The organism is Flavobacterium tyrosinilyticum (genome assembly GCF_023656565.1).
GTDB lineage: Bacteria > Bacteroidota > Bacteroidia > Flavobacteriales > Flavobacteriaceae > Flavobacterium > Flavobacterium tyrosinilyticum.
Genome location: NZ_JAMOKG010000002.1, coordinates 1490849 through 1548519, shown reverse-complemented (window position 1 = coordinate 1548519; position 57671 = coordinate 1490849). Strand labels below are relative to the sequence as shown.

57 protein-coding genes and 1 pseudogene (2 of these 58 running past the window's edge) are annotated in these 57671 nt (G+C 32.4%); 23 read left to right on the top strand and 35 right to left on the bottom strand.

Annotation, left to right across the window (positions count from 1 at the left end):
- Positions 1 to 696, top strand: the final stretch of a protein-coding gene (locus NCC77_RS14615) for a phage tail-like protein (RefSeq protein WP_250836227.1). The gene continues 1521 nt to the left of window position 1, outside the view; the window shows 696 of its 2217 coding nt (coding positions 1522-2217); its start codon lies beyond the left edge, outside the window; the stop codon is at positions 694 to 696.
- 90 nt (positions 697 to 786) lie between these two features.
- Here the strand turns inward: NCC77_RS14615 and NCC77_RS14610 are convergent.
- A pseudogene (locus tag NCC77_RS14610) lies at positions 787 to 1315 on the bottom strand (ExbD/TolR family protein).
- 212 nt (positions 1316 to 1527) lie between these two features.
- Between NCC77_RS14610 and NCC77_RS14605 the strand changes: the two are divergent.
- Positions 1528 to 2082 (top strand): fasciclin domain-containing protein, encoded by a 555-nt coding sequence (locus NCC77_RS14605; RefSeq protein ID WP_250836226.1) that lies wholly within the window; start codon positions 1528 to 1530, stop codon positions 2080 to 2082.
- An 85-nt stretch (positions 2083 to 2167) separates the two neighbouring features.
- Here the strand turns inward: NCC77_RS14605 and NCC77_RS14600 are convergent, their stop codons facing one another.
- The 8 genes from NCC77_RS14600 to NCC77_RS14565 all read right to left on the bottom strand — a co-directional run bounded on the left by NCC77_RS14600 (position 2168) and on the right by NCC77_RS14565 (position 10449).
- Positions 2168 to 3013, bottom strand: coding sequence for an EamA family transporter (locus NCC77_RS14600; protein ID WP_250836225.1), 846 nt, complete (start codon positions 3011 to 3013; stop codon positions 2168 to 2170).
- A 60-nt stretch (positions 3014 to 3073) separates the two neighbouring features.
- Positions 3074 to 3217: an SsrA-binding protein gene (locus NCC77_RS14595; protein ID WP_095931140.1), complete on the bottom strand. Its 144-nt coding sequence runs from the start codon at positions 3215 to 3217 to the stop codon at positions 3074 to 3076.
- Between the two features lie 82 nt (positions 3218 to 3299).
- Positions 3300 to 4733 (bottom strand): serine hydrolase, encoded by a 1434-nt coding sequence (locus NCC77_RS14590; RefSeq protein WP_250836224.1) that lies wholly within the window; start codon positions 4731 to 4733, stop codon positions 3300 to 3302.
- A gap of 42 nt (positions 4734 to 4775) precedes the next feature.
- A complete protein-coding gene (locus NCC77_RS14585) occupies positions 4776 to 6215 on the bottom strand; it encodes a serine hydrolase (RefSeq protein WP_250836223.1) in 1440 nt (479 codons plus the stop codon).
- A 5-nt stretch (positions 6216 to 6220) separates the two neighbouring features.
- Positions 6221 to 8089, bottom strand: a complete 1869-nt coding sequence (locus NCC77_RS14580) for a M56 family metallopeptidase (protein ID WP_250836222.1) — start codon at positions 8087 to 8089, stop codon at positions 6221 to 6223.
- Positions 8090 to 8100: 11 nt separating this feature from the next.
- Positions 8101 to 8469 carry a BlaI/MecI/CopY family transcriptional regulator gene (locus NCC77_RS14575; RefSeq protein WP_095931144.1) on the bottom strand — a complete coding sequence of 123 codons (369 nt, stop codon included), beginning with the start codon at positions 8467 to 8469 and terminating at the stop codon, positions 8101 to 8103.
- Positions 8470 to 8498: 29 nt separating this feature from the next.
- Positions 8499 to 10073 carry a M56 family metallopeptidase gene (locus NCC77_RS14570; protein ID WP_250836221.1) on the bottom strand — a complete coding sequence of 525 codons (1575 nt, stop codon included), beginning with the start codon at positions 10071 to 10073 and terminating at the stop codon, positions 8499 to 8501.
- A gap of 7 nt (positions 10074 to 10080) precedes the next feature.
- Positions 10081 to 10449: a BlaI/MecI/CopY family transcriptional regulator gene (locus NCC77_RS14565; RefSeq protein WP_250836220.1), complete on the bottom strand. Its 369-nt coding sequence runs from the start codon at positions 10447 to 10449 to the stop codon at positions 10081 to 10083.
- Between the two features lie 459 nt (positions 10450 to 10908).
- On the opposite strand from NCC77_RS14565, the gene NCC77_RS14560 reads away from it, so the two are divergent.
- Positions 10909 to 11331 carry a hypothetical protein gene (locus NCC77_RS14560; protein WP_250836219.1) on the top strand — a complete coding sequence of 141 codons (423 nt, stop codon included), beginning with the start codon at positions 10909 to 10911 and terminating at the stop codon, positions 11329 to 11331.
- A gap of 37 nt (positions 11332 to 11368) precedes the next feature.
- Complete coding sequence (locus tag NCC77_RS14555; RefSeq protein WP_250836218.1) at positions 11369 to 11764, top strand: hypothetical protein; 396 nt, start codon at positions 11369 to 11371, stop codon at positions 11762 to 11764.
- A 119-nt stretch (positions 11765 to 11883) separates the two neighbouring features.
- On the opposite strand, the gene NCC77_RS14550 is transcribed toward NCC77_RS14555, so the two are convergent.
- On the bottom strand, positions 11884 to 13101 hold the full coding sequence (locus NCC77_RS14550; RefSeq protein ID WP_250836217.1) for an MDR family MFS transporter: 1218 nt from the start codon (positions 13099 to 13101) through the stop codon (positions 11884 to 11886).
- A gap of 99 nt (positions 13102 to 13200) precedes the next feature.
- On the opposite strand from NCC77_RS14550, the gene NCC77_RS14545 reads away from it, so the two are divergent.
- The 7 genes from NCC77_RS14545 to NCC77_RS14515 all read left to right on the top strand — a co-directional run bounded on the left by NCC77_RS14545 (position 13201) and on the right by NCC77_RS14515 (position 18199).
- Positions 13201 to 13800: a DUF1684 domain-containing protein gene (locus NCC77_RS14545; protein WP_250836216.1), complete on the top strand. Its 600-nt coding sequence runs from the start codon at positions 13201 to 13203 to the stop codon at positions 13798 to 13800.
- Complete coding sequence (locus tag NCC77_RS14540) at positions 13800 to 14447, top strand: TatD family hydrolase (RefSeq protein ID WP_250836215.1); 648 nt, start codon at positions 13800 to 13802, stop codon at positions 14445 to 14447. Before NCC77_RS14545 ends, NCC77_RS14540 begins: the two co-directional genes overlap by 1 nt.
- Positions 14448 to 14632: 185 nt before the next feature.
- A complete protein-coding gene (locus NCC77_RS14535; protein WP_250836263.1) occupies positions 14633 to 15346 on the top strand; it encodes a tRNA threonylcarbamoyladenosine dehydratase in 714 nt (237 codons plus the stop codon).
- Between the two features lie 187 nt (positions 15347 to 15533).
- Entirely contained in the window at positions 15534 to 16196 is a 663-nt protein-coding gene (locus NCC77_RS14530) for an HAD family hydrolase (protein ID WP_250836214.1), read from the top strand.
- A 70-nt stretch (positions 16197 to 16266) separates the two neighbouring features.
- Entirely contained in the window at positions 16267 to 17109 is an 843-nt protein-coding gene (locus NCC77_RS14525) for a DUF2911 domain-containing protein (RefSeq protein WP_250836213.1), read from the top strand.
- A 152-nt stretch (positions 17110 to 17261) separates the two neighbouring features.
- A complete protein-coding gene (locus tag NCC77_RS14520; protein ID WP_250836212.1) occupies positions 17262 to 17783 on the top strand; it encodes a TetR/AcrR family transcriptional regulator in 522 nt (173 codons plus the stop codon).
- A 5-nt stretch (positions 17784 to 17788) separates the two neighbouring features.
- Positions 17789 to 18199: a nuclear transport factor 2 family protein gene (locus NCC77_RS14515; protein ID WP_250836211.1), complete on the top strand. Its 411-nt coding sequence runs from the start codon at positions 17789 to 17791 to the stop codon at positions 18197 to 18199.
- A gap of 5 nt (positions 18200 to 18204) precedes the next feature.
- On the opposite strand, the gene NCC77_RS14510 is transcribed toward NCC77_RS14515, so the two are convergent.
- The 14 genes from NCC77_RS14510 to NCC77_RS14445 all read right to left on the bottom strand — a co-directional run bounded on the left by NCC77_RS14510 (position 18205) and on the right by NCC77_RS14445 (position 33772).
- Entirely contained in the window at positions 18205 to 18834 is a 630-nt protein-coding gene (locus NCC77_RS14510) for an MCP four helix bundle domain-containing protein (RefSeq protein ID WP_250836210.1), read from the bottom strand.
- A gap of 25 nt (positions 18835 to 18859) precedes the next feature.
- Positions 18860 to 19462 carry a hypothetical protein gene (locus NCC77_RS14505; protein WP_250836209.1) on the bottom strand — a complete coding sequence of 201 codons (603 nt, stop codon included), beginning with the start codon at positions 19460 to 19462 and terminating at the stop codon, positions 18860 to 18862.
- 204 nt (positions 19463 to 19666) lie between these two features.
- Positions 19667 to 20155, bottom strand: a complete 489-nt coding sequence (locus NCC77_RS14500) for a hypothetical protein (protein WP_250836208.1) — start codon at positions 20153 to 20155, stop codon at positions 19667 to 19669.
- A 3-nt stretch (positions 20156 to 20158) separates the two neighbouring features.
- Positions 20159 to 21883: a sodium:solute symporter family protein gene (locus NCC77_RS14495; protein WP_250836207.1), complete on the bottom strand. Its 1725-nt coding sequence runs from the start codon at positions 21881 to 21883 to the stop codon at positions 20159 to 20161.
- A 113-nt stretch (positions 21884 to 21996) separates the two neighbouring features.
- Positions 21997 to 24528 carry a PIG-L family deacetylase gene (locus NCC77_RS14490; RefSeq protein ID WP_250836206.1) on the bottom strand — a complete coding sequence of 844 codons (2532 nt, stop codon included), beginning with the start codon at positions 24526 to 24528 and terminating at the stop codon, positions 21997 to 21999.
- 182 nt (positions 24529 to 24710) lie between these two features.
- Positions 24711 to 26336: an LVIVD repeat-containing protein gene (locus NCC77_RS14485; RefSeq protein ID WP_250836205.1), complete on the bottom strand. Its 1626-nt coding sequence runs from the start codon at positions 26334 to 26336 to the stop codon at positions 24711 to 24713.
- 208 nt (positions 26337 to 26544) lie between these two features.
- The gene (locus NCC77_RS14480; RefSeq protein WP_250836204.1) at positions 26545 to 27066 is read right to left on the bottom strand and encodes a hypothetical protein; all 522 of its coding nucleotides are present in this window, start codon (positions 27064 to 27066) and stop codon (positions 26545 to 26547) included.
- Positions 27067 to 27253: 187 nt separating this feature from the next.
- Positions 27254 to 28918, bottom strand: a complete 1665-nt coding sequence (locus NCC77_RS14475; protein ID WP_349306050.1) for a hypothetical protein — start codon at positions 28916 to 28918, stop codon at positions 27254 to 27256.
- Positions 28919 to 29164: 246 nt separating this feature from the next.
- The gene (locus NCC77_RS14470) at positions 29165 to 30265 is read right to left on the bottom strand and encodes an AI-2E family transporter (RefSeq protein ID WP_250836202.1); all 1101 of its coding nucleotides are present in this window, start codon (positions 30263 to 30265) and stop codon (positions 29165 to 29167) included.
- 102 nt (positions 30266 to 30367) lie between these two features.
- The gene (locus NCC77_RS14465) at positions 30368 to 30898 is read right to left on the bottom strand and encodes a mechanosensitive ion channel domain-containing protein (RefSeq protein WP_250836201.1); all 531 of its coding nucleotides are present in this window, start codon (positions 30896 to 30898) and stop codon (positions 30368 to 30370) included.
- A 10-nt stretch (positions 30899 to 30908) separates the two neighbouring features.
- On the bottom strand, positions 30909 to 31493 hold the full coding sequence (locus NCC77_RS14460) for a Maf-like protein (protein ID WP_250836200.1): 585 nt from the start codon (positions 31491 to 31493) through the stop codon (positions 30909 to 30911).
- A complete protein-coding gene (locus NCC77_RS14455; protein ID WP_250836199.1) occupies positions 31486 to 32412 on the bottom strand; it encodes a geranylgeranylglycerol-phosphate geranylgeranyltransferase in 927 nt (308 codons plus the stop codon). The genes NCC77_RS14460 and NCC77_RS14455 overlap by 8 nt, the downstream gene beginning before the upstream one ends.
- A gap of 87 nt (positions 32413 to 32499) precedes the next feature.
- Positions 32500 to 33027 carry a KdsC family phosphatase gene (locus NCC77_RS14450; RefSeq protein ID WP_250836198.1) on the bottom strand — a complete coding sequence of 176 codons (528 nt, stop codon included), beginning with the start codon at positions 33025 to 33027 and terminating at the stop codon, positions 32500 to 32502.
- On the bottom strand, positions 33011 to 33772 hold the full coding sequence (locus NCC77_RS14445) for a Rossmann-like and DUF2520 domain-containing protein (protein ID WP_250836197.1): 762 nt from the start codon (positions 33770 to 33772) through the stop codon (positions 33011 to 33013). The genes NCC77_RS14450 and NCC77_RS14445 overlap by 17 nt, the downstream gene beginning before the upstream one ends.
- 287 nt (positions 33773 to 34059) lie before the next feature.
- On the opposite strand from NCC77_RS14445, the gene NCC77_RS14440 reads away from it, so the two are divergent.
- Positions 34060 to 37281 carry a cytochrome c biogenesis protein CcsA gene (locus tag NCC77_RS14440; RefSeq protein WP_250836196.1) on the top strand — a complete coding sequence of 1074 codons (3222 nt, stop codon included), beginning with the start codon at positions 34060 to 34062 and terminating at the stop codon, positions 37279 to 37281.
- 63 nt (positions 37282 to 37344) lie between these two features.
- On the opposite strand, the gene NCC77_RS14435 is transcribed toward NCC77_RS14440, so the two are convergent.
- The 4 genes from NCC77_RS14435 to NCC77_RS14420 all read right to left on the bottom strand — a co-directional run bounded on the left by NCC77_RS14435 (position 37345) and on the right by NCC77_RS14420 (position 39894).
- Positions 37345 to 38079: a DUF3667 domain-containing protein gene (locus tag NCC77_RS14435; RefSeq protein WP_250836195.1), complete on the bottom strand. Its 735-nt coding sequence runs from the start codon at positions 38077 to 38079 to the stop codon at positions 37345 to 37347.
- Positions 38080 to 38097: 18 nt separating this feature from the next.
- Positions 38098 to 38490, bottom strand: coding sequence for a DoxX family protein (locus NCC77_RS14430; protein ID WP_250836194.1), 393 nt, complete (start codon positions 38488 to 38490; stop codon positions 38098 to 38100).
- A gap of 85 nt (positions 38491 to 38575) precedes the next feature.
- On the bottom strand, positions 38576 to 39364 hold the full coding sequence (locus tag NCC77_RS14425) for an anti-sigma factor (protein ID WP_250836193.1): 789 nt from the start codon (positions 39362 to 39364) through the stop codon (positions 38576 to 38578).
- A complete protein-coding gene (locus tag NCC77_RS14420; RefSeq protein ID WP_250836192.1) occupies positions 39364 to 39894 on the bottom strand; it encodes an RNA polymerase sigma factor in 531 nt (176 codons plus the stop codon). Before NCC77_RS14420 ends, NCC77_RS14425 begins: the two co-directional genes overlap by 1 nt.
- Before the next feature lie 764 nt (positions 39895 to 40658).
- Between NCC77_RS14420 and NCC77_RS14415 the strand changes: the two genes are divergently transcribed.
- Positions 40659 to 41246: a glutathione peroxidase gene (locus NCC77_RS14415; protein ID WP_250836191.1), complete on the top strand. Its 588-nt coding sequence runs from the start codon at positions 40659 to 40661 to the stop codon at positions 41244 to 41246.
- Between the two features lie 129 nt (positions 41247 to 41375).
- On the opposite strand, the gene NCC77_RS14410 is transcribed toward NCC77_RS14415, so the two are convergent.
- Both NCC77_RS14410 and NCC77_RS14405 read right to left on the bottom strand, forming a co-directional pair.
- A complete protein-coding gene (locus tag NCC77_RS14410) occupies positions 41376 to 41873 on the bottom strand; it encodes a GNAT family N-acetyltransferase (protein WP_250836190.1) in 498 nt (165 codons plus the stop codon).
- A 16-nt stretch (positions 41874 to 41889) separates the two neighbouring features.
- Positions 41890 to 43065: a thioredoxin family protein gene (locus NCC77_RS14405; RefSeq protein ID WP_250836189.1), complete on the bottom strand. Its 1176-nt coding sequence runs from the start codon at positions 43063 to 43065 to the stop codon at positions 41890 to 41892.
- 177 nt (positions 43066 to 43242) lie between these two features.
- Here NCC77_RS14405 and menD point away from each other — a divergent pair, with 177 nt between their 5' ends.
- The 8 genes from menD (at position 43243) to menC (ending at position 52464) form a co-directional block, all read left to right on the top strand.
- A complete protein-coding gene (gene menD / locus NCC77_RS14400; protein WP_250836188.1) occupies positions 43243 to 44904 on the top strand; it encodes a 2-succinyl-5-enolpyruvyl-6-hydroxy-3-cyclohexene-1-carboxylic-acid synthase in 1662 nt (553 codons plus the stop codon).
- Positions 44905 to 44994: 90 nt separating this feature from the next.
- A complete protein-coding gene (locus NCC77_RS14395; protein ID WP_250836187.1) occupies positions 44995 to 45336 on the top strand; it encodes a DUF2853 family protein in 342 nt (113 codons plus the stop codon).
- 171 nt (positions 45337 to 45507) lie between these two features.
- Entirely contained in the window at positions 45508 to 46362 is an 855-nt protein-coding gene (locus tag NCC77_RS14390) for a CvfB family protein (RefSeq protein WP_250836186.1), read from the top strand.
- Between the two features lie 986 nt (positions 46363 to 47348).
- Positions 47349 to 48182, top strand: a complete 834-nt coding sequence (locus NCC77_RS14385; protein ID WP_012024845.1) for a 1,4-dihydroxy-2-naphthoyl-CoA synthase — start codon at positions 47349 to 47351, stop codon at positions 48180 to 48182.
- An 85-nt stretch (positions 48183 to 48267) separates the two neighbouring features.
- The gene (menA, locus tag NCC77_RS14380) at positions 48268 to 49230 is read left to right on the top strand and encodes a 1,4-dihydroxy-2-naphthoate octaprenyltransferase (protein ID WP_250836185.1); all 963 of its coding nucleotides are present in this window, start codon (positions 48268 to 48270) and stop codon (positions 49228 to 49230) included.
- A gap of 30 nt (positions 49231 to 49260) precedes the next feature.
- On the top strand, positions 49261 to 49938 hold the full coding sequence (locus NCC77_RS14375) for a metal-dependent hydrolase (protein WP_250836184.1): 678 nt from the start codon (positions 49261 to 49263) through the stop codon (positions 49936 to 49938).
- Between the two features lie 164 nt (positions 49939 to 50102).
- Positions 50103 to 51341, top strand: coding sequence for a tetratricopeptide repeat protein (locus tag NCC77_RS14370; RefSeq protein WP_250836183.1), 1239 nt, complete (start codon positions 50103 to 50105; stop codon positions 51339 to 51341).
- A 79-nt stretch (positions 51342 to 51420) separates the two neighbouring features.
- Positions 51421 to 52464 (top strand): o-succinylbenzoate synthase, encoded by a 1044-nt coding sequence (gene menC / locus NCC77_RS14365; protein WP_250836182.1) that lies wholly within the window; start codon positions 51421 to 51423, stop codon positions 52462 to 52464.
- A 51-nt stretch (positions 52465 to 52515) separates the two neighbouring features.
- Here menC and NCC77_RS14360 read toward each other — a convergent pair whose 3' ends face one another.
- The gene (locus NCC77_RS14360) at positions 52516 to 53058 is read right to left on the bottom strand and encodes a helix-hairpin-helix domain-containing protein (RefSeq protein WP_250836181.1); all 543 of its coding nucleotides are present in this window, start codon (positions 53056 to 53058) and stop codon (positions 52516 to 52518) included.
- Positions 53059 to 53075: 17 nt separating this feature from the next.
- Positions 53076 to 53987, bottom strand: coding sequence for an OmpA family protein (locus tag NCC77_RS14355; RefSeq protein ID WP_250836180.1), 912 nt, complete (start codon positions 53985 to 53987; stop codon positions 53076 to 53078).
- Positions 53988 to 54170: 183 nt separating this feature from the next.
- Between NCC77_RS14355 and NCC77_RS14350 the strand changes: the two genes are divergently transcribed.
- Together NCC77_RS14350 and NCC77_RS14345 are read left to right on the top strand one after the other, a co-directional pair.
- Positions 54171 to 54644: a CYTH domain-containing protein gene (locus NCC77_RS14350; protein WP_250836179.1), complete on the top strand. Its 474-nt coding sequence runs from the start codon at positions 54171 to 54173 to the stop codon at positions 54642 to 54644.
- A 1-nt stretch (position 54645) separates the two neighbouring features.
- Positions 54646 to 55617 (top strand): YpdA family putative bacillithiol disulfide reductase, encoded by a 972-nt coding sequence (locus tag NCC77_RS14345; RefSeq protein WP_250836178.1) that lies wholly within the window; start codon positions 54646 to 54648, stop codon positions 55615 to 55617.
- A gap of 45 nt (positions 55618 to 55662) precedes the next feature.
- Here the strand turns inward: NCC77_RS14345 and NCC77_RS14340 are convergent, their stop codons facing one another.
- From NCC77_RS14340 to NCC77_RS14330, 3 genes are all read right to left on the bottom strand, one after another.
- Positions 55663 to 56262, bottom strand: a complete 600-nt coding sequence (locus tag NCC77_RS14340) for a helix-hairpin-helix domain-containing protein (RefSeq protein WP_250836177.1) — start codon at positions 56260 to 56262, stop codon at positions 55663 to 55665.
- A 19-nt stretch (positions 56263 to 56281) separates the two neighbouring features.
- The gene (locus NCC77_RS14335) at positions 56282 to 57187 is read right to left on the bottom strand and encodes an OmpA family protein (protein ID WP_250836176.1); all 906 of its coding nucleotides are present in this window, start codon (positions 57185 to 57187) and stop codon (positions 56282 to 56284) included.
- 188 nt (positions 57188 to 57375) lie between these two features.
- Positions 57376 to 57671 carry the end of a protein adenylyltransferase SelO gene (locus NCC77_RS14330; protein ID WP_250836175.1) on the bottom strand. Its footprint extends 1273 nt past the window's final position, so 296 of the gene's 1569 nt are visible here — the last part of the coding sequence; its start codon lies beyond the right edge, outside the window; it ends in the stop codon at positions 57376 to 57378.

Here is a 57671-nt window from a genome sequence, read left to right as displayed (position 1 = left end):
GATAATATTGGTGTTGGAAATTACGCAACAAACTTAAACAAAACTGGGAGCGGCAACATAGCATTTGGAACTAATGCATTAAGATTTTCTGATGTTGGAAATAACAACATTGCAATTGGAAAAGACAGTGGAACACATGTTGGTGCGACAGGAGGTACTCTTGCAACTTTGGTAGACAATTCTATTTTTATTGGTATAGATACAAGAATCGCTGCACTTGGAGATACTAATCAAATTGTGATAGGGAATAATGCAGTTGGTAGAGGTAGTAATACTATTCAATTAGGAAATACTCAAGTAACAGCTGTATATACAAGTGGTTCTATGACAGCTAGTGATTTTTTAACTAGTTCAGATAAACGCCTTAAGGAAAATATAAACGATAGTTCTTATGGTTTAGATTTTATAACCAAATTACGCCCAGTAACTTATTATATGAAAAATAAACCTACCAATTTGAAGTCTGGATTTATTGCTCAGGAAGTTGAAGCTGTGGCAAATAGTTTGAATTATGAATTCAGCGGTGTTTGTAAACCGGCTAATGCAGAAGACTTTTATAGCTTAGATTATGCAACTTTTGTGGTGCCTTTAGTTAAAGCAGTTCAAGAACAGCAAAAGATAATTGAAAATCAACAGAAAATAAATAATGATTTAGAGGCTAGATTAAAAAGATTAGAAGCATTATTAGATAAATAATTAATTAATATAAAGAAATGTTGAATGCTTTTAAAAGGCATAAAATTTAAAACAAAAAAAGAGGATGTTAACGTCCTCTTTTTTTTTTAATTATTCTAAAGCTAATAATTTAGATTCTTCTGGTGTAAAATCATTTACAATTGCATATGTACTTATATCTGCAATTGCCATTTCATCCAAAATATCAACTAAATTCTTAAAATTGCTTTTTTTACTTGGTTTAATAATAACAACCATTCCTCGTCCTGGTCTTCCTAATTGAGCAGAATAATTAAGCATGTTTTTATTTTGCTTTAAAAGCTCTTGTCTTATTCCATCCTTTCCATATCCAAACTTTTTAGGAGCAACTTTGGGCACTTCTAGTAATCCCATATAAGAAACTAATTTATTATCATCTCCCAGTAAAATTGTATAAGATCGGTTTTCTCCACAGCCACCTGTCCATTTACATGCAATATTACCATAATCTGGCAGACTTAAAGCCATAGCTTTGTTTTTTCGTAATTCTATTGTGACCATAAAAAAAAATGATCAGCAAAAAAGATACGCTGACCATTGCAGTTAAATCTACTCTAGAATTTACTTTTCTACTTCTAACTTTTTGAGGTAAATTTTTCATAGTAAATAGGTTTTGGAATTTAAATTTAACGATAAAAATAAAGCAAAAACTATTAAGGTATTAAAAATAATCAAAACTTTTATTTGCATTAAAAGCTTGTTTCTCAGTGTAAATTGATGATTTTCCAATATTAGTTTTAATTATTTTCATTTTTATTAAAACCAAAACAAATATATCGACGTAAATGAATTTATAACTTAAAAACAATAAATATGAAAACTAGAAAATTTTTAGCTCTTGCAGTTTTAGCTTTAGGATTTGCATTTACATCAAATGCGCAAAAATCAGTAATGGTTGGTGGAGCAGCGATGTATCCGAATAAAAATATTATCGAAAATGCTGTTAATTCAAAAGATCATACCACATTAGTAGCCGCAGTAAAGGCAGCCGATTTAGTTGAAACATTAAAAGGGGCAGGTCCGTTTACTGTTTTTGCTCCAACTAATGCCGCTTTTGATAAATTGCCAAAAGGAACTGTAGAGACGTTATTAAAACCAGAGAATAAAAAAATGCTTCAAAATATTCTGACTTATCATGTAGCAGCGGGAAAATGGAGTTCTGCTGATATTGCAAAAGCAATAAAAGACGGAAAAGGGAAAGCTACAATTAAAACAGTAAGCGGTGGAACTCTTACAGCATGGATGAAAGGCAAAGACCTATATATTACTGACGAAAATGGCAGTAAAGCAAAAGTAACCATTGCAGATGTTAATCAGTCAAATGGTGTAATTCATGTAATAGATGCTGTTTTGCTTCCAAAAAAATAATTAGTTTCAAATTCCCAAAAAAAGAAATTCCAAATTCCAAGCTTAAATTGGGATTTGGAATTTTTATTTTGAGATTTTTCCAAAATTATTTTTTAGCGGTTAATGTACTTCCTGCAGAAGCAATTATAACGCAAACTACAGCTAGAATTTCATAGAAGTTTAAATTTTCTTGAAGAAATATAAAAGCGCAAATAGAAGCTGCTGCTGGTTCTAGACTCATTAATATGCTAAAAGTGCGGGGTGGAAGTTTTCCTAAAGCCTTCATTTCTAAAGTAAACGGAATTGCACTAGACAAAAGCGCAAGAGCAACACCCATTCCGAATAATTTTGGAGTAAGATTGTTTAATCCGCTTTCTAGAAAACCAAAAGGCAAGACTAAAATCGCCGCAAACAGCATTCCGGTTGTAACGGCATCTCCATCGTTCATTATTTTCGAAATTTTACCTCCTAAAACAATATAAGCACTCCAGAATGCTCCAGCGAGAAGTGCGCATATAATTCCGATAGGATCTAAGCGATCGTTTGTCCATGGTGCAATTAATAAAATGCCAATTGCTGCCAGCATTACCCAACAATAATCAACCAAACGTTTTGAACCTGCGATTGCGAGTATTAAAGGACCAACAAACTCTAAAGTTACGGCCAGGCCAATTGGAATTTTTTCTATTGCGAGGTAAAAAATTAAATTCATGGCTCCTAACGACAAGCCATATGGAATTACAATTTTCCATTGTTGCGGAGTTATCGATTTTAGATTTGGTCTGTAAGCCAATAATAAAATTAACGCCGAAATACCAATACGCATAGATGCCGTACCAGCTGCGCCGATTGTAGGAAATAGTGTTTTGGCAATTGCAGCCCCACATTGAACACTAATAATAGCTAATAATACTGCTGGAACAGGAGGAAGGCTGAATTCTCGGTTTTTCATAAAAAAATAAGACAGAATTATAAAAAATAATTGCTGTCGGATAATAAAATGTATTCTAAATTAATTGTCCAATGCTCTTTTTGTAACATAGGCGCGGTAACCAATAATAGCCATTTGCCATTTCGTAGCCTTAGAAATATCTAGACCTTTTTTGGTAAAGCTTGGCAAAAGTAGTTTATTTAGTTTAGCTAATAATTTATACATAGTAGATTTGTTTGTTCAAAGATATAAAAAAAAGACTTTGTGTTTAAAGCAAAGTCTTTTGGGTAGTAAAATGTAAAAGTATTTAAATTTTGAGAATCAGATTTTCGTCGCCTTCGGTTTCACGATTTATGGCATTTTTTGGAGCTTCCATCCATCCCGTTTTATTGATGACAAATTTGAAAAGATGCGTTTTATTCTTTTCAAATTTCGATTTTGGGACCGATAATTCAAATGTATTTTTACTTTTCTGAATCATTTGAAAATTCTGATCATTCGGATTCCATTGGTCAAAAGAACCCGCTATGGAAACGCTCTTAACCAAAATCGGATCTAAATTCTTATCATGTTCATAAGCAAATACAACATTGTCGTTTACGATCTTGTAGCCGTAAATGCCAGCTTGTTTTTTGTTTTCACTCAATAAATCATTTGAGAGTCTTGTAATGGCTTCACCTAGTGCATTGCCGGTATTTTCATCACTTATATTTACGATGATGGAAATTCCTAATTGACGTTCTGGATAAACAACCAGCATGTTTTGAGTTCCAAAAGCGCCGCCGTGTTTCCAGCAATTTTTTCCATTTTCATCCACTTGAATATAATCCCAGAAATAACCGTTCCAAGTTGTTGGACTATTTAGTAGATTTCGTTGCGATTCTTGAACAATTTTATTTTTTGTATTAAGCTCATAAGCAATAAATTTAGTCAAATCACTTAAAGTACTTTTTAGCATTCCGGCGGCGCCCCAAAGGTTGTCTGAAATGTTAGGCATTAGAACGCCTTTTAGATTATAGCCGTTTGCAATAACAGTATTTGGACTTAAATTTATACCGCTTGATTGCATGTCAAGTTTTGAAAAAATATTTTCTTTCAAAAGTGTTTCATAGCTTTTGCCATATACGTTTTCTAAAATATGAGCAGTAAGATTAAGACTTCCGTTGCTGTACTTGAATTTTGTTCCTGGTAAAGTGTCTAATTTTATAGTTTTAAGATCTTCAAAAAACTTCTCACGACTATACGTTTCATCCATCTTTTTAAAAGCCAAATAACTACTGTCGTTTCTGTTTTTTCTCAATTCGGCAGTATCTGGAAGATCTTTATCAAAACCAGTTCTAAAAGAAACTAAATCTTTAATAGTGATCGGAGTTCCGTTATATTCTAAGTTTGGATAAGAGCCTGTAATATATTTTCTAATATCATCGTCTGGATTCAATTTTCCTTCCAAAACGGCTTGTGCAGTCAGTAAACCTGTAAATAGTTTCGTTATAGAAGCAACTTCAAAAACAGTGTTGTTGTTCGCAACGTTTTCTTTTCCCTTATCAATTTCGCCGTAATGTCTGGTATAGGTTTTTCCATTCTTAACCACTCCAATTGAAATAGAATTGGCTTTTGATTTTCCAATTAAAAGAGAAGCTGTTTTGTCCATTGCAATAAAAATACTTTTTTCAGCGGTATTCTTCTGCGCTAGAATTGAAAAGCTAAAACATAAAAACAGGAATATAATGAGCTTTTTCATTTTAGTAAATATGTTTTTTCATTTATTAAAAGAAAGTGTAGATTACTTCGTTACTATTTTGTTGATTTTCTCGAGCATTTCTTTTGCATTATTGTTATCTGGAGAAAGAGATAATGCTTTTTGATAGTTTTCTTTCGAAAGTGCCAATTCATTATTTCTAAAATAACCATCAGCCAAACTGTCAAATGCATTTCCAGATTTCGGATTCTCTTTTGCGTTAAGCTCTAAGACTTTTATTCCGTCATGCAATCTTCCGTGATCCATTAATGTATAGCCAATAACATTCAGTCGATATTCAAAGTCCCAATCAGGATGATTCTTTTTTATGGCTAAATAATTCTGTTGCGCTTTTGTAAAATCTAATTTTAAAAAATTCTGATTGATATTTTCTCCAGCTAATAAAAATTCATCTATAAGTGTTTTATCTACAATCGAAGCCACATGATTAATTACTTGACTTTGTACATATAAGCCCGAATATTTATGTCCATTAGATAAAAAGATTATCGTTAAATCACGATCAATAAATTTTCTAAAAGCAGTTTCATTGCCACCAGTAAAGCCGTATGAAAGGACATTATTAACCGGTACAATTTCCCAGCCGAAAGCAAAACGATCTGTGTGGTTGGCAAACGGAAACGGTTTCCAAATATCATTTTTGGTTTCTTTTTGAAGATAAATACCTCTATCGAGATTTTCATTCCATAGAATAAAATTCGGCAAAGATATATTTAAACCGTTTGCAGAATGAGCTTCGGTTCCAAAGTTTGAGGTGCTTTTAACGTACTTTTTTGTTTGATCATCATAGTTGTATCTAGAAGCACTATTGGGTACCGTTTCGCCAAAATTCGAAGAAAAATAAACACCTGATTTTATAGAAGGAAACTGATTTTGTAAAATATATTCTTCAAAAGGCAAACCTGTAATTTTTTCGATAATTTTAGCCAGAAACAAATAATTAGTTTGATTGTAACGATATTGATTTCCTGTTTTAAAATCCATTGGTTTTTGAGACAGTAAAGCTATTTTTTCGTTAATTGACGCCGTTATTGAAATTTCTTGAAACCTAACAACATCAGGAAGCCCGGAAGAATGAGAAAGCAAATTTTTAATTTTTACTTCTTGCCATTCTTTTGGAGTGTTTTCTAAATATTTTGAAATAGGGTCTTCGAGTGATAATTTTCCTTGTTCAATAAGTTGAAATACCCCAACATTGGTAATTAATTTGGTAGTTGAAAAAATTTTAAAAGCAGTGTTTTTATCCACTGCTTTATTGTCTTCTATAGAAGCTTTTCCAAAATATTTTTCATAAACAATTTTACCATCTTTTATTACTGCCAATGCCACACCAGGAATTTCATTAATTGCTATTACTTCTTTTATATAATTGTCAATTTTTTGTTCTGTTGATTTGTCAACATTTTTTTGACCAAAAGATAAATTAAGAACCAATAGTAAAGAGACGGTAAGTAAGGCTCTCATTAGGATTAAGCTTTTTTATTCTGCTTTTCCATTTCTTTCATCTCTTTTTCACGTTGCTTCATGTCTTTTTCATGCTGTTTCATGTTTTTTTCATGTTGCTTCATATCTTTAGCATGTTGTTTCATATCAAGCTCATACTGTTTCATGTCTTGCTCGTATTGTTTCATGCTGTTTTCATAGTCTTTAGAATCGTCTCCGAATTTGAAATTAAAGTCATAGTTGAACTTTTCCATGTTTGCACTGAACTTTTCCATAGCAATTTCATATTTCGCCATTTCTTTCTCGTAAACTTCTGCTCTTTGCGACATGATAGCTTCAACCTGCTTTTCGTATTCTTTCATTTGAGGTTCAAACGCTTCCATTTGTTTTCCAAAAGCTTCCATGTCTTTTTCAAACTTAGCCATTGCTACTTTATCCTTTGGATTTTTTGGAGCAACAGGAGGTTTCGGCATTTTTGACATATCAATTGCTGGAACAGGAGGCATTGGTCCTGAAGGAAATGCTGGTGGGGTTGGAGGTGCAGGAGCTGCAACATCAGATTCTCCATTTCCAAAAGTGCGAACAATAACTTTATTGTTTTTGATAATCATTGGTGTTCTGAAATTTCCATCAGTATTAATTACAATAGCCTTTGATCCATTTTCGTTTGTTCCAATTGCCAATTCGCAGTCTTTAATAGCTTCGTCTCCGTCAATTCTGATCATTTGTTTTTTACCAGAATCTGATTTTACTTTGATTTGAATCCCAGTCAATTCTTCTTTGGTATTTCTTTTTACATCCGAAATTTCGACATCCAAATTATGATTTGCCTTTAATTGTCCTGGCAATTCATTTAATTCCTTATCAGTCGTGTTTTTAGTAATTTTGATTGTTTGCTCTGTATCCTTAACAGTGTCTCTTTGGATTGTTGCAACTTCAGCTTGTTTCTTTTCTTGTGCAATGGTTCTTATTTGAAATAAAAGAACAAATGCACCAAGAGCAGGTATTACTGCCGAATACTTCCAGTAATTTCTTTTGTTTGATTGATTTTTGTTTAACATGACAATTCGTTTTTTGATTAATGATTGATAAAAATGATTGGTGATTGCAACACAAGTTTCGTGTGTTGTGATTTTTAAAAGTGTGTATTGATACGCTTTTTTGTCGGCAATTTTTTTAGAAGCTTCACTATCTGCAATGAATTCAAGATTTTGCAGAATAGCTTTCTTATAAAGCCAGATAATTGGGTTAAACCAAAATAGAATGCAAAAGATTCTAGAAATCAAAACGTCAATGGTATGCTTTTGATCGCTGTGCACTTTTTCGTGCTCCAAAATACTTTCTAATTCCGACGAAGTATATAGTGATGAGTTATATACAATGTAATCGAAATAAGAGAAAGGAGCTATATTTTCATTAACATCGATAAATTTAAAATCTTCCTGCAGTTCAATCTTTTTTCCTTTTAAAACAGAATTCAGACTGTAAAAATCAAGTGCAAATTTGATCATAAAACCTACGAAGCCAATTCCGTACACTACAGCCGCGACCAAAGTCCAATCGATTTCAAAATTTTCTTCTTCAATAACAGAAACAGTTGTTGGCTTATACTGAGTGTTATAAACAGCAGCTTCATGATTTGAAGTTGGAATATTTGCTACATCAGTTGTTGTAGTTGTAATTATTGGATCTGGCGCTGGCGCTGGAGGCGCTTCAACCCAAATCACTTTCGTATAAACTACAAAAGGCAATACCACAGAAGTGATTAATCCCGCAATTAAAAACCAGCGGCTACTGTTAAAAAAAGTTTCTTTGCGAAGTAAAAAGATGTAAGCAAAATAAAACATTGCTAATAACCCGCTTGATTTTAAGATAAAAATGAAAAGTGCTTCCATAACTATTTTGATTACTTACCTGCTTTTGGATTTTCGATCATGTCTAATATTTCTCGCAATTCGTCTGCCGAGATTTTTTCTTCTTTGGCAAAAAAAGAAACCATGCTTTTGTATGAGCTATTAAAATAATTGTCAATTGCAGTGCTCATGAACCCTTTTCTATAGTCTTCGATGCTTACAGCTGGGTAATATTGATGCGTATTTCCAAAAGCATTATGTGCAACATATCCCTTTTCTTCCAGATTACGAACAATGGTAGACAAAGTATTATAATGTGGCTGATCTTCTAAAATCTCTGCTTGAATTTCTTTTACAAAAGCTTTTTTCAGCTTCCATAAAATATGCATGATTTCTTCTTCTTTATTGGTCAGTTTTTGCATTTCTCAGTGATTTAAAAGATTAAAACTTTTTATTTTTTGGTTTTAATTTCGACAATACCATGCTCGCCTTTTTCACCAAATAAAGCTACAGCATCTAAGCTTTTAAAAACTCTTACCGATTTAATCGTGCTAGGAGGAAGGCTGTTCATATCAAAATCAGAAGGCATATCTTTTCCATCTAAAATTACAAGCGGAAAACCTAATTTCACATTCGTTTTTACACCATTTGAAACGGCAACAGATGTTCCTTCATCAGAAGAAGTAGTAATAACCGTATTATTGTCGTTATCTACAATTACAGTAGTGCTAGAATTTGCACTACTATTACTGTTAGTTTTTGTACTAGTATTAGAATTAGTGTTAACATTGGTTTCGGTTTTTAGTTTATTGCTAATTGCTTTTTTAGGTTCTTTGTCATTAGAATTATTTACAGTCTGAATTCCTATTTTTTTATCGCCATTTTTATAAGTAATAATAATTACTCCGAATTCATTTATTGCTTTATCCGAATTTTGAATGGATTTTGAATGTTGTTTTCCTTTCTTTATATCGATCGTAATAGATGTCAGTTGGTCCGAGTCATTTCTCTTAATTTCTGACATTTCAAATTTCACATTGTGGTTTTTCTTCAAATTATTCTTGATTTCATTTAATTCGGCATCTGTAGAATTTTTGCTGATTTTAAAAACATCTACAGATTCAATATTTGAATCGTTTTCTTTTATAATTTGTGGTTTCTCTTTCGCAATTACTTCAACTTGAAATAATAAAACAAATGTTGCAAGTGCAGGAAGCATAAGATAATACTTCCAGGAATTCCTCATTTTTGATTGATTTTTGTTTAACATGACAATTCGTTTTTTGATTAATGATTGATAAAAATGATTGGTGATTGCAACACAATTTTCGTGTGTTGTTATTTTTAAAAGCGTGTATTGATATGCTTTTTTGTCTGAAAGTTTTTTAGAAGCTTCACTATCAGCAATAAACTCCAAATTTTGAGTGATTGCCTTTTTGTAAAGCCATACAATAGGATTGAACCAGAAAATGATACTGAAGATTCTCGAAATCAATACATCAAAAGTATGATTTTGATCGCTGTGCACTTTTTCATGTTCCAAAATGCTTTCTAATTCTGATGCGGTGTAAAGTGATGAGTTGTACACAATGTATTCAAAATAGGAGAAAGGCGCGATATTTTCGTTGATATCTACAAATTTGAAATCGGCTTGCTGTTTGATTTTTTTTCCTTTTATAATAGCGTTCAAACTATAAAAGTCAATTGCCAATTTTAAAAGAAAAACAATAAGACCAATCCCATAGAAGCCTAGAATAATATAATTCCAATTAAATTCTACCGATTCGCTGTCCGAGTTACTTATTAATGTTGTTTGGATATTGGTATCGAAATTAGGAGCAGCATCAATCCATATTACTTTTGTGTAAGTCAATAATGGTAAAATTACTGAGACTACCAAGCCAGATAAAAGAAACCATCTGTTACTGTTGAAAAATGTTTCTTTGCGCAGTAAAAAATAGTAAGCACAATAAAACATTAGCATTAAACTGCTTGATTTGGCGATGTAAATGAAAACTGCTTCCATAAACTGATTATTTTTTTTCGTTTTTATTTTCGATCATTGATAAAATCTCACGCAATTCATCTGCTGAAATTTTTTCTTCTTTAGCAAAAAAGGAAACCATACTTTTATAAGAACTGTTGAAGTAATTATCGATAGCGGTTTTCATAAATCCTTTTCTGTAATCTTCAATTGCTATAATAGGAAAGTATTGATGTGTGTTTCCAAAAGCATTGTGTCCAACATATCCTTTTTCTTCCAGATTACGCACAATAGTCGATAATGTGTTGTAATGTGGCTGATCTTCTGTTATTTCGGCTTGGATTTCTTTTACGAAAGCTTTTTTCAGCTTCCATAAAATCATCATGATTTCTTCTTCTTTGTTTGTTAACTTCTGCATCTTCTCTAATTTTAATTCAAACCTACAACTATTTTTTTAGTTACGCAACTATAAAAATAGTTATTTAACTAAAAATTAAGTTTGCTTTCAGTTTTGAATGCAGAAATACTATTCAAATTTAATGGTAATAAATTGAATGATAAGGTTTTAAAAAGTTAAAAGTTTTTTTTAGGAAATCTTCTCGTTGGTCAAAGCGTTAATCCAAATGCAGGATCCTTTTGCAATAACCATTTTTGAAATGATTTATCTGTGATTGTAGTAAAAGTTCTAATCAATATATTTTTAATATTTTATTTGTTAAATTAAACACATTTCTTTTATATTCGTTCACTTGAATTATATTTTAGAGAAGTTTATTGAAGATATGCAGATGAGCAATACCATTCGGTTATAATTGACCATTAGCACCATTTAGTCTATGTGATAATAAATAATATCAAACTTAATTTGATTTGAACGATGATGTCAAAATTTAAAAGCTCTGTTTTCATAGGATGTAGACTCATAATGTATTTATTTCTTTTAAATAATGTACAAGCGCAGCAAAAAGTAAAAAAAGATACGTTGTATTTTAAAATAGATAATTCTTATCTGTTTGAAAACAAGAATATTCCAAAAACTTTTTTTATTGAAGACGGAAATGGACATACCGAATTTTGTTTTCAAGAAGCTGAAATTTTATTTAATTTAAAACCTACAGAAGTATTGGATTTAAAGTATTTTATAAGGAATTCAAAATTCTTTATAAATCAAGGGAAAATAACATTAGATATAAAAGGACTGCTCGATTTTATGAAAAATTATAAAATTATTTTGATAAGGGAAAGTGATGAAAAAACCGAATATATTAAAGTTGATATTTCAATTGTGATTTTTGACTAAATATTTAATATAAAGCTTGAAATTTGGAAAACAAATTATGAAAATATTCATTTTATTAGTGACTTGTATTCTAGGAATAAATTCTCAAGGTCAGGAAAAAGTAAAAGACACACTTTTTTTTGCTTATGATAGTAATTATATTACTATATATCCTGAAAATCCAAATTATTATATAAAAGATGGAAGTGGTGCTCGTATTGGTGGCTTTTACTTTACTGAAGTTCAAAAGATAAATGTTTGCAATACAAAATCAAAAGAAATTAATCTTAAAGAATTTATTAGGTCGTCTAAATTCTATAATGAAAACAGAAGATTAAAATTAAGGGATTATGAGCTTTGGGATTATCTCAAAGGTTATACTATTTTTTTAGTTAAAAGTGACGATGCTAAGAAGAGTTATATTCAAGTAAAATCAAGTTTTGAAATTGAATAAAAAAATGAAACCCAAATAATGTTATTAAATTGAGAGTCATATAGAATTGTATGACTCTCTTTTATTTTAAATTAAGAAAACGCTTACTTTTGTTAGAATCTAAAAAGTTAAAAGTTTTTTTACGAAATCTTCTCGTTGGTTAAAGCGTTCTTAATCCAAATGCAGCATCCCGTTGCAACAACTCCGATGCAGGCCATAAAAAGCCAGTTAATTTGATAACCGAATCGGGTAATAATTTCAAATCCAAGCTTAGAACTGATAATATGAGCAAGGCTAAAACTCATTGTATAAAGAGCCATGTATCGGCCTTCTTGTCCACGTGGTGCGCGGCTCAAAGCGAAAGCATTAGAAAAAGGGAAAGTAAGCACTTCTCCAATCGAAATGCAAACCATGCTCACAACCAAAATTCCGGCCCAGAAATTAACTAGAAGTAAAAAGAAACTGCTCGCCATAACAAACGATCCAACGATAATAATTCTAATCTTCGGAAAAGCTTTTCGCTCTAAAAATCCAACTGTTGGCATTTCTAGAGTAAAGATTAAAAGTCCATTTAAGGTCATTAGCAAACCGGTTTGGAATTCGCTTAAGCCAAATTTTTCATTATGATATAAAGGCAAAGTGGTAAATAGCTGGAAGAAAATCATTGCTGTAATGAAACTTACAAACAAGAAAACCCAGAAAATTTTATCGTGAAAGACCGATTTTACATCAGTAGCACTTTCCATTTTATCATCATGCGTTGCTTTTTTCTTTTCTTTTACCAATAAAGCAAAAATTGAAATCGAAATAATACAAGAAGCTCCGTCAACCCAAAACAAACCGGAATATCCCATTCCCATAATAATCAAACCTCCAAGCGCAGGTCCAGCTGCAAAACCAAGATTTACAGCAAGGCGCACAAGTGTAAGTGCACGAGTACGATTTTCTGGTTTGGCATAAGCGCCTAGAGACACAAACATAGCAGGACGAAACATATCTGCAATCGTCATAAGAACAAACATGGCGGCACAAAGAGCCCAGAAAGTGGTAATATATTGAACAAAAAATAGAGAAACACCACTAGTGAATAAACTAAAAATCATGATTTTATAGAACCCGATCTTATCTGATAATTTACCGCCAAGCCAAGAACCCAACATAGATCCAAGACCAAAAGCCACCATAATCCAACCTACTTGATTATACGAAAAATGAAGATCTTCTTTTAAATATTTGGATAAAAAAGGAAGAACCATTGTTCCAGCGCGGTTAATAAAAGTGATGATAGCAAGAATCCAAACTTCTCTGGTAAAACCTCGAAAGTTGTTAATGTAGTGAGTTAAGGCAGTTTTTAGCATTTTGTTTGATAAATTATCGTCACAAAGTTAGGAAACTTTGTCTCGTTAAGTGGTTGGTGTTTTGTTACTTTTGAACTATTTTTGCAGAAAATTTCTAAGATGAAAACTATAAACGCCCTTGCTTTATTGTTGGTATTTAATTTTGGCTTTGCACAAAAAAAGTTCAATAAGACCGATGTTCAAAAATTTCAAAAGAAAATCAATACCGAGTTTGCTGATCCTAAGACGAGTCCGTTGATGGCTGAAGATTTGAAAACCTTTAAAAGCTTAGAATTTTTTCCCATTTCTGAAACTTATTTTGTAACTGCTACTTTGGAAAAGGCCAAAGGCGGAAAAGTTTTTGAAATGAAAACTTCAGGAAATTATACTCCAAAGTATATTAAATACGGTACTTTAAACTTTAAAATAAACGGAAAAGCTTTTAAACTTGCCGTTTACCAAAGTTTAGAACTTATTGTTCAAGAAAAATATAAAAATCATCTTTTCTTACCTTTTTCAGATTTAACAAGTGGAAAGCAAAGCTACATTGGAGGCCGTTATATTGATTTAGAAATTCCGAAAGGAAACACAATAGCAATCGATTTTAATCAAGCTTATAACCCGTATTGCGCTTATAATTACAAATATTCTTGTCCGCTTGTACCACAGGAAAACGATTTGAAAATTGAAATTAAAGCAGGAGTAAAAGCGTTTCATTAATGGAATATTTTAATTTTCATACACATCAATTTACCAATCAATCTAATGTTGTAGAATTGGTTAATCAGTATCCAAAAGATTTTGATGAGACGATTTCGTTTTATTCTATCGGAATTCATCCTTGGTATATTGACGAAAATCTTATTGATGAAGATTTGAGAATTATAGAAGAAAAACTGCAAACTCCAAACTGTTTGGCAATTGGCGAATGTGGTTTGGATAAAAGAATTGAAGTTCCGTTTGATTTGCAGATTTCAGTTTTTGAAAAACAATTGGAATTAGCAGAAAAATTCAATAAACCTGTAGTAATTCATTGCGTTGCGGCTTTTCAGGAAGTAATGGCAATCAAGAAAAAAATGAAGATAGGAGTTCCAATGATTATTCATGGTTTTTCAAAAAATAATCAACTGGCAGAGCAATTAATTGCAGCTGGATTTTATCTTTCGTTTGGAAAATATTTATTGAAAAATCCAGATTTAAAAACGGTTTTTCAGAATGTTCCAAATGATCGTTTTTTTCTCGAAACCGATACAATTGAAGAAACGATTCAGCAAGTTTATGAGTTAGCTTCTGAATATAAAGAATTAGAATTAAAAGAATTACAAGACATTATTTTAAGTAATTATAAAAGGTTATTTAGACAATAAAAAAGAATATAGAATATAGAATATAGAATAAAGAGTTTTTTGTGTTCAAAGTTTGTCACCCTGAGCGAAGTCGAAGGGCGTTCCAATTAGGTCTTCGACTTCGCTCACCCTGACAACGAAAAAAACTTGAAACTTGAAACTTGAAACATCATAAACTTGAAACAAAAAATAAAATTAAAGAATATATGGCAGAATGGACAGAAAGAGCAGAGCTTTTGTTTACTAAAGAAGGATTAGAAAATTTACAAAAATCTAATGTTTTAGTCGTTGGGCTAGGAGGAGTTGGATCTTTTGCGGCTGAATTTTTAGCAAGAGCAGGAGTGGGTAACATGACAATTGTAGACGGAGACGTTGTGGATATTACGAATATTAACCGTCAATTACCAGCTTTGCATTCTACAGTTGGACAGCCAAAAATTAAAATTGTTGGCGATCGATTGATGGATATTAATCCGGAATTGAATTTAACTCGTGTTCAGGAATTCCTTTCGCCAGAGCGTGCTTTTGAGATTGTTTCTCCAGAGTTTGATTATGTTTTAGATTGTATTGACAGTATTACTCCAAAATTAAACCTGATTATTGCTGCCAAACGCAAAAGAGTAAAAATCATTAGCAGCATGGGAGCGGGAGGAAAAATGTTGGCTTCTAAAGTAAAAGTAGCAGATATTTCAAAAACGATTAACTGCTATTTCTCCAAAACAGTCCGTAAGCGTTTAAAAGAAGTAAAAATCAATAAACTGAAAGTGGTTTTCTCTTCTGAAATTCAAGACGAAAAAAGCTTAAAATTAACAGACGGTAAAAACTTTAAAAAGTCATTTTACGGAACAAACAGCTATATGCCAGGATTATTTGGCTTGCACGCTGCCGAAACAGTGATTAGACATCTGCTTAAAAAATAAGTTTCTAAGATACTAAGATTCTAAGGTGCTAAGGTTCTTGTAGCTAGAATGTTGAATCTTAATTTCTTGAACTTATAAATAGAACTTAAAACAACTTTGACAAAGTTCAAAACTTTGTCAAAGTTAAATATAAATAGAGAGAAACCTTAGAATCTTAGTATCTCAGAACCTCAGAACCTTAAAAAAAATGATTAAAACAGTAATTTTTGATATGGATGGCGTAATCGTTGACACGGAGCCAGTTCATCGTTATGCCTACTATTTACAATTTTCAGAATTGAATATCGAAGTTCCAGAAGAAATGTACACCACGTTTACTGGATTTTCGACTCGAAATACATTTCAAACTTTAAAAAGTTATTTCCCTACTGTAGAGCAGGAAGTAGAAGATTTGATTCAGCGAAAAAGAACTATTTTTAATGAAGCTTTTGATACTAAGGAAGATTTGCATCTTTTGGATGGTGTCGAAGATTTGATTAAAGATTTGTACAACAGCGGAATGCAATTAATTTTAGCTTCTTCGGCTTCAAAAGTCACTATCGATCGTGTTTTTACAAGATTCAATTTACACCAGTATTTTACGCATATTGTGAGCGGAGAAGATTTTCCACAATCAAAACCTAATCCAGCGATATTTATTCATGCGGCTTCTCTTTCTGTTGCACCAAAAGAAGAATGCGTTATTATTGAAGATAGCACAAATGGAATAAAAGCAGCAAAAGGCGCAGGAATTTATTGTATAGGATACAATAGCGAGCATTCTCATCTTCAAGATTTATCTGAAGCTGATTTAGTTATAGAACATTTTAACGAATTGAATGCTAAAAAAATATCACAGCTAAAGGACTGAATTATATTAAATTTAACATTTGTTCCCTAATTGAATTTGTAAATTTGGATAAAAAATAAAACTTAAAATAATGAAGAAACTACTTATTGCTTTAGCCTTGATCTTAGCGCCATTAGCATCAGAAGCGCAAGTAAAAACTCCGCAGGCAAGTCCAAAAGGATATATCAAACAAACTGTTGGTTTAACTGATGTTGAAGTTACGTATTCAAGACCAGGAGCAAGAGGAAGAGCTGTGTTCGGAAATTTAGTTCCGTTTGGAAAATTATGGAGAACTGGAGCTAATGAAAATACAATTATTAATTTTAGCGATGACGTTATTATAGACGGAAAAACGTTAAAAAAAGGAAAATATGCAATTTATACAGTTCCTAGAATCGAAAGTTGGGATATCATTTTCTATCTTTCTACTGATAACTGGGGATTGCCAGAAAACTGGAGCGATTCGTACGTAGCTTTAAAAACTACAGTTAAAGAAGATGCTTTGCCAACTCCAATTGAAACTTTTACAATAGGAATCAACGGATTAGATCCTAATTTTGGATATTTAGATATCGCTTGGGAAAATTCTCATGTATCTTTAAAATTTGAAGTTCCAACAGCTAAAATTGCTACAGCTAGTATCGATAAAACGTTGGCTGGTCCAACATGGAACGATTATTTTGCAGCATCTCAATACTTATTCCAATCAAACGGAAATATTGAAACGGCTAGAAATTATGTAGACAAAGCGTTGGATATGAGTTCAGATAAACCCTATTACGTAACAAGATTGAAGTCTCAAATTCAAGCTAAACAAGGAGATAAAAAAGGAGCAATCGAAACAGCAAAAGCTTCTTTAGCATCTGCTGAAGCGGCAAACAACGCCGATTACGTAAAATTGAATAAAGACAGTATCGCTGAGTGGAGCAGATAATAATTCTTTAGAATTCTTAAATTCCAATTTTTAAAATATCAAAATCCAAAACTGACGAGTTTTGGATTTTTTTTGTCTTCAAAATAAAATAGACAGACTTGTCTGTTTGTTTGAAAATGTTTTTTATATTTGCAGATATAAATTAAGATGTTATGCTGCCAAAAGAAAGAATATTAGAAAAAACATTTACTTTATTTCACACACAGGGTTATAATGCTACTGGCATCAATCAAATTATTGAAGAGGCAAAAGTTGCAAAGGCAAGTTTTTATCAGCATTTTAAATCTAAGGAGGATTTGTGCGTGGCATTTTTAAATCAGCGTCATTTCTTTTGGTTCGAAGAATTACAAAAGTTTACATCCAAAGAAGAGGATAGCAAACTAAAAATTTTAGCTTCTTTTGATTTCCTAATTTATATGAATAAAAAGGAAAATTTTAGAGGTTGCAGTTTTCTAAATATTCTATCAGAAATTCAATCCGATAATATTAAAATTTTAGACGTAATTCAAAACCATAAAGCTGATTTACGCGTCTATTTTAGCGAAATTTTAAATGATACTCTTTTATCAGATCACGTATATCTACTTTTTGAGAGTTGCATTATAGAAAGTCAACTTTTTAAATCCAATCAACTTATTGAGCAAACTAAGAAAATTATCCAAACTTTAATCTAATTATTATGGAACAGAAATTGCCATTGCCGCCTTTCACGTATGAAACAGCAATAGAGAAAATTCAATTAGCAGAAGATGCTTGGAACAGTCAGGATCCGGAAAGAGTTTCAAAAGCCTATACGATTGACAGTGAGTGGAGGAACAGAAATCAATTTGTAAACGGAAGAGAAGAAATTGTACAGTTCCTAACGCAAAAATGGAAAAAGGAGAAAAATTATAAACTTAAAAAAGAATATTGGGCGCATACCGAAAATAGAATTGCAGTTCGATTTGAGTATGAATATCAAGATCTTGAAGGAAACTGGTTTAGAGCCTATGGAAATGAGAACTGGGAGTTTGATGCAAATGGTTTGATGCAAAAACGTTTTGCAAGTATCAATGATCTTTCAATAAAAGAAGAAGAAAGAAAACTTTAAGAAATTTAATTCATAGAGGGCGGTTCAGGAATTTTTACCGTCCTTTTTATTTTCTTTATAATTAATAAATAAAAAGTAATGCCTCCTAAAATAATCAGCAATGCGATTTGAAGTTGGCCAAGTACATTGTTTCTGCTGTACATAGCATTTGCGACAGCAAGTTTTGCTTTTCCTTCTTCAATCTGAATTTGCGAAAGAGATTCGAGAGTTTTTAATGCTTGCGCACTCGAATTGGCTATTTTCTTCCAATCTTTATTTTCAACCTGTTTATTGATTTCTTTGCATGAAAGTAAAAAAGCATCAAAATACTGTTTTTCTTTATTTGTTAAAACCGTCTTGGCATACAAATCATCAATATTATGAATAATGTCTAAGGTGTGAATAATTTCATCTTTCTTGATATTATCGCTTAAATCTAATTTTTCAGCTTCAGCTTTTATAAAATGAAGTTCTTTAGAATATTGAAAAATATAATGAGCCACAACCAATCGGTCTTTGTAAATAGCATTGATATTATCATTTACGTTTTTAGAATTTCGCAACGTATTAAAGTTACCAAGCAGAATGATAAGCATCACAACTAGTAATATAAAAGCAGCTTTGGTTTTATTGCTGTATTTTCTGTGATCTTTCATAAAGCTTTTTTTTAGATAACAATAATTAATCAATCATTCTGTTCTCAACGAGTTCAATGTTTTTTATCGCGGCTAGCGGAGTAATTTTTACTTTTTTATCTCCTTTGACAAAATAAAAGTAGTACAAACTATTGTTTCCAATAACAAAAACGTTTTTAGATTCACCTTCGTTAAAATCCATTTGATAGCTGTAATCCAATTTGTTTTCTTTTAGCTTTTTCTTAGTAAAATAACCTCCTGCCATACCATAGCCAAGAAAAAAAGACAACAGAAAAAGTATAAGTGATTTTATGGCAATACCATTGTAGTAGCTTTTAGTTTCTTCTGGAGATAATGCATCAGTCGATTTTAGTTCAAAAGATCTTTTTACAAAGGCCAAATCTTTATTCTTCGCTAAAAAAGAAGGAAGATAAAAATGAACCAAAAAAAGTATAATGATGGCTCCAAGAATAATTGGGTTTGAGGTAAATTCAGCAATCGGACTAATTAAAACGTCCATAATAGTAGAATACCTTAAAATATTAATTCCGAATTGATAATAATAAATACTGTCTTTTAGTATTCCCATTACAATCAAAAAGAGATAGCCAAATGGCAATAGTTTTTCTAAATTGTCTGAAATCTTCATTTTTTCAGCTTAAAATTGGTTAGTTTTTGGTCAGTTTTACAACTTACTAAAATAGTCTTTTTTACTTACAATAAATGAAGAATTGTAATGGAAGAAAATAGTTATCCGAATTTTAAGCAGCTATTTCCTGCTGTCCGCTGTATCTTTTGTGGCGAACCCCGCCACAAAAGGATGCCGCTACCATCAGGGCTAGGGCATCAGGCTTTATTTGAGATATTTTTGTTTAGTTAATCTATCAGTCTGTTGGTTTACAATTTCTGCCGCTTTTCTTAAAAATGCTGGACTGATACACTCGGAATAGCTAATATAAACAATGTGATTGTCATCTTCTAAGTTTTCATTTTTCTTAGCTGCTTCAAAAGAACTATCTAAACCGCTAATTAAATAAACTGGATTTCCTTCTTTAAATAATTGAGTGGCAATGCCAATTAATCTTTGCTCGCCAGCAATTTGTAAATCAGCTTCTTTGTATGAAAGAAGGAAAGAACAAGTGATTAATGAACAAAACTTTGAACTTTGAAATCCTGGATATTTCAAGAAAATTTCATTTCCTTGATTTAAATTCTCAAAACATTTTGTGTACAATTGAGACGAACTTGAAGTGTCTACAACTATATTAGAAGTATCAAGATTCTGACTTTCTATCTGAAAGAATGAAAAAAATAATAGCACTAAAAACAGTTTTCGAATCATCTTTTATTCAAGCATTAACTCATTATCATCCGATTTTCCTTTAAAGAACAAAAACTGAAGTAAAAGCGCCAATACAATAGTCAAAATAGCTCCAATAAAATTAAGCCATAAATAACCCAGTTTCTCCTGTCTGTAAACCATAAAATAATAAATCACAAAAATCGTAAGCTGGCTTATGAGAGCACTGATAAACATTGGTTTTGCCTGAACTCTTTTGGTATAAAAAGCTACAAGGAAGATTCCTAAAACAGTTCCGTAGAAAATAGAACCAATAATATTTACAAGCTGAATTAAATTTTCAAACAAAGTTCCAACGCAGGCAAAAAGTATTGCTATAACTCCCCAAAAAAGAGTAAAAAACTTGGTAACATGCAAATAATGTTTCTCCGACTTTTCTTCTTTCTGATTTCGTTTGTAAATATCTATTGCTGTTGTAGAAGCCAGTGCAGTTAATCCAGAAGCAGTAGAAGACATGGCAGCCGAAATAATAACGGCCAATAACAATCCGATTAGACCTTTTGGCAAATAATGCAGAATAAAATGAAAAAACACATAATCTTTATCGTTGGTTTCTGAATTACTATCGGCTCTTGAAATTATTTCCTTTGCTTTATCGCGAAGATCTTTTTCTTTATTCGATAGCGCAACCAATTCTTTACGCAAAATCGGATTGTCATAATCTTGATTCAGCTGATCGATATACAATAAATTAATAACCTTTTTATCTTCAGAAAGCTTAACTAGCTTTTCTTCTAAAACATGATATTCTTGTTTATAAGCCGACTTCTCAATTGCAATTTTATTATTCGGATTAAAATTTAAAGGAACCGGATTGAATTGAAAAAACACAAAAACCATAACTCCTGTAAGAAGAATAAAGAACTGCATTGGCACTTTTAGAAGTCCGTTCATAATTAATCCCATTTGACTTTCGCGAACTGATTTTCCAGATAAATAACGTCCCACTTGTGATTGGTCTGTACCAAAATAGGCAAGTGCCAAAAAGAAACCTCCTGTAATACCACTCCAAAAAGTATATTTTTCTTCGGGATTAAAAGAAAAGTCAACAATATTCATTTTGTCATTTGCTCCAGCAATATGTAGCGCACTATTAAAAGTCATATCGTTTGGAAGATAATGCAGAATCAAGAAAAACGTGATAAACATTCCAGACATAATGACAAACATCTGCTGTTTTTGCGTAACGTTTACCGCCTTTGTTCCTCCAGAAAAGGTATATATGATTACTAAAACTCCGATAATGATATTCATTACAGTTAAATTCCATCCTAAAAGTGCAGACAAAATAATTGCTGGAGCATAGATAGTTAAACCAGTTCCTAAACCTCTTTGCACTAAAAACAAAATTGCAGCAAGCGAACGGGTTTTTACATCAAATCTTTTTTCTAAAAATTCATAAGCCGTATAAACTTTGCTTTTATGATATAGCGGAATAAAAGTCAAACAAATAACAATCATCGCAATGGGCAAACCAAAATAGAATTGCACAAACCCCATTCCGTCATGATAAGCCTGTCCTGGAGTCGATAAAAATGTAATTGCACTCGCTTGTGTCGCCATTACAGAAAGACCTACAGTATACCAAGGTGTTTCGTTGTTTCCTAAAATAAAATCTTCTACGTTTTTACTTCCTCGGGTTTTCCAAGAGCCGTATCCAACAATAAATAAAAGTGTAACAATAAGTACGATCCAGTCAAATAGCTGCATAGGTTATGAGTATAATTGCATGATTAAGAAAAAGATAGCAATATAGATTGCATTTGCTACTAAAACATAAGTGTAGCTTTTTTTCCATTTTTTTGTTTTTTTAGCTTCCATATTTATTGCTTTAAATCTTGTTTAGGAGCTTCAATTGGTTGTTTTAGAGAAATAATATTTGATAATAATCGATAGGCTCCAGAAACACCTTCTGGCAATTCTCTAAAGAAACTCAAACCAGTGTAAATGTAATATCCTTTTCCGTAAGGTGCGACAAGTAAAGCTCCGTCTTTTGGAGATTCTCCTTTATCGTGCGACGAAATAATAGGGGTGAAGGCAGGATCATATTCGTTTGGATAATATAGACCTTGTTCTTGTGTCCATCCTTGAAAATCTTTTTCAGATATTTTATTAGGCGTATTTAAAACAGGATGATTGGGTGCTAAGAATGTAATTTTAGCATTTTCTTCTGTTACACGATCGTTTGATAATTTCAACGGATAAGGAGCAATTTTATCTGTCACTAATTTTCCGTTTGTATTGTACTGTACAATCATGTTTTTACCGCTTTTTACAAAATTGAAAAGTATATTTTGCTTGTTTGCCAAAGCATTTACGGTATTATAAGCACGAATTCCGGTAATTACAGTACTGAAAGAATCTAATTTTTCTGGCGTAATTTCTTCGGGTTTTAAGATCGAAACTTTATATCCCATTTGAGTCAAACTTTCCGGAACTTCGTCTCCAGCGCCCATAATGTAAGCAATAGCGTCGCCAGAGATTTTCAAATCAATTCTAATGCATTTTGATTCAGCTGGTTTTAAAACCATTTGTTTGGTAATATGGCTAAAATCAATAATAGTTTGGTCTTTATCAAATCGTTTTTTGTCTACAATTGCGACACTTTTTACTGTCGCTTCCTCTGGATTTACTGGAGGTGTTACTTCAAAATAGAAGATTTGCTCGTTGCCTTTTTTGTCTAAAACAAACGGAATTTCTTTTGGAGAAACAGACCAGCTTTTAGGCAACTCTAATTGCAGATTACCTTTTATATCATCTTTTCCAGCGCGAACTTTTACCGCAACCATTTTGCTTTTAGTATTTCCAAAAATTAAAACTTTTTCTAAAATTGAAGTTGTAACTTCTGGAACGATATCAAGAAAATTGTACATTTCGCCTTTTACGCCATCATTGTACTTGTACACAACAGTGCGCTCAAACGGAATTTCCACATCATTGATTTTGATGTTAAAGACCACTTTTGTGTCTCTAATAATATCTGGTGTACCAATAATTTCTTGATTAGAAACGGTATACATTCCAACTGTTGCTTTTTCTTTTAGCCAATAAGGTTGGGTGTATTCTATATTGTTTGGAAGCTGCAATTGCAGATTGATCTTCTGATCATTATTATTCTTCAATACAACGTTTTGGGCTGTTGTTTGATGGTCTGGAAGCGTAGTCACACTAATTAATTGCATTCCGATAGAACATCTATTAATAGCTTCTAGAGTTAATTTTATCGTACTTCCTGGAGTTGCTTCTTGTTCGTTGGCAACCGCTTCAAGATATAAACCAGAACAAGATGCGATAATGTTTTTTATAGCAGCAAGTTTAATCTCTTTCCAATGGGTATCTTCTAAAGTTTGAATCATTGCGTAGGCTTTGACTAAATCTGGAATACTGGCAGAAGGATGGCTAAAATCGTATTTTGAAATGATGGAAGAAATCAAATCTCCAACTGGTTTTCCGTTTTTAACACGGTTCCAGCTTGTGTCTAAACCATCAAATAAATTATCACGTTCTTTTGGGGTTTCGCCATTAATTAGCTCTAAATATTCGGTTTCTTCACCACGAACACCAGTACTTCCAAAACCTTGTGACTGATGACGGCTTCGGCTTAAAGCAGCGATTTCCTGATTTGATTTTCCGATTCCTGTGTAGTAAACGCCTGTTTCTAGCTTCGTAAATTTAGATTTATTGGCAGCATCAAATTTTTCTTGGCTTCCGTAAAACCACCAAGAAGGATTAAAGAATTGACGCTTTACCTGCCAAGGAGAAACATATTTTAATTGTTCGGGATAAACTTTTGGATCGTTTGTTAATTTGAAGCTTTCAACACTCAGCATGGCAGAAGAGGTATGATGTCCGTGTGTTGTACCAGGCGAACGATGATCAAATCTATTAATAATAACGTCTGGCTGAAATTTTCTAATGGTCCAAACCACATCGGCAAGCACTTTGTCTTTGTCCCAAATATCTAAAGTTTCAGATGGATTTTTTGAAAAACCAAAATCGTTTGCTCTAGAAAAAAATTGCTCGCCACCATCTATTTTTCGAGCTTCAATTAATTCTTGAGTTCTAATAACACCCAATAATTCACGCAATTGCGGGCCAATTAAGTTTTGTCCGCCATCTCCACGAGTAAGTGATAAATAACCCGTTCTGGCATTCATTTCATTGGCTAAATACGAAATCATTCTAGTGTTTTCATCATCTGGATGCGCGGCAACGTATAATACAGAACCTAAAAAGTTTAGTTTTTTAATTTGATTGTAAATTTCAACTGAATTTGGTTTTTGCGGCTGCTGTGCAAATGAAATCTGAAAACCTATAAAAAATAGAATAAAGATTTGAATCTGTATTTTTCGCATGGTGAGTGTTAGGTGTTTTTTGAAATTATTCCAAAAATAGTAATTATTTTATGGAAGATTATTTAAATGAAATGTTAACGCTCAATAATTATACCTTTCTTTAAGATGATAAAACAAAAAAAGCTGCCAGATTGGTTCTGACAGCTTCTTGAAAATATATATATTTTATGCCGTTTTACTGCTTATTTCAATTTGTTTTCTGTATCAACGTAGTTTCCTGTAATAGTTACGCCAGTACCTTTTGTAACTTTTCCATAAATAGTGATAGAAGAAGTATTACCAATAAAATTGATTTTAGCGCCACTATTCAATCTTAAATCTCCCCAAATTACAACAGATCCTTCAACTTGTAGTGTAGCATTACTGTTTATAATTAATTCTGTTGGATTTGATTGCTGATATTTACCTTGAGATAAACTTCCTCTCATGTTAAAAGTACCACCGTTATTTAGTGTTAAGTTGCTAAGAACAGTAATAGAACCACAATGTGTTAAAACTGCACCAGAATTAATGATTGCCGAATTAATAGCTGTTGCTCCTTGGTACGATTTTATTTCATTAGAATTTAAAATCAAATCTCTCCCTTGATTGTACAAACCATAAGTTAGACAGCTCGCAAAAGTAGTATTTGGTTTTTCCATTTTAATGATTTTCAAACCTCCAGTTCCGCTTGCTACATAAATGTAATTTCCACTTGATTTTACATAGTTTGAAGAACCTGCAATTCCAACTGAACCTAATAAATTAAGCTGTGTTGCAGATTGATAGACATTAAGTCCTAATGCTCCGTTTGCAACAAAAGCATAACCATCATTAAAAGAAACAGCATTGGTTACATTGTCTTCACCTGCGGTTGTGATTCCGATAGTTTGTAATTTTGAACCACTGTTGATGTCGTATACGCCAAGACCGTTTGGACCTTCAGAAACAAAAAGTTTTGTTCCGTCAATATCCATTGTTCTTTTTGCCCCGCTAACGTCTACAGAAGTTGTAAAGCTCTTTTGCAACGCCAGAGTCGATTGATTGTATATGTTAACTCCTTTGGTTCCGCTTAAAGTAACAACTTTATCACTTGTTAAAGCAATAGAACGCAAATCGGCCATAGCGGCTTTTCCTGCAATTACTTTTGTAGAACTGTTTACTTTAAACAAACTTCCGTTGTCTCCCGTTACAGCAAAATAATTAGAAGCATTGGCTGCTACGTCTGTTGTAACTCTACTTTCTAAGTAATTTGTTTTCAATTTATCTGTAAGCAATCCTGAACTCAACTCCATGTTAACTACAATTGCCGGATTTCCTGCTAGTTGCGTGTCTTTGTCAACATCTTTAGCAGCTCCGATAATTAAATTTGATCCAGAAAAAGTCAGAGAGGTAATATCAGTACTTGGAATTAGGGCAGAAGTGACCAATTTTGGCTTGTAAGGATCTGAAACATCAATCACATCAATAGCTCCAGAATAAGCATCGCCTCTCATAATGTAAGAAACATAGGCGTAATTTCCGTTTACAGTAACGTGACTGGCTTGCAACGTTCTTCCGTTTGCATCAACTGGCGGTTTTACTTCGGCAATTTGAACAAGAGGAAAAGAAGTGTTGGTAGTCTCTGCAGATTTTCCTGCCAAAGCACCATTTTCGATCGAGATTACCCCAGAATTAGTTAAGTCAAGTCTTTGGTTTAATGTAGATTGATCTGAGGTAATGGTAATGTTATTTGACGATTGTCCATCGTTATTGTTGTCATTGTTATCGTCACAACCTATTAATAGTGACATTGCTAAAAATGAAAGCAAATAAACATTCTTTTTCATAAATTTCTTTTTTGGATTTAAAATTCGGCGCAAATATATATTATAAATATATTACAGATCAGATTTTTAAGCGAAACTTGTTGTAATACAGTTATTTATATTGAATTTACAACATTTTAACAAAAGATCCCATTAAACAAATCATAAAAAAAAGAGAGTATCAATTTTTTGATACTCTCTTGTGTTGATTGCTAGCAATTTAGCATTATTATCTTCTACCATGTCCATGCCCGCGATCGTGATCATCATGATCATGTCTGTCATGGTGTTTATCATGTTTATTGTGTTTGTCGTAGTGTTTGTAATCTTTACGATCGTAATGACGACGCTCACTGTAACCATATACAGGTCTTGGTTTGTATGGTCTTTGTGGAGCTCCGTGGTATCCTTTGTAATATTTCACTCTATGACGGTCAAAATAAGTATAAGGCGTTCTACCGTGATAATCTGTCAAAACTACTTTGTAACCTCCATACAAATCATAGTTTCTATATTGTCTAGGTAAGTAGGTTGCTCTTACCCATTTTCCTCCTCCGAAATAGATGAATTGAGAAGCACGAACATCGTAGTAAGCCTCAACATCTGGAAGATAGTAATATTCCATTTCTGTATATCCCACTGGTCCCCAAGCTGGTGGAGCACCAATATTTACGTTAACCGATACTTGAGCTTGTGTGGCGTTTGCAACCATTAGAAATAATCCGGCGATTGCTAATTTTATCGTTTTCATCTCTTTTTAATTTTATAATGTTAATCTTGAATAGGGATATTCATATACTGTGCCAAAAAATAAAAGAAGATGTATTTTGTCGAGTAAAACTGCATTTCAACGAGTAATCTAACAGCGTATATGCTCTTAAAATATTGATTTATAGTGGTTTTATTTATGCTTAAAAGTTTCTTAAGAAAAATAAAAATTATTTGTAATTGACAACTCTAGGCTTTGCAAGTTCAAAACTTTGAAGTCCGTAATCGGTAGTTTCAAAAGTATTTGTTTTGAAAACATTATCGCCTTGCTGCGGAATACTTGGATAATAAGATAACGATAGCTGGAATGAACTGAAAACCAAATAGTCATTACTAATTAATAATCCCACAGTAAGTTTAGAATAGGGTTTGCTCTTTGTCATTGCCATTTCTGGACTGCCCAATACCGCAATGGAATAATTGAAAAATGGATTTAAACGAAACCCCAGTAAAGAGTGTGGAGAATAGGTTTGTGTTTGCAATGATAAAACGGCTTTACTAGTTCCGTATAGATAGGAATTAAAACCTGCGATTCCATTTTCTTCATTTATATTTAACTGATCTCCAATTATATCATCACGGTTTATTCCAATTACCACTTTCGGATTTACGAATTGTCTAATTTTCCAATTTCCGACGCTAAATAATTTCGTAAAATAATTGGATTCAAATAGAAATGAAGTTTGATAGGTTTTGGATTGATGAAAAAAAGTTCCTGCTTCAAAATTCATACTTAAAAATCCTAAACGGTAATAATTTCCAAAAGAGAATTGAGCCCCAACATAAGGCCGCCAAAAAGTGTTTTTATACTGATATCCAAACGTAGCACCGTATATTCTTCCTATCGGTACGTCTTCTGTCTGTCCATTTCTAAAAATATAGCTGTCCTTTATAAATTTTCGTGTATTCAATCCAATTCCGCTCAGAATTAGCTTTTCAGAAGAATAAAAATGATTCGGATCGTAAAGGTCAGATGGCGACTCGCTGTAATTGACATTCAAAAAACGAGCAGTAGTAACAAGGTTGGTTATGGCTTTGTGATTGTCTTCAAATACTTTAAAAGCGCGGCCCGCCCAAACATCTTGCGAGGTATATTTTTTGGGCTGATAAGCAAATGTAGAATCTGGAGCCTGAAGCGTATCTTTTCTAAAACTTTCGTCCATATAAAATCCACCAGCCCATTTCGTTAGGGGAGAGTAGAAGTCTCGTTCGATATCGATGCTTTTAATGTAATTATTATCTAAATCCATTTTGTAATGGAGAACAGTTCCTATATAAGTATTCTTAATATTAGGAACAGTATACGTTACTTCATTGGCATTTTGACCGTCATCAAAACGATTGGTAAAACGATATTCAAGCTGTTGTCCACTTCCAAAAAAATCTTTTTCTTTAAAACCTACCGAAACTTGATTGCTCGAAATAGAAAACCTCGGAATTGTACTCCAGGAATCTAAAACACGAATGGTAACATCCACAGAATCTGAAGCTTGACCCACTGTCTCATTGGAAATTCTAACTGCTGTAACATATCGTTGCGCACGAATTAAACGCTCAGACTCTAGAACTTTATAGGTGTTGTATGGAGTATTTCGCTTAAAAAGCAACAAGTTGTAAATGGCTATTTTCTTTGTTTTTAAGTGCAGTCTGTTACCCATTCTTTCTCCCCAATTTTTAGGAGTTAGGGTAGTATCGGCTACAGAATACCCAAAAGGATCGAGAGTAACAATATTGATTTTTCGAATAATTTTTCCCTCATAATTTGTTGAATCAATTGGAACAAGCAATTCCTCTTTTTTCTTCGACTTTTTAGATCTAAAGAATAATTTATGCATGGTCTGCGTAAATTTATTTTTCTTAGAATAATTTCTAATTTTAGTGTAGATTTCCGTAGTGTCTTTCTCTTTTTTTGGCTCTTTTTTATTTTCATTTACCTGCGCAAACCCGCTTTGTAAACAAAAGCACAGCAAAATAAAAAACAGTATTTTTTTGTTTAGAGACATTCGGTAATTTTCTTCTAATAATTATAAGTTTTATGAATTTAAGGAATAAACAAATGCTATGCTAGCATAACGTTATTTTTAATTTTCTGTTGTAGTTTTTCTTTTTCTCCAAGCAAATTTCCGAGGAACGTGATTCCCCATAAGATAACCCCAAGCAGAGAGTGAATCAATTCGATCAAAAATAATTTTTAAAATAGCTAGAAGAGGAATGGCTAAGAACATTCCGGCAATTCCAGCGGCGGCACCTCCAACAATAATTCCCATAATAGAAACAAAAGCATTTATTTCTACTTTAGAATTAATAATTAACGGCACAAGGAGATTATTATCAATAAACTGAACAATAACGTTTACAATCAGGATTCCGAGGATTACTGAAATTTCTCCAGATCCAGTTAATGATGCCAAAACGGTTATAACTCCTGCAACAAAAATTCCGATATAAGGAATCAAGTTCAAAATTCCTGTAATCAATCCGAGAAGAACAAAATATTTCACGCCAATGATCCACAAACCTAAACTCGTCAATACCGAAACCACAATCATTTCGATAATTAAACTGACGATGTAATTGTTGATTGAAACTTTTATCTGAGACAAAATATCCTGCAGAATACCATGATTTTCCTGTTTGATTAATTTGGCAAAAAACAGTTTAAAATGTTCTTTATAAATCAAAAACAAAAAAGTGTAAATTATCATAATGGTACTGTCCAAAAGAACATCACTTATAGAAATTATAAACGAACCTAGTTTAGCCTGACCCGTTTTGACCGAATCTTTTGTAACAGAATCCAAATATTTTTTCTGTTCCCCAATGCTTACCTGAAAATTTTCTCTTATAAACTTATGAATCTCGACAATAAAAGAGTTTGCATTTTTCTTTATAGTATCAAAATCATTTGCCATGTAAGTGACTTGGTAGGAGATAAAAACTAGAATTCCGACGACAATAGAAATGAAAATAGCAAGACAGACTATAGCAGCGAGGTGCCTAGGAAACTTAAGTTTGGTCTTTAGAAAAGTAAAAATTGGAAGGAGTAAAACGGCAAACAAAAATGCCATTAAAATGGGCGTAAGAATATCTTTTCCGAGGCAAAAAATGAATGCAAAACAAATTAAAGTTACAAGAATAAAAGAAAGTTTTGCATAAAAGGGTAATGTTATGGGCCGAGTCATTTTTTATTTTATTTAGCTGAATTTATAAAACAAATATTACACTTTATTTGTCTTTTTACGTTCTAGCTTTTCTCGTGCCCGTTATAAAATTCCCATTACATGTTAGTCAAAAAACTCTCGCTCTTCATATTTTGCAGGAATAATCGAAATTCCTTTTTGAAGCAATAAATTGTTAGGGAAAATAATTTTTTCTCCTTCTTTTGTTTTTAAACTGACGTGGAAAGTATTAATATCTTCAATTTCAGCTTCAATTGGAAAATCTTTATCATGAATTTTAATAGTATCTCCAATTCTAAAAGGAAAAGAGAAGAATAAAACCATTCCGGAAGTAATATTGCTTAAAATAGACCATTGCGCAAACATGGCCACACCAATTACAGTTGCAATAGAAGAAATAGTGATAAAAATATCTTCTGTCTGAACTCCCCAGATTATGATCAAAATGGTTACAAGAAGTATATTCATTAAAATATTAATATACTTAATAACTAGATTGGTACGGTGTTCAAATAATTGGCTTGTAGCCGCAAATTGTTTTATTAGTTTAGCAATTACTATACGCAATACAATCAAAATTCCAATAAGAATAATTGTTGCAATTATTTCTCGGCTATACTCTTTAAAAGAAAACATAAATAAATTTTTACACTAATGTAGTCAAAAAATCGTAAACTTTGGCTGTCGGAAGCCCCATTACATTGGTGTAAGAGCCTTCTACTTTTGCAACTGCCATAAAACCAAACCATTCCTGAATGCCATAAGCGCCAGCTTTATCGTAAGGTTTGTAGTTTTCTATATAATATAAAATAGCTTCGTCAGACAAATCGTTGAAAGTTACTTTTGTAATATCGTGCAAAAGAGTAGAGGAGTCTACTGTTTTAAAACAAACAGAAGTAATGACTTCATGCGTTGCATTAGACATCGATTTAATCATTTCAAATGCTTCTTCGGCACTTTTAGGTTTACCTAAAGCTTTATTCTGGTGCCAAACAATGGTATCGCTTGTAACCAAGATTTCATTTTCTTTCAATTCTCCTTCAAAAGCGTTGGCCTTTAATTTGGCTAGATAATCGGTAATTTCTACCGCTTTCAATTCTGGCGGATAAATTTCTTCAACGTCTTTTAAGCGAATTTCAAAATCAAGATCTAAATCCTTAAAAAATTGTTGTCTGCGAGGAGAACCCGAAGCTAAAATGATTATATATTTTTTTAGTTTTTCTTTAAGCATTGTATTTAATATTTAAGGCAATAACCAAGATTGATAGGATTCCGAAGAATAAGATAAGTTTTAAGATGTTGCTTAAATGATGAAATTCCTTTTGAGATTTTGCACTGAATATTTTTACTATAAAATAAAGCAAAGGCGCTAAAACAGTGGCAAAAGCATAAAATACTGAAATGTAAAGCTTGTTTTGCATGAAGTACGTATTGCAATAAAGCGCACACATAATAAACGCAACAACGGCAAAGCCCAAAGCGATTTTGGCGGCTCTATTAACTCCTATTGCAACAGGTAAAGTATTCATTCCCATATTGTAATCGCCATTTACATCTTCGATATCTTTTATAATTTCGCGAATAAAATTAATCATAAAAGCAAATAAGGCATAGTCTATTAGAATAGAAAAAAGACTTGCCATTTGGGCTTGATTTTCGCCTGTTGTAGCAGGAAAAAGATCAAAAACACCAATAATCAAAACGCTTACAGCCAAAAGCAATGCCACCACGAAATTGCCTAAAATCATAATTTGTTTTAGACTCGTAGAATAAAAATATAGAAGCGAAGCTATTAGAATAAAAAGGGATGCAAAAGTCGGCCTCATAATAATATTCGAAAGAATAAAACCAATTGCAACACCAGAAATATTTAAACCTATATAAATATTATAAGCAGCAGTTTCTGTAATTCCTTTTCCAACGACTACATTTTGCGGTTTGTTAATGCTATCTGTCCCTACATCGTAAATATTATTGATTACATAACCTGCAGCGGCCAATAAAACAGTGCTTAAAACCAGCAATCCATATTGCCAGTCGGCTAATGCCAGCGGAACTTGCTGTTGTTTTAAAAAGGCATAGCGAAAAAGCAGCTGCATAAAAGCAAGCATTAAAAGGTTTTTATAACGAATAAGTTTTAGGAATTTCATATTCTAAGGTTCTGAGAGGCTAAGATTCTAAGGTACTAAGTTTTTTTTCAAAATGGATAATGGGAAGTGAAAACTGCGACTGGTTACTTAATCGTGTTTTCCGTTAAAATAATCCATCCATTTCCCTTGCACTTTCATCACTTGTTCGATAACGTCTCTCGCCGCGCCGCGTCCACCTTTTACGTGTGAAATATATCGGCATAGCGTTTTAATTTCTGGACTAGCATCTTGCGGACAAGTTGGAAGTCCAACTAATTTCATTACATGAAAATCAGGGATATCATCTCCCATATACAACACGTTTTCTGGTTTAATGTTGTGGCTTTCGCAGTAAGCTTTAAAAGTTTTTACTTTATCAGGAGTTCCTAAATGAATATCATTAACGCCCAGATTGCGAAGACGAACACGAACGCCTTCATTGCTGCCTCCAGAAATAATGCATACATGGTAACCGCTTTCAATAGCTGCTTTCATTGCATAACCATCACGAATGTTCATTGTTCTTAACATTTCGCCTTCATTGGTTACAAAAACAGAACCATCTGTAAGTACGCCATCTACATCAAAAACAAACGTTGTGATGTCATTCATTATTTCTTTATAACTTTTTCCCATTATGCTGTATAGATTGTGTTAGGATTTTATAAATATTTTTTTTGTTTTCGTCTTGTAAAAAGGCCGTATGCGCGTCGGTTGTGTTAGAATCGTGACGTATCGCTGGACCTGTTTGTGCATCAATAGGATCGAGTGTATTGATTTTATCTGCTGTTTCTTGAATTAAAGGCTTTAAAACAGCAAAAGGAACTTGGTTTTCTTCGCAGATTTCGTGTCCCATTTGGTACAAGTGATTCGTAAAATTGCTCACAAATACTGCAGCAACATGAAGTGCCTTGCGCTGTTCTGAACTTATAGAATAAACCGCAGTTGAAACACTTTTTGCAATGGTTTCTAAAAGTTTGAAATCGGCTGTGTTTTCTGCTTCTAGACAGAAGGGAATAACCGAATAATCTAATTCTTTATTTTTAGAAAATGTCTGAAGCGGATAAAAAACACCACGTCTGTTTTTAGGATCTAAAAGTTCAATGGAAGATGTTCCAGAAGTATGAACCACCAATTGATTGTTAAACGGAAGCTGTTCTGAAACTTCTGTAATGGCATTATCTGAAACTGAAATAATATGCAAATCAGTAGGTTCTAATGCTTGAAAATCGGTTACAATCTTTTCAGAATCAATCAGATGAAGTAAGGCTTCTTTCTTTCGTGAAAAAACCTGCTTAATTTCAACAATTTTGCTGGCAGAAAAAGCCTTTATCAAATGCTGTGCAACATTGCCGGAACCGATTATTGTTATCTGAATCATGGAAGCAAAATTAGTATTATTTTTTTAATGCAGGAGACTATTGAATATTGATAATGCTTTTTTGAAGTTTTTATTGTTTTCTGGTTTTGGTTATATTTCTAACACTTTTTAGCTAAAAACAATTATTCAAAAAAAGCATATCTGTTTTGTAGGTTTAAACTTTCCATATTACCAATTCATTTAAAAAATAGTCCTTATTTTTGGTTTTTATTAACAAAAGGCAAAGCCTGCTAATCAACATTTTTAAGTACTTTTGTCGCACTTTTATACAATGTAATTCCTAAGAAATGGATAAAAAAATATTCTCTTTTTTGTTTTCTACACGATTAATGGCCGTTCTTTTTTTAACATTCGCAATTGCAATGGGTATTGGAACTTTTATCGAAAGTAAATACAATACCGATACGGCTAGAATTCTAATTTACAATACTTGGTGGTTTGAGGCAATTATGGCCATCTTTATGCTTAATTTCTTCGGAAATATCAAAAAATACCAATTGCATAAAAAAGAAAAATGGACCACTCTTTTATTGCACCTTGCTTTTGTTTTTATCCTTTTAGGAGCTTTTATTACAAGATATATTAGTTACGAAGGAATGATGCCAATTCGCGAAGGCGCGGCAGAAAACCAAGTATATTCAGATAAAACCTTTTTAACCATTTTTGCTGATGGTGAATATAAAGGGGAGATGAAAAGAAGGGTTTTTGAAAAAAATCTTTTATTGTCTCCTGTTACCAATAATGATTTTAGCATTTCAGGAAAATTTGACGAAACTCCTTTTGAAGTTACCTATTCAAACTATATCATGGGAGCTAAAGAAGTGGTTAAACCAGATCCAAACGGAACTTTATACCTTAAATTAGTTGAAGCCGGAGCGGGTGGACGTGAAGAACATTACCTAAAAGAAGGTGAAGTTCAGAACATTCACAATGTTTTATTTGCTTTAAATAAGCAGACAGACGGTGCCATTAACATCAATACAACTGGAAAAGAATATACAATCCAAACTCCTTTTGAAGGTGAGTTTATGCGAATGGCTGATCAATTTAAAGGAAAAGTTACAAAAGATAATGTACAGCCTTTAATGATGCGTTCTTTATATAGCATTGGCGATATTAGAATTGTATTTCCAGAACCTCCATTGAAAGGAAAAGTGGATTATGAATCGAATAATGATTTTAAAGCAAAATCTCATTCTGACGCTTTAGTAGTTAAAGTAAAAGCAGAAGGACAAGAAAAAGAAGTGATGCTTTTTGGTTCTAAAGGACAAGTTGGAGAAGCTAAAACAGTAAAAATTGGCAACATAGAGTATTCTTTATTCTACGGAAGTAAAGCTTATATTTTGCCATTTAAAGTTCGTTTGAACGATTTTATTGCAGAGAAATATCCTGGAACAGAGAAAAGTTATTCTTCATACAAAAGTAAAGTAACTGTTCAGGATTCTACAGAAACTTTTGATGCTGATATTTTTATGAACCACGTTTTAGATTATAAAGGATTCCGTTTCTTCCAATCTTCATTTGATCCAGACGAAAAAGGAACTGTTCTATCTGTAAACCATGATTTCTGGGGGACAAACATTACTTATTTTGGTTATTATCTATTGTATATTGGCTTAATGGCTATTATGTTTACTAAAAATTCTCGCTTTGGTGATTTGAAACGTAAACTTGAAGCAGTTAAAAAGAAAAAAGAAAAACTGATTACAATTTTAGTTTTAATGTTGAGCTTAAGCAGTTTTGCACAACAGACACCTCATGTTCACTCACATGATCATAATCACGATCACGAGCATTCTGCAGATCCTAACGACCATGCGAATCACGTTACGGCTCCACCAAGCAAAAAGCAATTAGATTCTTTATTAAATATCTATAAAGCTCCAGAGGCACATGCTGCAAAATTTGGACGTCTGATTATTCAGGATGCAGGAGGAAGAATGAAACCTATTAATACGTTTTCTTCTGAATTGCTTCGTAAAGTAAGTCACGATGATAAATACAACGGAATGAACTCTGATCAGGTATTTTTATCTATGACGCAATACGCGCAGGTTTGGATTCAAGTTCCTATTATTTATATCAATACAAAAAATGATAGTATCCGTAAAATCATTGGTATCGATTCTAAAGATAAGTACGCACCGTTTGTAAAATTCTTTGATGAGCAAGGAAATTATAAATTATCTCCGTATTTAGATGCTGCTTATAAAGCGGCTAATCCAAATAGTTTTGAAAAAGATTTTGTTGAAACCGATAAAAAGGTAAACTTAATGGAGTCTGCTTTAAGCGGAAGTATTTTAAGAATTTTCCCAATTCCGAATGATCCAAACCATAAATGGGTTTCTTATTTAGAGCGTGAAAGTGCTGGTTTTAAAGGAATGGATTCTACCTATGTAAAACAAATTCTGCCTTTATATTTTAGTGCACTAAATAATGGTTCTATCGAGAAAAACTTTGATACAGCAGATAATTTAGTAGAAAGCATCAATGGCTTTCAAAAGAAATTTGGTTCAAAAGTAAGACCAAGCGAGCAAAAAATTGATGCGGAGATTGCCTATAACAAATACGATGTTTTTCAAAAATTACCGTATTGGTATATTACAGCGGCAAGTTTTATGTTCATTTTTATTATTGTCAATATTTTCTTTGAGAAAAAATGGCTTCGTATAACAATAAATGCATTCCATATCATAATTGGATTATTGTTTGTGCTTCATACATTAGGATTAATAGCGCGCTGGTATATTTCTGGTCACGCTCCTTGGAGTAATGCTTACGAATCTATTGTGTATGTGTCTTGGTCAACTATGTTCTTCGGATTGGCTTTTGATAGAAAATCGAAATTAACCGTTGCTTCATCAGCTTTTGTTACTGCTATGATTTTAATGGCAGCCTACTTAAACTGGATTGATCCTGAAATTGCAAACTTACAGCCAGTTCTTAATTCATACTGGTTAATGATTCACGTTGCAGTTATTGTAGGTAGTTATGGTCCGACTGCATTAGGAATGATTTTAGGTTTTGTATCATTATTATTGATTTTGTTTACAACCGAGAAAAACAAAGCTCGAATGGAACTGAACATTAAAGAGATTACTTATATCAACGAAATGGCTTTAACTATTGGCCTTATCATGCTTACCATTGGAAACTTCTTAGGAGGACAATGGGCAAACGAAAGTTGGGGACGTTACTGGGGATGGGATCCAAAAGAAACTTGGGCTTTAATCTCGATTATGATTTATGCTTTTGTAATTCACGCTCGTTTTGTACCTGCTTTAAGAGGAAAATGGTTCTTTAACTTAATGAGTATGTATGCTTTTGTTTCAATCTTGTTTACGTACTATGGAGTAAACTTTCACTTAGTAGGTTTACACTCTTACGCAAGCGGAGAAGCACATTCATTAAGCTGGATTTATTATTGTTTGATTACAATCTCTATAATTGGAGCGGTAACATATCCAAAGTATCGTAAATATTATAAAACTAAAAAAGTGAAGAAATAAATAATTTGCAATAATTATTAATTCATAAAAAAGGTTCAACATTTGTTGAACCTTTTTTTATGTCTAATCTGAAAATTTACCCGAGAGAAGAAGTACAATCGCAGTTATCATTAAAAAGCAAACCAAAAAGATAAGATGACTTAATATGGACAAGAAAAATGCTTTTGTTTTAGACATTTTATTAAAGAACTGAATGTTGGTCCAAAAAATCAAAACAATACCAATAAAGTACATTGTATTACTATACTGCTGTATGTGTGAAGTATGATTGAAAAAAATCAACGCTGGTAGTGTTAATAGCTGTACAGAAATTCTTTGCGCAGCTTTGAAAGTATTAAGTACAAAAAGTTCCGCAAAATTGTAACCTTGTTTTCTAAATACGAGATAGGTGCCAATGGTATAAATAGGAATAGCGGCCACTGTTATCCATGAGAAATGGGTAGCGAACCATTCGTTTAAATAATTATAATCTATGTTTGAACTCTTTGCCGAATCAAAAGTATTAAGGTGAAAATAATGGTATAAAACCCCATAAAGCGTTGCAAGAACCACAACCAAAGATAAAGGCTTGAAATGACGAACTCTTTTCCCTTCTATAAATTCGCGTATAGAATGGCCTGGTCTTGTAAACAATTGCTTCAGGGAATACAAAATACCTTTATCAAAATGCAATAAACCATGCTGAATGTCGTGCCACAAAAAATGGATATTTATCTTGTGTGTTTCTGCAGGCTGACCACAATTATTGCAATAATGACCTGTAAAGATTTGATGGCAATTTTTACACATTATTTCCATTTCAGTTCCATATTTGGTTTATGAATTACTTTTTTGATTTATTATGATTCCATTAGGATACATAATGGCTAAGAATACTATTATGAGCAGAAAATTATATTCAACACCATTTCTTCCTCCGCCTACTACAAACCAGCCTTCTTTAAAATGTACTAGAATGATTCCCATTATAAGAACAAAAATGGTTATAAAACCGGCAAGTTTAATGTATTTGTTTGCTAATAAAAGTACCGCCGCTACAACATGAGATAATTTGATACTCCAAGCTAGAAATACGCCATAAGGAGCAAAACCAATTTGATTTAGAAAAAGATTTCCAAAATCATGAATACCATTATTAAACATTCCGAAAACGGAATGGGTTAAAAGGATAATAGCCACAGCAATTCTCAAAAGTAAATTTGCACTCATAAATTGGTTTTTGGTGAATTTAAAAGTAATAAAAAAACGCATATTACTCTGAATATGCGTTTTAGCTTTTTATAAAAAATAAGTTTTAAACTTTTCCTAAAGTATAAAGCTGTTCCATTGTTGGAGTTGGACTTCCGCCAGCTGGCTCCAGAGTAATTCCGAAAGCCTCAGCCGAATTGGTTTGGCTTACAGCAAAGATTTTTTGTTTATTTCCTTCAAAATCATCCAGTAAACCAATACTTGTCGGAGTAAGAACAGGACTTAACTTTAAAGACCAAACCTGATAAACCATTCCTTTTGGAGGATCTGGTAAACCTGCAGCATCAATATAAGTCGTTTTAGTCTGCTTATTCCAGTATACTTTTGCAAAAGAAGCTGGAGAAACGGCTTGACCGCCAAGAGTTACTCCAGTATTTTTAATATCTCTCACAATGCTTAGATTTTTCTCTGTTTGCTTATTCTGCTGATCTAAGAAAGCGTATTCGCGTTGAATTTTATTTTTTTCATTTCCAACAGTCGAGATTGCTTCTTTAGTTTTTGTTAATTCTAAAGTCTGATATCCCAAACCTAGTAATAATAGTACTGCAGCGGCCCAGCCTACATATTGAGACCAGTTTGAAGTTGGTTTCAGTTCGACTACTTTCCCGTGTTTAAGTTCCAGACGAGCTTTAATTTTTTCAAAATTTTCCACAGAATGGAAAGGAGAGAAGCTCGACGAAAGGGCAATTATAGCTTTTTCTATCGAAATGATTTCTTGATCAACTTCTGGTGATTTTTTTGCTAGTTCTGCTATTTCTAAATTTTCTTTTTCGCTCAGTAAGCCATAAACGTATAGCTCTAAAATTCCTGATTCTATATATTCTTGTGCTTCCATTATACTTTCAAATAATTACGTAAATCGTTAATACAGTTTCTGTTTTGTGTCTTGATAGTCCCAAGTGGCATTGCCAATTCTTCTGAAGCTTCTTGTTGGGTATATCCTTTAAAGAATAATAGGTTAATTATTTCGATACATTTTGGTTTCAGTTTCTTTACGAATTCTTGAATTCCAATTGCATCGAGTTTGTGGCTTAATTTATTACTCTCATCTAACAGATTTACGAAATTATCTGAGGAAAGGTTTTTTTGTGTGTTATTATAGTCTTTAGAACGAAGTTTATCGATCGACGTGTTTCTGGCAATATTAATGATCCAGGTGTAAAAGCGACCTTTACTTTCGTTATAAGAATCGATGTTTTTCCAGATTTTGACAAAAACATCTTGCAGAACATCTTCTGCTTCTTCTCGATTTTTGATTAGGACATGAATGACAGAAAATAAGCTTTTTGAATACATATCATACAAATGGGTAAAAGCTTTTTCGTCCTTTTTGTAAATTAAGACTAGCAGTTCTTCTTGACTCATAAATTAGAAATTTTAAGTTTAAACATTAGAAATTGAAGCATTATATGTTAACCTGTTATAAAGTTAAATTATTTTTCTCTCACTTTTATATTTTTTTTAATAGCGGAAAACCTAAGAAAATTAAGGCTTCAAGAAAAAAATGCATTTTTTTTGATTTTTTTTAAAACCAAAAACAATCCAATTACGTAAATGTATTTATAAGACCAGAAAAATCTTAATAGATTCATAGAAAATCGAAAAACTGTTGTTATAATAGCATTATAGACATATGGATAGCAAAATAATAGTCAGAATATTAATAGTTGGATTAACAACAGTTTTGACACTAATCAGTTTTTCTGAAAGTGAATTTTTGAAAGATGCTTTAACAAGCTTTACTAGTAATAAGAATTGATAACGAAATAGTTTAAAAATATTAAATAGTTGATGCACTCGGACTTCCAAAAGAAGATTTTTTTAATATGTCTCTCGATAATTTTAGGATTTAAGTTTACATCATACAAGCCAATAAGAGATTTTTTTTAAAAGACGTTTGACATATAGGGGTTGAAGAAATTTTCGACATAACCGAGTGTCATCAACTATAATTTATAAAAGATTACATAATAATTAATTCATGGTTTGATTTGTTTGTATGGGGGGAAGCCTAACGTCTGATTAACGTTAGGCTTCAATTTTTTATTTAACTTTTGATTGGCAAAAATTATAGACTTAAAATAGTTTTTGTGAAATGGATTTTAGCTAATTTTATAAAAAATTATCAGATGAAAAAAATAATATTAATGCTATTTGGAGCAGCTCTTTTGTCAGCAACAGGATTAAATGCTCAAACGAATACAAACAAATTATCTAAAAAAGATAAAGCCATGGCTAAAGAAACAATTTATCAATTTAAAGTAGAAGATTTATCAGGAGACACTTTTGACTTTGCGTCTTTAAAAGGCAAAAAAATCTTGATTGTTAACACAGCTTCAAAATGCGGTTTAACTCCACAATACAAAGATTTAGAAGCGGTTTACAAAGAATATAAAGATAAAGGTTTTGTAATTGTTGGATTTCCAGCAAATAATTTTGCTTCACAAGAACCTGGAACGGCTAAAGAAATCGAAACGTTCTGCCAGCAAAATTACGGTGTAACTTTTCCGATGATGAACAAAGTTTCAGTTAAAGGAAGTGATATGTGTGAAGTGTATAAATTCTTAACGGAGAAATCAAGAAATGGTTTGCAAGATTCTGAAGTGGAATGGAATTTTCAAAAATATCTAATCAACGAAAAAGGTGAACTAGTAAAAGTAATTAAACCAAAAACTTTAGTTACAGAACCTGAAGTTATTAATTGGATTAAAAGCTAAAAAGAAAAAAAACTCAAATTTGAAAATTTCAAATTTGAGTTTTTTTTAGTTTCAAAGGGACAGAGATACAAAGGGACAGAGTTTTTAAATACTTTGCGAACTTAGCATAATGCTTTGTGTGCTTTGCGGTTAAACTAAAATAAGCTGCATAAAAACCAAGTCCAGCCAATGATCAAATTTGTATCCAACTTCACGAATAGTGCCAGTAGCTACAAATCCAAATTTTTCATGAAAAGCAATGCTTCCCGCATTATCAGCATCAATTGCGCCAATCATAACATGATAACCTTGTTCTTTTGCTAAACGAATTAATTCTGTCAAAAGTTTAGAACCAATTCCTTTTCCTATAATATTATCCACTACATACACAGAATGCTCTACGGTATATTGATAACCTATTTTCTCTCTAAACTGCCCATAACTTCCAAAACCGACTACTTCGCCATCTAAATCGGCTACAATTACAGGAAGATTTTTCGCTTTTTTATCTTCAAACCATTTGGTTTGAACTTCCAAAGTTTGAATCTCGTAACTATAATTAGCAGTAGTGTGTAAAATAGAGTGATTTACGATTTCTAGAATCTTTTGTAAATCGTTTGTGGTTGCAGGTCTTAAAATAATGCTCATTGGTAATTATTGCGATTTATTTGGTATTCAGTTCAGCCAATAGAACGTCTACTTCTTTAGAGTTCCAATCCATTTCTTTAGCAATGGCTTTGGCATTTTTGGCGTATTCCAAAGCTTTTTTCTTATTCTTTATTTTATTGTAAAGCTTGGCTTCAAGTAAATTGCCGTCGTAGGAATCATTTAATTCTAAAGAGCGATCCACCCAAGAAATAGCCTTTTTTAAACTTTCAGTATCTTTAATATGCTTAAAATAAGTATTTCCAATATCCTTTAAAAAACTTGCATCGTTCCAAACTAATTTCTGAGTATCTTCAAGAGTAACTTTTTTGTAGAAATTCCATTTTTCAGTTCTTTCCGCTAATGTCAAATCATATTTAAAAACCAAAGAATCCGTTTTTTGCAATCGGATAGATTTGGCAATTTCTCTTTGTTTGTAATAGTTTACCGTATCTAAATTATCAACCAAAGGACGAAGCAATTCGTTTACGATACTTTCAATTTTGCGGTCAACACGATTTTGAGACGCTACAGCAGCGAATTCTTTCTGATGGTTTAAAACAAACTGAAATTCTCTAGACTTAATATCGGTAACACCGTTGGCTATAACTCTCCAGTTTAATTCGCTAACCAATTGATTATCAGATTGAGTATTCAAATATATGTGGGTTGGTATTGATAACTCTGTTCTGTCTTTTCCTTTTTTTAAAGTATTTAAATAGGTGAAGAATTTATCAGAATTGCTTGGATCAGCAAGAAACTCCTTTTCTAAATATGGTAATTGCATTTTCGGATTTAAAGCATAAAGCAATTCATTTTGAAACTCTGTTTTTTTCATTTCTCCTTTCAGAGCATAAATTAGCGTTTCATTGCCGTCAAGAAATAAAAAAGTAGGAAGTGATTTTGTATTGAATTTGTTCTTTAAAGCAATTCCTTCTTCTTTTTCAATATTTTTATACGTGCATACAAAATTCTTATTTAAAAAATCAATAACTGCTGGATCGTTTAAAACTTCGGTTTTCATTAAATTACAATGCGGACACCAATCGGCATAAAGCATTACAAAAAGTGGTTTTCCTTCTTTTTTTGCATTTTCTAAAGCCGTTTTGTACGGAACATCAACAGGAACAAATTGATTCTGAGAAGTTATGGTTTGAAAAGTAATAGATAAAAAAAGTATAAATAAGAAACGCATAGTAAGGCTGGCTTTTATTAATTATTCGATTTTACAAATATATCCCCTTTTTTGAGAAAGAGCCTTAATATATTCCTAATTATAATATAAATCAAGTGCGAAGTTTGTAACTTTGTAAGCAAGAGAAAGAAAGATTAAATAAGGATTTTTCTTTGAAAAAAGTAATACACGACCGGAATGATTTACCCCAAAATAGCGCTTGCACAAAGCATTATCGAAATTTTATCTGCCAAAGGCATTGTTAATATTATAATTTCTCCAGGATCTAGAAATGCACCGTTAACTATCGGATTTGCTCAAAACCCAAATTTTACTTGCTACAGCATTGCAGACGAGCGATGTGCCGCTTTTTTTGCTTTAGGAATTGCACAGCAAACCAAACAGCCAACTGCAATTGTCTGTACTTCAGGATCGGCTTTATTAAATTATTATCCCGCTTTCGCGGAAGCGTTTTACAGTCAAATTCCTTTAATTGTAATTTCTGCCGATCGTCCGCAGAGCAAAATTGATATTGGTGACGGACAAACGATTCGTCAAGAAAATGTTTTTTCTAATCATTCTGTTTTTAATGCAAATTTGACCGAAGAAGCTTCAGAAGAAAATGATTTAAAAATCAATTTAGCAATTGAAACCGCAATTCAAAAGAAAGGGCCAGTTCATATTAATGCACCTTTTGAAGAACCTTTATACGAAACAACAGAAGAGCTTTCTGTACAGCCCATAATTACAAATCCTGAGCCAGAAGCTTTTCCTGTAGCAATAGAAAATAGTGACGAGATAGTTTCTATTTGGAATACTGCAAAGCGAAAATTAATCTTAGTTGGAGTTAACGAAGCAAATGCAATTGATCAAGAAGTTATTGAAAATTTAGCTTCAGATCCGTCAATTGTGGTGTTGACAGAAACAACATCAAATCTGCATCATCCTAGTTTTATCAATTCAATAGATACTTTAATTACTCCTTTTGATGATTTTGATTTTAAGAAATTTAACCCTGAGGTTTTAATCACTTTTGGAGGAATGGTTGTCTCGAAAAGAATTAAAGGATTTTTACGAAAATACAAACCAGAACAGCATTGGCATATTGATACTTTAAGAGCCTATGATACATTTGGAGCATTGACAAAACATTTTGAGATGCAGCCAAATGATTTCTTTAAAGACCTTCTTTCAAAAACATCTTTTGTAAAAAGCAACTATTTTAAAAATGTAGATGCCGTTTACCAAACAAGATTAGAGAGAAGAAAAGAATATTTAAGTAAAATTGATTTTTCTGATTTCAAAGTTTTCGAAAAAGTAATAGAATCACTTCCTAAAAATAGTTTATTGCAAATTAGCAACAGTTCTGCAATTCGCTATGCGCAATTAATTGATATTGAAAGTTCTATTGAAGTTTTCTGTAATCGCGGAACAAGCGGAATCGATGGGAGTACTTCTACAGCGATTGGTGCAGCGGTTGGAAATAAAAAACAAACTGTCTTTGTAACTGGAGATATTAGTTTCTTGTACGATAGCAATGCTCTGTGGAATTCATACATTCCAAAAAACTTCAAGATTATTTTAATAAATAATGGTGGAGGAGGAATCTTTAGAATTTTGCCAGGACATCAAGAAAAGCCTGTTTTCAATACGTATTTTGAAACCTCTCATAATTTTACAGCGGAGCATTTGGCTAAGATGTATAATTTTAATTATTATGCAGCAAAAGACAATGAATCTTTAGAAAGCGGAATACAATCCTTATATAGTTCAGACAATGTACCTGCAATTCTGGAGGTATTTACGCCAACATTGGAGAATGATCAGATTTTGAAACAGTACTTTAAATATCTGTATTAATTTTGAAAGAAAAATTTTGTTAAAATTTTTGATTTATTGCTTCTTTAGCTATAGATTTGGCGCATTATTCACCAAATTAAATTTATAGTAATGAGCAAGAGAGAAGAATTAATTAAAAAGTACACTACCGATTTAAAAGAGAAATGCGGTATTACGGCTAATGTAGATTTATTAACAAAAGTTACAATTGCTTGTGGTCCATCAATTTATAATGATGATGCCTCTACAGTAGCTTCTTCGCAACAATCAGAATTGGATACCGTAAAAAACAACTTTCTAATTAAGAAATTAGGCTTAAGTAATGGTCCAGATTTAGACAAAGGAATTGATGCCGTTATGGAAAAATACGGGAAATCAAATAAACACAAATATAGAGCTGTAGTTTATTATTTACTGACTGTACATTTTAAAAAAGAAAGCATCTTCAAATAATTTAAGTTTGATATCATTTAAAATCCCTTTATAGCTTTAGTTTATAAAGGGATTTTCTGTTTTTTGCCTACAAATTAAGTTTTGTTAAATTAATTTCTTTGTGCGATGCCAAACTTCGTACCTTTGCACCTCACAAACTTAGTTGTATAATCAACTTAGAATATTTAGAAAATGCTAGAAATAGGAAAATACAATACCCTAACTATATTGCGTGATACCAAAGTTGGTTTGTTTTTAGGAGATCCTGAAAACGATCCAGATGGCGTTCACGATGTTTTGCTTCCCAATAAATATGTACCGAAAGTATTTGAAATTGGCGAAGAATTAATCGTTTTTGTTTACTTAGATCATGAACAGCGACCAGTTGCGACAACTTTGGTTCCGTACATTTTACTTAATGAGTTTGCTCTTTTGAGAGTAAATTACATCAATAACGTTGGTGCGTTTATGGACTGGGGAATGGAAAAAGATATCTTGGTTCCGTTTAAAGAACAAGCGCGTCCGATGGAAAAAGGAAAACGCTATTTGGTTTATTTATATTTAGACACACAGACCAATCGTTTGGTGGCTTCAAGTAAAACCAATCAATTTTTGAGTAATGAAAAGTTGACGGTTGAAAAAGGAGAAGAAGTAGATTTAATCGTGTCTCATATTACCGATATGGGAATTAATGTTATTATAAACGAACAACATAAAGGTCTTTTGTACAAAGATGAAGTTTATGATGATTCCATAAGAACCGGCGACAGAATGCGCGGTTATATCAAAAACATTCGTCCTGACAACAAAATTGATGTTGCGCTTCAGCCTCAAGGCGTTGAGAGTATAGAACCCAATGCAGATAAGATTTTAAGTGAATTGAGAGCCAGCAGAGGTTTCCTTCGTTTAAACGATAATTCTCATCCAGAAGACATTAAAACAGTTTTGAAAATGAGTAAAAAGTCATTCAAAAAAGCAATTGGTTCCTTATACAAAGAAAAACTGATCGAAATTAAAGAAGACGGAATTTATCTGGTAAAAGAATAGAAATTCCAATTAATAAATTCCAAATTCCAATTGATACTTGGAGTTTGGAATTTAAAAATTTGGAATTTATTTTGCGCTAGCAAAATTATTATAACACGAAAGGCTGCTCATTACGAGCAGCCTTTCGCTTTTATTCAGTTTTAAAAAAAGAAAATAAAGAAGACGGAATTTATCTAATAAATTAAATCCCAATATTTTAAATTCCAAATTCCAAGATTGATTCAACGCAATCCATTGGAATTTGGAATTTTTACTTTTTGGAATTTATTTTGCGTCAGCCAAATTATTATAACACAAAAGGCTGCTCATTACGAGCAGCCTTTCGCTTTTTATTCAGTTTTAAAAAAAATTGTAATTAAAAAAAAACAGAAATAAAATAATTCGAATTCATCTCAGGACAATGGCTTTACGTATTTTAGAGATCGTCCCATCGATGGTATGTCTTTTAAATAATCAATGCACCTATCTTAAAAGCAAAAAAGAGAATTTCACGGCTCATCCATTGGTTTAATAAAATAACTTTTAGAAAGTTGTGAATTAGTACTTTTTCCTCTTTTCGTTATCATTCCTATACTAATTAATAGACAATTCTAACATTTAACCTTAGGTGTTACTTTTTTCTTTTTGAAGTTTCGACAAACACATAAATCATTTGCTCCTTTAATAGAGGTTTGTTACTTAAAACCCTAAAAAAATGAGCGACAAATTTTTTAAATTTTCTCAAAAAAATCATTTTTTAGGTTAATAAATCAGTGAAAGAAAATCAATCTGAAATCTTTGAAATGTTTTGTATCTCATTGATTTCTAGGGTGTAAAATTAATTATTATTTTTCTAAACTAATGTTAAAAAATGTTATTTTTTGTAAGTAAATACTAATTGTTAACATTAGAAGTCAATTTAGCAAAGACTTAAGAGCGATTGAGTAGGTAAAGTAGTAAAAATGATTTATTTTTACCCTATAATTATTTTTAAACAAAAAATCAAAATGGATTGGATTACAGCCAGAGAATTTGAAGATATAACTTATAAAAAATGCAATGGAGTAGCGAGAATAGCTTTTAACAGACCTAATGTTAGAAATGCATTCCGTCCTAAAACTACTTCAGAATTATACCAAGCTTTTTATGATGCACAAGAAGATACTTCGATTGGTGTAGTTTTACTTTCAGCCGAAGGGCCTTCAACAAAAGACGGAGTTTATTCTTTCTGCAGCGGTGGAGATCAAAATGCACGTGGACACCAAGGATACGTTGGAGATGACGGACAGCACCGTTTGAATATTTTAGAAGTACAGCGCTTAATTCGTTTTATGCCTAAAGTAGTTATTGCAGTGGTTCCAGGTTGGGCTGTAGGTGGCGGACATAGTTTGCACGTAGTTTGCGACATGACACTTGCAAGTAAAGAACACGCCATTTTTAAACAAACAGATGCAGACGTAACCAGTTTTGACGGCGGTTACGGATCGGCATATTTGGCTAAAATGGTAGGTCAGAAAAAAGCTCGTGAAATCTTCTTTTTAGGTAGAAATTATTCTGCTCAAGAAGCTTTTGAAATGGGAATGGTAAATGCAGTAATTCCACATGACGAGTTAGAAGCTACTGCTTACGAGTGGGCACAGGAAATTCTTCAAAAATCACCAACATCTATAAAAATGCTAAAATTCGCAATGAATTTGACAGACGACGGAATGGTCGGACAACAAGTTTTTGCAGGAGAAGCAACTCGTTTAGCTTACATGACCGAAGAAGCAAAAGAAGGAAGAAACGCTTTCTTAGAGAAAAGAAAACCAAACTTCGGTGAAAATAAGTGGTTACCTTAAATAAGTTATAAAATAGTTTCAAGTTTCAGTTTTCAAGTTAGGAACCTGAAACTTGAAAACTGAAACTAAAAAAACAAAACAAATAATGAAACATTGGATTGAAGCCGCTAGACTGCGCACATTACCTTTATCAGTTTCCGGAATTATAGTTGGAAGTATTTATGCATTGTCAAATCCAACAGAAACGATTAACACTCCTACAGAAGTATTCAGCTGGAAAGTTTTTGGTTTTGCTCTATTGACAACGTTAGGATTACAGGTTTTATCCAATTTTGCAAACGATTATGGCGATGGAGTAAAAGGGACTGATAATGCAGATCGAGTAGGGCCGCAACGCGCTATTCAGAGTGGTGTTATTACGCCTCAGGCAATGAAAAAAGCCATTATTATTACTTCGCTTTTAACTTTATTGTCTGCCATCATATTAATTTATTTTGCTTTCGGAAAAGACAATTTCGGATATTCAATCTTTTTTCTATTATTAGGAATAGCAGCTATTGTTTCTGCAATTCGCTATACGGTTGGTAATTCTGCTTACGGTTATAGAGGATTTGGAGATTTATTCGTTTTCATTTTCTTTGGATTAGTGAGTACTTTAGGAGTGAACTTTTTGTACGCAAAAGAAGTTGATCCGCTTTTGATTCTTCCAGCCGTTGCAATCGGGTTATTGAGTGTTGGGGTTTTAAACCTAAACAATATGCGCGATCAGGAATCTGACAAAAAATCAGGCAAAAACACAATTGTAGTGCAAATAGGAGCTAAAAAAGCTAAAAACTACCACTTTTTTCTAATCATTACTGCAATGGTATTAGTAGTTGCATTTGCTATTTTAAGCGATTACAACTTCGATCAATACTTGTTTTTATTGGCTTATATTCCGTTGACAAAACATTTAATCACGGTTTACAAAAATCAAGATCCAAAATTATTAGATCCAGAATTAAAGAAACTGGCACTAAGCACGTTCTTACTTTCTATACTGCTTACAGTGTGTATGATTTCTTTGATTTCAGATATCATTGTAAACCTCTTTTTAGGAGGTAGATAAAAATAAACGTCTAATTTAAAAGGTAAAAAAATGAAAATTACATACTACGGACATGCTTCATTGGGAATTGAAGTAGGAGGAAAACATATCATTGTGGATCCATTTATTACCGGAAATCCACAAGCAGCATCGATCAATCTTAGCACAATAAAAGCCGATTATATTTTATTGACGCATGCGCACGCCGATCACGTTTTAGATGTTGAGGCTATTGCTCAAAATACAAAGGCAGTTATCGTTTCTAATGCAGAAATTGCAAGCTATTACGCAAAAAAAGGATTCAATTCTCACCCAATGAATCACGGTGGAAGCTGGAAATTTGATTTCGGAAAAGTAAAATATGTAAACGCAATTCACTCAAGCAGTTTTCCTGACGGTTCTTACGGAGGAAATCCTGGAGGTTTTGTAATCGAAGGAGAACATAAAAATATCTATATCGCCGGAGATACCGCTTTGACTTACGATATGAAATTAATTCCGCTTCGTACAAAATTAGATTTAGCAATTCTTCCAATTGGAAACAACTTTACAATGGATGTTGAAGATGCTATTATTGCTTCAGATTTTGTAGAATGTGACAAAGTTTTAGGATATCACTATGATACTTTTGGCTATATCGAAATCAATCATGAAGAAGCAATCCGTAAATTTTTCGATAAAGGAAAAGATTTAATGCTTTTACCAATCGGAGATTCTATTGAATTATAAGGAGCTAATCCCGCTTTCGGCTATATCTTTTTAAGGCAAAGAAAAATTGCCTTAAAAAGGATACCGCCTCTATCAGGGCTAGGGCACTCAACTCTATAAGAAAGTTATTTGGCATAATCTATGTTAATTGAATTAAAGTTTTTTAATAAAAATCATTTTAATCTGTGAAATCTGTGGCAACTAAAGCATCATCACAAAATACAACTTTCAAACCAATCCTATTCTTACTATTTATCGCCATTTCCAGTAATGCGTTTGCACAAAAAGACGGTTATTGGGATAAAGAACGCGCTACAACCAAAGAAATCATGGTTCCTGCGCGCGATAGAATTTCTATACCAACAGAAGATTTACCGGTTGGAACTACAGAAATTGTATATAGAATCACACTTTTAGACAAAAATCAAGAAATGGCCAATAGTTTGGTCTCTTTATTAAAAGCAATTCCAGATCCAACAGGAGTAAGTCAGGGTTCGGCTGGTGCTGTTTTTCTGATGTCAAAAATTTCGGGAGATGACAAATGCACTTATTCGATTTTTACGTCTAATGAAAATGCTAAAAAATATATTGCAGACGGAAAAATTGACAATGCTTGCTATTCTCAGGCAGAACCTGTAAGCAAAGATGCCAAACGTTTATCTGTGAACAAATCTTCTTGTTTAAAGGAAGATATTAGCACTATTTGGTTTGGCTTTGAAAGCAAAAATTGGATCTTGAGTCAGAAAGTTGTTATAGAAGTGGTGCCTTGGGTTGATACTAAACTAAGCCGTGGTTGGAATCAAGACAATAAAAATGAAATTATAAGTTTGTGCAAAACGTCTACAATGGCACAAAAAATGGCCAATTCAGATGATTTCTGCGTTTGCATTTTAAATAAAATTATGAAGCAATATCGTTATGATGAGTTTCAAAAATTATTAGCCGTAGAAAAGACAAAAGTGTACAAAGATTTCGGAAACAGCTGTTACAAAGATGCGGATATTTCTAAAAATGTATTCAACGATTTGAGAACGCAAGTCGCTTCTTTAATTAAAGCTCAAAAATACAACGAGGCAATTCCAAAATTAAACACGATTGTAAGCGAAGGCAAAGCAACAGCAATAGATTACAGTTCTTTAGGCTATTGCTATATTTTGACCAAACAATATGCGAAAGCATTAAAAGTCCTTTTAGAAGGTGAAAAATTGGATGACACCGAATTATTGGTGAAATTAAATTTAGCCCATACTTATTTGGTAAGCGATGATTATAGTGCCGCTAAAGCGATTTACAAAAAATACCAAACACAAAATGTAACAGACAGCTTAAGCTGGATTGCCAAAACAAAATTAGACTTTGCAGCATTTGAAAAAGCAGGTTTGCCAACAAAAGATTTTGAAAAAATCTTAAAATTATATAATTAAGTTTCTGAGCTATGAAGTGCTTTTTAAAGTCTTTTTTAGGCTTAGCAACTCAGCATCTTAGCGTCTTAGCATCTTAAAAATGAAAGCATCATATCAAAAATATTTATTAGAGTTTAAGCGTCCATCAGGAACTTCAAGAGGTATTATGACCGAGAAAGAAACTTGGTTTATAATTCTGGAAGAAAATGGAAAAAAAGGAATAGGAGAGTGTGGCATACTTCGCGGCTTAAGCGCAGACGATCGTGAGGATTATGAAGAAAAACTAAAATGGACTTGCGATAATATTCATTTAGGTAAAACGGAACTTTGGAACGCCTTATTAGAATTTCCTTCTATTCAATTCGGAATAGAAATGGCTTTCTTGTCTCTTAAAAGCGAGAATCCATACATTTTATTTCCTTCAGATTTTACAAAAAGCACTGCTTCAATTCCTATAAACGGATTAGTTTGGATGGGGGAAGCTGCTTTTATGAAACAGCAAATTGAAGAGAAATTGGCAGACGGTTTTAATTGTATAAAACTAAAAATTGGCGCTATTGATTTCAATAAAGAATTAGAATTATTGCGATACATCAGAAGTCATTTTTCTCCAGAAGAAATCGAAATCAGAGTAGATGCTAATGGTGCTTTTTCTTCAATAGAAGCTTTAAATAAATTGAATCAATTAAATCAATTTCAGCTTCATAGTATAGAACAGCCAATTAAGAAAGGCCATGTGTCAGAAATGGCTAAGTTGTGTGAGCAGACTCCATTTCCAATTGCGTTGGATGAAGAACTTATTGGGGTATTTTCATTTGAAGAAAAAGAAAAATTACTTCAGGAAATCAAGCCTCAATACATCATTTTAAAACCAAGCTTTATTGGTGGTTTTCGTGGTACGCAAGAATGGATTACTCTTGCAGAAAAGTACAATATTGGCTGGTGGATTACTTCGGCATTAGAAAGCAATATCGGATTGAATGCCATTGCACAATGGACCTTTACTTTAAATTCAGATATGCCACAAGGTTTAGGAACTGGAGCTTTGTATACTAATAATATAGATTGTCCGCTTGAAGTAAAAAATGGCCAGCTTTGGTATAATTCTTCTAAGAATTGGGAAAGGTTCATAGGTACAGAGTGACAAAGGTTCATAGATTTTATCTTTGTCACTCCGTACTTTTGAACCTATTTTTTACTCTTTCCCGCCCAAAAGATTTTCTTGCCATTCTTTTAAATCCTGCCATTTGCCTTGATAAGCAAAGAGTGCTTGTTTAGCCCATGTGCTCGGATTATGCATGGCGTAATTTTCTCCGCCAGCATCTAGAATAGCCTGCATTTTTTCGGTAGAAGCTTGTGAAAGCTCGTACCAGGTGTTGATTCCTGAGGCATTAAAGAGAGCTTCTATTTTAGGACCAATTCCTTCTACAATTTTTAAATCATTTTCTTTAATTTTCTTGCCTAAGACATTTGCCGCCAAACCAGCATCAAAAACAATGTCTGCAGGTGCAGTTGCAAAAGATTGTACCGAAGCTTTGGTTTTTGCCGCCAAATCTGCTTCTAGTGTAGCGATTTTTGCATTTAAGTTTCGTGTATTCGCTTTACAGGCATCTAAATCAGCTTGAAGCGATGCTGAAAGCGAATCATCGTTTTTCGAATTCATTTTTCCTAGTAAATAACCTAAGATTCCACAAATTAAACCTACTAGAATAGGTATTAAGATACAAGGTATATTCATGATCGTATATTTTTATGTTATTTAATGGTAATTACAGTTCTTCTGTTTGAAGCTTTTCCCTCTTCAGTATTATTATCGCCAATAGGCTCGTCAGGACCTTTAGATTGTGTTTCAATTCTCGCATTATCAATTCCGTTTTTAGAGAGATAATTTTTTGAGAAATCGGCTCTTTTTTGTCCTAAAACAATATTTGAATCGCGATTACCAACATTATCAGAATGTCCGACCACTACAATCACCGCATCTTTTACATTCTTGACATATTTGGCGATGTCAGTAACTTTTTGCTTCTCAATATTGCTCAATTTCTCGCTGGATTTATTTGTATTGAAATGGAGAATTAACGGATCAGCATTTATTTTTGCTTTTAATGCGCTCCACTCATCATTTGATGTTGCAGTAGAATCTATCGCCTCAAATAAATATTCCGCAGGCCCTAGAAGTGTATCGCCACTCATTTTCCACTTATCTATAATAATACCCTTAGTAGAAAACTGATTTTCTGACAGTCCTTCAGAAACAAAATAATTCTTAACATCATTGGCCCTTGCCAGACCTAGATTTTCAAAAGTAGTAGAATTTGTTTCGTCCGAAGTCGCGTAACCAGTTATTGTAATTTTCTGTTTCGGATTTGCTTCTAAGAATTTCTTTAAGTTATCAATGCCAGTTGTGACCGAGTCGCTTACAGGCATAATAAGCTTTGCACTGTTTTTAAGAAACTTCAAATTATCATTTGTCTGATAATTAAGTCCGGGACCATTTAATACAAACGGAACAAAATTGGGCTCTGTGACAGTAGGAGGAACTGTTTTTGAAGTAATGTCCGTTGTTGTTTTTTCGCAGCAATTGCAGCAAAATTTTAGATATAAAAAAGTACCCAAAATGATGGTTATTGCAATGCCTAACAGGTAAAGTGCTTTTTTAGACATATATTTCGGATTAAGATTCTATCAAATTTAATTAAAATAATAATCATAACACATTAATAATCAGTTATTTTAATGTTTAGGTATTAAAGTGAAGCAAAATAAATTGACTTGTTTTTCGACTTTTACACGTTCAAAGACTTGATTAAAATGAGTAACTTGCATAAAAAATAATCTACAGTTAAAATGGTCGAAATAGAAAGAAAGTTTCTTGTAAAATCCAATGATTTCAAGAGTCAAGCTTTTACTCAGAATAATATTGCCCAGGGTTATTTGAGTTCTGCTCCTGAGCGTACAGTTCGGATTAGGATTAAAGGGCAAAAAGGCTTTATAACCATAAAAGGAATAAGCCATAGTGGCGGCATGTCTCGTTTTGAATGGGAAAATGAAATTCCGCTAGATGAAGCACAAGAGCTATTTAAATTATGCGAAAAGGGCAAAATTGAAAAAACACGCTTCGAAATAAAATCTGGAGACCATATCTTTGAAGTAGATGAATTTTATGGAGAAAATGAAGGTTTGGTAATGGCTGAAATCGAGTTAAATTCTGAAAATGAAACTTTTGAAAAACCAGAATGGTTGGGAGAAGAAGTAACAAACGACGAAAGATATTACAATGCTTATTTAAGTAAAAATCCATTTAAAGATTGGCAAAAATAAAATGACAGAATCAAAATACGACCTTATTATTGTGGGAGGCGGACCAATTGGCTTGGCTTGTGCGATAGAAGCTGAAAAGAAAAAACTTAAATATTTAATTATAGAAAAAGGTGCGATCGTTAATAGCATTTTCAACTATCCGCTCTACATGACCTTTTTTTCTACAGCAGAAAGATTAGAAATTGGCGAGATTCCATTTAATTGTTTGGCACCAAAACCAGGACGTCAGGAAGCTTTGGAATATTACAGAAATATTCATCGCTATTTTAAATTCAATATCAATTTATTTGAAAAGGTACTTAGTGTTGAAAAACAAAACGAAATTTTTAAGATCGCAACAGATAAACGGAATTATGAAGCTCAAAACGTTGTAATCGCAACAGGTTTTTATGATATTCCGATTGAAATGAATGTTTTAGGAGAAGCTTTACCCAAGGTACGCCATTACTATAAAGAAGCGCACGAGTATGCTTTTAGAAAAGTGTTGGTTGTAGGCGCTAATAATTCGTCTGTAGATGCGGCTTTAGAATGCTGGAGAAAAGGAGCAGAGGTTACCATGGTAATTCGTAAAAACGAAATTAATAACCGTGTAAAATATTGGGTTAAACCCGATATTGAAAACCGAATTGCAGAAGGAAGTATTAAAGCTTATTTTGAATCTAATATTACTGAAATTAGAGTAAATGAAGTAGAAATTGAAACTCCAAACGGAAAGGTTACAATTGAAAATGATTTCGTTCTAGCTTTAACAGGATATAAACCAGATCTTACTTTTCTAGAAAAAATGGGAATTAAACTTTCTGACGATGAATTAAAAATTCCAGTTTATAATCCCGAAACTATGGAAACTAATGTTAAGGGTTTATTTCTTGCTGGAGTAGTTTGTGGAGGAATGCAGACGCATAAATGGTTTATAGAAAACTCTAGAGTTCATGCTCACATGATTTTGGATTACATAACAGCTATTGAATAGTAAAAAAAAAGCTGGTTTTAGCCAGCTTTTTTAATATTATATTATTTACTCTTTTCCACCGTCTAGAATGTCTTGCCAATCTTTAAGATCTTGCCATTTTCCTTTGTAAGCTAATTCAGCTTGCGTTGGCCACGTTCCAGGATTATGAATAGAGAAGTTTTCTCCACCATTATTTAAAATTGCTTGACATTTCTCAACTGAAGCTTCAGAAAGAGCATACCATGTAGTAATTCCCGCTTTATGAAACAATTCTTCAATTTTAGGACCAATTCCTTCAATTACTTTTAAGTCATTTAGCTTTGTTCTTTTTCCAAATACTGTAAAAAACAATTCACTGTCAAAAAAAGTTGAAGCAGATATATCTTTAGTAAAAGATTGAATTCTATTTTCACCAGCTCTTTCTAATTCAGATATTTTTCCTTTTAAGTTTAAGCTATTCCCTTTGCAAATATCTAAATCTTCCTCTAATGATTTTATTTTAGCATTTAATTTTTGCGTATTAGATCTGCAAATGTCTAAATCCGATTTTAGCGTTAAAGATTTAGAATTATCAGTTCCTTTTGAGTTCATTTTTCCAAGCAAGTAACCCAAAATCCCACAGATTAAACCTACTAGCGCAGGTATTAAAATACAAGGTATATTCATGATTCTATTTATTTAATTATTATTTTATTGTAATTACAGTTCTTCTATTTTTAGCTCTTCCTTCAGCTGATTCGTTATCGGAGATAGGCTCGTCTGGTCCTTTTGCAGATACTTCTATATTAGAATTTTTAATGCCATTTTGAACTAAATATTTTTTAGTAAACTCTGCTCTCTTTTTAGCTAAGTTCATATTTAATTCGCGACTTCCAGTATTATCAGAATGTCCTACAACTTGAACTTTTGCATCTGAAACATGATTTACGTATTTAGCAATATCAATTACTTTTTGATGCTCTTCTTTACTTAAATTATCGCTTGATTGATTTGTATTAAAATATAAAACAAGAGGATTTGCGTTAATTTCATTTTTAAGAATACTCCAATCTTCAGTATTTTTCTCAGATTCTAATTCACTAAATTGAAACTTTATAGGTCCCAAAAGGGTATCGCCACTCGTTTTCCAAGCATCAAGAATTTCACCTTTTGTGTCAAATTGAGATTCAGAAAAACCTTTTGCTACCAAGAATGTTTTAACATCGTTGGCTCTTGCTAATGCAAGGTTTTCAAAAGTTGTAGTGTTTTTTTCGTCACTAGTTGCATACCCAGTAATTGTGATTTTTTGCTTTGGATTTGCAATTAATATCTCTTTTAAATTTTCCAGTCCCATTACAATAGAATCCTTAACTGGTGAAATCAATGCAGAATTGTTTTGTAAGAAATCAAAACTATCATTACATTGATAATTTATTCCAGAGCCGTTAAGAATAAAAGGATTAGGGCTTGTTTCTGGTAACATAACGGTTTTATCTAAACCATTATCTGTTTGCTCATTTAAATAGCAGCTACAGCAAAATCGCTGGTACAAAATTGTTCCAAGAATTATTGTTGCAGCAATGCCTAATAAATAAAATAATTTTTTAAACATAATATTTAGTGTTATAATTCTTACAAATGTAATCAGTCAAATGATATGTTTAGTAAAAAATACATACTTTTTTCTTGTTAAAATTTTAAATATAAAAGTACATAATTGATAATCAATTATATACATATTAAAAAAGGTAGTTCAGTTTAAAATGAACTACCTTTTTTAATTGATTCTGAAAGAAATGCTCAAGAACTACAAGAAAGCATAGAACATCCTACTTTAGATCTAGCCCATTCAGGACGTTTGGCAAACCATTTTTCAGATTCTGGCTGTTCATTATAAGGATTTTTCAAAAGCTGAAATAATTCATCAACCAGAGCATAATCTTCTTTATCTGCAGCATCAATGGCTAATTGAGCCATATAATTTCGAAGTACATATTTTGGATTAATTTGATTCATTTTTAAAGCTCTTTCTTGATCAGAAAGTACTTCGGCATTTAATCTTTTCAAATAAACCGTAAACCATTTTTGCCAAGCAT

Bases quoted from the DNA above. Each gene is read 5' to 3' on its own strand.
- NCC77_RS14385 (WP_012024845.1), top strand. From the start codon at position 47,349: ATGGATTGGATTACAGCCAGAGAATTTGAAGATATAACTTATAAAAAA.
- NCC77_RS14475 (WP_349306050.1), bottom strand. From the start codon at position 28,918: ATGCATAAATTATTCTTTAGATCTAAAAAGTCGAAGAAAAAAGAGGAA.
- NCC77_RS14340 (WP_250836177.1), bottom strand. From the start codon at position 56,262: ATGAATATACCTTGTATTTTAATACCTGCGCTAGTAGGTTTAATCTGT.
- NCC77_RS14515 (WP_250836211.1), top strand. From the start codon at position 17,789: ATGGAACAGAAATTGCCATTGCCGCCTTTCACGTATGAAACAGCAATA.
- NCC77_RS14565 (WP_250836220.1), bottom strand. From the start codon at position 10,449: ATGCAGAAGTTAACAAACAAAGAAGAAGAAATCATGATGATTTTATGG.
- NCC77_RS14450 (WP_250836198.1), bottom strand. From the start codon at position 33,027: ATGGGAAAAAGTTATAAAGAAATAATGAATGACATCACAACGTTTGTT.
- NCC77_RS14390 (WP_250836186.1), top strand. From the start codon at position 45,508: ATGCTAGAAATAGGAAAATACAATACCCTAACTATATTGCGTGATACC.
- NCC77_RS14590 (WP_250836224.1), bottom strand. From the start codon at position 4,733: ATGAAAAAGCTCATTATATTCCTGTTTTTATGTTTTAGCTTTTCAATT.
- NCC77_RS14525 (WP_250836213.1), top strand. From the start codon at position 16,267: ATGAAGAAACTACTTATTGCTTTAGCCTTGATCTTAGCGCCATTAGCA.
- NCC77_RS14510 (WP_250836210.1), bottom strand. From the start codon at position 18,834: ATGAAAGATCACAGAAAATACAGCAATAAAACCAAAGCTGCTTTTATA.
- NCC77_RS14455 (WP_250836199.1), bottom strand. From the start codon at position 32,412: ATGAAATTCCTAAAACTTATTCGTTATAAAAACCTTTTAATGCTTGCT.
- NCC77_RS14575 (WP_095931144.1), bottom strand. From the start codon at position 8,469: ATGCAAAAACTGACCAATAAAGAAGAAGAAATCATGCATATTTTATGG.
- NCC77_RS14560 (WP_250836219.1), top strand. From the start codon at position 10,909: ATGATGTCAAAATTTAAAAGCTCTGTTTTCATAGGATGTAGACTCATA.
- menC (WP_250836182.1), top strand. From the start codon at position 51,421: ATGAAAGCATCATATCAAAAATATTTATTAGAGTTTAAGCGTCCATCA.
- NCC77_RS14415 (WP_250836191.1), top strand. From the start codon at position 40,659: ATGAAAAAAATAATATTAATGCTATTTGGAGCAGCTCTTTTGTCAGCA.
- NCC77_RS14535 (WP_250836263.1), top strand. From the start codon at position 14,633: ATGGCAGAATGGACAGAAAGAGCAGAGCTTTTGTTTACTAAAGAAGGA.
- NCC77_RS14595 (WP_095931140.1), bottom strand. From the start codon at position 3,217: ATGTATAAATTATTAGCTAAACTAAATAAACTACTTTTGCCAAGCTTT.
- NCC77_RS14425 (WP_250836193.1), bottom strand. From the start codon at position 39,364: ATGGAAGCACAAGAATATATAGAATCAGGAATTTTAGAGCTATACGTT.
- NCC77_RS14470 (WP_250836202.1), bottom strand. From the start codon at position 30,265: ATGACTCGGCCCATAACATTACCCTTTTATGCAAAACTTTCTTTTATT.
- NCC77_RS14335 (WP_250836176.1), bottom strand. From the start codon at position 57,187: ATGTTTAAAAAATTATTTTATTTATTAGGCATTGCTGCAACAATAATT.
- NCC77_RS14430 (WP_250836194.1), bottom strand. From the start codon at position 38,490: ATGAGTGCAAATTTACTTTTGAGAATTGCTGTGGCTATTATCCTTTTA.
- NCC77_RS14505 (WP_250836209.1), bottom strand. From the start codon at position 19,462: ATGAAGATTTCAGACAATTTAGAAAAACTATTGCCATTTGGCTATCTC.
- NCC77_RS14395 (WP_250836187.1), top strand. From the start codon at position 44,995: ATGAGCAAGAGAGAAGAATTAATTAAAAAGTACACTACCGATTTAAAA.
- NCC77_RS14495 (WP_250836207.1), bottom strand. From the start codon at position 21,883: ATGCAGCTATTTGACTGGATCGTACTTATTGTTACACTTTTATTTATT.
- NCC77_RS14530 (WP_250836214.1), top strand. From the start codon at position 15,534: ATGATTAAAACAGTAATTTTTGATATGGATGGCGTAATCGTTGACACG.
- NCC77_RS14555 (WP_250836218.1), top strand. From the start codon at position 11,369: ATGAAAATATTCATTTTATTAGTGACTTGTATTCTAGGAATAAATTCT.
- NCC77_RS14445 (WP_250836197.1), bottom strand. From the start codon at position 33,772: ATGATTCAGATAACAATAATCGGTTCCGGCAATGTTGCACAGCATTTG.
- NCC77_RS14460 (WP_250836200.1), bottom strand. From the start codon at position 31,493: ATGCTTAAAGAAAAACTAAAAAAATATATAATCATTTTAGCTTCGGGT.
- NCC77_RS14405 (WP_250836189.1), bottom strand. From the start codon at position 43,065: ATGCGTTTCTTATTTATACTTTTTTTATCTATTACTTTTCAAACCATA.
- NCC77_RS14355 (WP_250836180.1), bottom strand. From the start codon at position 53,987: ATGTCTAAAAAAGCACTTTACCTGTTAGGCATTGCAATAACCATCATT.
- NCC77_RS14570 (WP_250836221.1), bottom strand. From the start codon at position 10,073: ATGGAAGCAGTTTTCATTTACATCGCCAAATCAAGCAGTTTAATGCTA.
- menA (WP_250836185.1), top strand. From the start codon at position 48,268: ATGAAACATTGGATTGAAGCCGCTAGACTGCGCACATTACCTTTATCA.
- NCC77_RS14500 (WP_250836208.1), bottom strand. From the start codon at position 20,155: ATGATTCGAAAACTGTTTTTAGTGCTATTATTTTTTTCATTCTTTCAG.
- NCC77_RS14490 (WP_250836206.1), bottom strand. From the start codon at position 24,528: ATGCGAAAAATACAGATTCAAATCTTTATTCTATTTTTTATAGGTTTT.
- NCC77_RS14440 (WP_250836196.1), top strand. From the start codon at position 34,060: ATGGATAAAAAAATATTCTCTTTTTTGTTTTCTACACGATTAATGGCC.
- NCC77_RS14585 (WP_250836223.1), bottom strand. From the start codon at position 6,215: ATGAGAGCCTTACTTACCGTCTCTTTACTATTGGTTCTTAATTTATCT.
- NCC77_RS14345 (WP_250836178.1), top strand. From the start codon at position 54,646: ATGACAGAATCAAAATACGACCTTATTATTGTGGGAGGCGGACCAATT.
- NCC77_RS14350 (WP_250836179.1), top strand. From the start codon at position 54,171: ATGGTCGAAATAGAAAGAAAGTTTCTTGTAAAATCCAATGATTTCAAG.
- NCC77_RS14605 (WP_250836226.1), top strand. From the start codon at position 1,528: ATGAAAACTAGAAAATTTTTAGCTCTTGCAGTTTTAGCTTTAGGATTT.
- NCC77_RS14485 (WP_250836205.1), bottom strand. From the start codon at position 26,336: ATGAAAAAGAATGTTTATTTGCTTTCATTTTTAGCAATGTCACTATTA.
- NCC77_RS14465 (WP_250836201.1), bottom strand. From the start codon at position 30,898: ATGTTTTCTTTTAAAGAGTATAGCCGAGAAATAATTGCAACAATTATT.
- NCC77_RS14480 (WP_250836204.1), bottom strand. From the start codon at position 27,066: ATGAAAACGATAAAATTAGCAATCGCCGGATTATTTCTAATGGTTGCA.
- NCC77_RS14375 (WP_250836184.1), top strand. From the start codon at position 49,261: ATGAAAATTACATACTACGGACATGCTTCATTGGGAATTGAAGTAGGA.
- NCC77_RS14360 (WP_250836181.1), bottom strand. From the start codon at position 53,058: ATGAATATACCTTGTATCTTAATACCTATTCTAGTAGGTTTAATTTGT.
- NCC77_RS14545 (WP_250836216.1), top strand. From the start codon at position 13,201: ATGAAAACTATAAACGCCCTTGCTTTATTGTTGGTATTTAATTTTGGC.
- NCC77_RS14420 (WP_250836192.1), bottom strand. From the start codon at position 39,894: ATGAGTCAAGAAGAACTGCTAGTCTTAATTTACAAAAAGGACGAAAAA.
- NCC77_RS14410 (WP_250836190.1), bottom strand. From the start codon at position 41,873: ATGAGCATTATTTTAAGACCTGCAACCACAAACGATTTACAAAAGATT.
- NCC77_RS14550 (WP_250836217.1), bottom strand. From the start codon at position 13,101: ATGCTAAAAACTGCCTTAACTCACTACATTAACAACTTTCGAGGTTTT.
- NCC77_RS14540 (WP_250836215.1), top strand. From the start codon at position 13,800: ATGGAATATTTTAATTTTCATACACATCAATTTACCAATCAATCTAAT.
- NCC77_RS14600 (WP_250836225.1), bottom strand. From the start codon at position 3,013: ATGAAAAACCGAGAATTCAGCCTTCCTCCTGTTCCAGCAGTATTATTA.
- menD (WP_250836188.1), top strand. From the start codon at position 43,243: ATGATTTACCCCAAAATAGCGCTTGCACAAAGCATTATCGAAATTTTA.
- NCC77_RS14435 (WP_250836195.1), bottom strand. From the start codon at position 38,079: ATGGAAATAATGTGTAAAAATTGCCATCAAATCTTTACAGGTCATTAT.
- NCC77_RS14520 (WP_250836212.1), top strand. From the start codon at position 17,262: ATGCTGCCAAAAGAAAGAATATTAGAAAAAACATTTACTTTATTTCAC.
- NCC77_RS14580 (WP_250836222.1), bottom strand. From the start codon at position 8,089: ATGGAAGCACTTTTCATTTTTATCTTAAAATCAAGCGGGTTATTAGCA.